The sequence below is a fragment of the Streptomonospora sediminis genome (assembly GCF_054778995.1).
In genome coordinates this window covers 57672-115342 of sequence record NZ_BAAGYZ010000128.1, presented here as the reverse complement: position 1 = coordinate 115342, position 57671 = coordinate 57672, and the positions used below count along the sequence as shown (strand labels likewise).

General features: G+C 71.9%; 44 protein-coding genes (2 of these 44 cut by a window edge). 30 read left to right on the top strand and 14 right to left on the bottom strand.

Features of this window, described 5'->3' with window-relative positions:
- Positions 1-85: the 5' end (the start) of a glutathione S-transferase family protein gene (locus tag ACYVD5_RS25640; protein WP_461003713.1), read on the bottom strand. 935 nt of this gene lie to the left of the window's left edge; the window shows 85 of its 1020 coding nt (coding positions 1-85); it begins with the start codon at positions 83-85; its stop codon lies beyond the left edge, outside the window.
- Positions 86-441: 356 nt separating this feature from the next.
- Between ACYVD5_RS25640 and ACYVD5_RS25635 the strand changes: the two genes are divergently transcribed.
- From ACYVD5_RS25635 to ACYVD5_RS25625, 3 genes are all read left to right on the top strand, one after another.
- Positions 442-1146: a beta-ketoacyl-ACP reductase gene (locus ACYVD5_RS25635; RefSeq protein WP_461003712.1), complete on the top strand. Its 705-nt coding sequence runs from the start codon at positions 442-444 to the stop codon at positions 1144-1146.
- An 86-nt stretch (positions 1147-1232) separates the two neighbouring features.
- Complete coding sequence (fabI, locus tag ACYVD5_RS25630) at positions 1233-1997, top strand: enoyl-ACP reductase FabI (RefSeq protein ID WP_461003711.1); 765 nt, start codon at positions 1233-1235, stop codon at positions 1995-1997.
- 144 nt (positions 1998-2141) lie between these two features.
- Positions 2142-2903: an SDR family NAD(P)-dependent oxidoreductase gene (locus ACYVD5_RS25625; protein ID WP_461003720.1), complete on the top strand. Its 762-nt coding sequence runs from the start codon at positions 2142-2144 to the stop codon at positions 2901-2903.
- 236 nt (positions 2904-3139) lie between these two features.
- Here the strand turns inward: ACYVD5_RS25625 and ACYVD5_RS25620 are convergent, their stop codons facing one another.
- Together ACYVD5_RS25620 and ACYVD5_RS25615 are read right to left on the bottom strand one after the other, a co-directional pair.
- Entirely contained in the window at positions 3140-5065 is a 1926-nt protein-coding gene (locus tag ACYVD5_RS25620) for a helix-hairpin-helix domain-containing protein (protein WP_461003710.1), read from the bottom strand.
- Positions 5066-5631: 566 nt separating this feature from the next.
- On the bottom strand, positions 5632-6591 hold the full coding sequence (locus ACYVD5_RS25615) for an aldo/keto reductase (protein WP_461003709.1): 960 nt from the start codon (positions 6589-6591) through the stop codon (positions 5632-5634).
- Positions 6592-6996: 405 nt separating this feature from the next.
- Here ACYVD5_RS25615 and ACYVD5_RS25610 point away from each other — a divergent pair, with 405 nt between their 5' ends.
- The 8 genes from ACYVD5_RS25610 to ACYVD5_RS25575 all read left to right on the top strand — a co-directional run bounded on the left by ACYVD5_RS25610 (position 6997) and on the right by ACYVD5_RS25575 (position 13965).
- Positions 6997-8148, top strand: coding sequence for an undecaprenyl-diphosphate phosphatase (locus ACYVD5_RS25610; RefSeq protein WP_461003708.1), 1152 nt, complete (start codon positions 6997-6999; stop codon positions 8146-8148).
- 25 nt (positions 8149-8173) lie between these two features.
- Complete coding sequence (locus ACYVD5_RS25605) at positions 8174-8959, top strand: histidine phosphatase family protein (RefSeq protein WP_461003707.1); 786 nt, start codon at positions 8174-8176, stop codon at positions 8957-8959.
- A gap of 70 nt (positions 8960-9029) precedes the next feature.
- Positions 9030-9608, top strand: coding sequence for a DUF3090 family protein (locus ACYVD5_RS25600; RefSeq protein ID WP_461003706.1), 579 nt, complete (start codon positions 9030-9032; stop codon positions 9606-9608).
- 38 nt (positions 9609-9646) lie between these two features.
- The gene (locus tag ACYVD5_RS25595; RefSeq protein ID WP_461003705.1) at positions 9647-10390 is read left to right on the top strand and encodes an SCO1664 family protein; all 744 of its coding nucleotides are present in this window, start codon (positions 9647-9649) and stop codon (positions 10388-10390) included.
- Positions 10391-10549: 159 nt separating this feature from the next.
- Entirely contained in the window at positions 10550-11467 is a 918-nt protein-coding gene (locus tag ACYVD5_RS25590; RefSeq protein ID WP_461003704.1) for an NRDE family protein, read from the top strand.
- Between the two features lie 177 nt (positions 11468-11644).
- Positions 11645-11911: a hypothetical protein gene (locus tag ACYVD5_RS25585; protein WP_461003703.1), complete on the top strand. Its 267-nt coding sequence runs from the start codon at positions 11645-11647 to the stop codon at positions 11909-11911.
- Between the two features lie 170 nt (positions 11912-12081).
- Positions 12082-13317, top strand: a complete 1236-nt coding sequence (gene mshC, locus ACYVD5_RS25580; protein ID WP_461003702.1) for a cysteine--1-D-myo-inosityl 2-amino-2-deoxy-alpha-D-glucopyranoside ligase — start codon at positions 12082-12084, stop codon at positions 13315-13317.
- A gap of 231 nt (positions 13318-13548) precedes the next feature.
- Positions 13549-13965 carry an ABATE domain-containing protein gene (locus ACYVD5_RS25575; protein ID WP_461003701.1) on the top strand — a complete coding sequence of 139 codons (417 nt, stop codon included), beginning with the start codon at positions 13549-13551 and terminating at the stop codon, positions 13963-13965.
- A 245-nt stretch (positions 13966-14210) separates the two neighbouring features.
- Here ACYVD5_RS25575 and ACYVD5_RS25570 read toward each other — a convergent pair whose 3' ends face one another.
- Positions 14211-15056 carry a PAC2 family protein gene (locus ACYVD5_RS25570; RefSeq protein WP_461003700.1) on the bottom strand — a complete coding sequence of 282 codons (846 nt, stop codon included), beginning with the start codon at positions 15054-15056 and terminating at the stop codon, positions 14211-14213.
- A gap of 350 nt (positions 15057-15406) precedes the next feature.
- Here ACYVD5_RS25570 and metH point away from each other — a divergent pair, with 350 nt between their 5' ends.
- From metH to ACYVD5_RS25535, 7 genes are all read left to right on the top strand, one after another.
- Positions 15407-18874 carry a methionine synthase gene (metH, locus tag ACYVD5_RS25565; protein WP_461003699.1) on the top strand — a complete coding sequence of 1156 codons (3468 nt, stop codon included), beginning with the start codon at positions 15407-15409 and terminating at the stop codon, positions 18872-18874.
- Positions 18871-19536, top strand: coding sequence for an HAD family hydrolase (locus tag ACYVD5_RS25560; protein WP_461003698.1), 666 nt, complete (start codon positions 18871-18873; stop codon positions 19534-19536). Before metH ends, ACYVD5_RS25560 begins: the two co-directional genes overlap by 4 nt.
- A gap of 117 nt (positions 19537-19653) precedes the next feature.
- Positions 19654-20181, top strand: a complete 528-nt coding sequence (locus ACYVD5_RS25555) for a cellulose synthase (RefSeq protein ID WP_461003697.1) — start codon at positions 19654-19656, stop codon at positions 20179-20181.
- A gap of 772 nt (positions 20182-20953) precedes the next feature.
- A complete protein-coding gene (locus ACYVD5_RS25550; RefSeq protein WP_461003696.1) occupies positions 20954-21952 on the top strand; it encodes an ABC transporter permease in 999 nt (332 codons plus the stop codon).
- 79 nt (positions 21953-22031) lie between these two features.
- Positions 22032-23780, top strand: coding sequence for an ABC transporter substrate-binding protein (locus ACYVD5_RS25545; RefSeq protein WP_461003695.1), 1749 nt, complete (start codon positions 22032-22034; stop codon positions 23778-23780).
- A 133-nt stretch (positions 23781-23913) separates the two neighbouring features.
- Entirely contained in the window at positions 23914-24930 is a 1017-nt protein-coding gene (locus ACYVD5_RS25540; RefSeq protein WP_461003694.1) for an ABC transporter permease, read from the top strand.
- 81 nt (positions 24931-25011) lie between these two features.
- Complete coding sequence (locus ACYVD5_RS25535) at positions 25012-26835, top strand: dipeptide ABC transporter ATP-binding protein (RefSeq protein ID WP_461003693.1); 1824 nt, start codon at positions 25012-25014, stop codon at positions 26833-26835.
- A 55-nt stretch (positions 26836-26890) separates the two neighbouring features.
- Here ACYVD5_RS25535 and ACYVD5_RS25530 read toward each other — a convergent pair whose 3' ends face one another.
- Positions 26891-27463, bottom strand: a complete 573-nt coding sequence (locus ACYVD5_RS25530) for a hypothetical protein (protein WP_461003692.1) — start codon at positions 27461-27463, stop codon at positions 26891-26893.
- 167 nt (positions 27464-27630) lie between these two features.
- On the opposite strand from ACYVD5_RS25530, the gene ACYVD5_RS25525 reads away from it, so the two are divergent.
- Both ACYVD5_RS25525 and ACYVD5_RS25520 read left to right on the top strand, forming a co-directional pair.
- Complete coding sequence (locus tag ACYVD5_RS25525) at positions 27631-29118, top strand: histidine kinase (RefSeq protein WP_461003691.1); 1488 nt, start codon at positions 27631-27633, stop codon at positions 29116-29118.
- Positions 29115-29792, top strand: coding sequence for a response regulator (locus tag ACYVD5_RS25520; RefSeq protein WP_461003690.1), 678 nt, complete (start codon positions 29115-29117; stop codon positions 29790-29792). Before ACYVD5_RS25525 ends, ACYVD5_RS25520 begins: the two co-directional genes overlap by 4 nt.
- A gap of 46 nt (positions 29793-29838) precedes the next feature.
- Here ACYVD5_RS25520 and ACYVD5_RS25515 read toward each other — a convergent pair whose 3' ends face one another.
- A complete protein-coding gene (locus tag ACYVD5_RS25515) occupies positions 29839-30513 on the bottom strand; it encodes a TetR/AcrR family transcriptional regulator (protein ID WP_461003689.1) in 675 nt (224 codons plus the stop codon).
- Positions 30514-30662: 149 nt separating this feature from the next.
- On the opposite strand from ACYVD5_RS25515, the gene ACYVD5_RS25510 reads away from it, so the two are divergent.
- Together ACYVD5_RS25510 and ACYVD5_RS25505 are read left to right on the top strand one after the other, a co-directional pair.
- Positions 30663-31058 (top strand): hypothetical protein, encoded by a 396-nt coding sequence (locus tag ACYVD5_RS25510; RefSeq protein WP_461003688.1) that lies wholly within the window; start codon positions 30663-30665, stop codon positions 31056-31058.
- Positions 31059-31150: 92 nt separating this feature from the next.
- The gene (locus ACYVD5_RS25505) at positions 31151-31513 is read left to right on the top strand and encodes a GntR family transcriptional regulator (protein WP_461003687.1); all 363 of its coding nucleotides are present in this window, start codon (positions 31151-31153) and stop codon (positions 31511-31513) included.
- Positions 31514-31725: 212 nt separating this feature from the next.
- Here the strand turns inward: ACYVD5_RS25505 and ACYVD5_RS25500 are convergent, their stop codons facing one another.
- Together ACYVD5_RS25500 and ACYVD5_RS25495 are read right to left on the bottom strand one after the other, a co-directional pair.
- Positions 31726-33060: an RNA polymerase sigma factor gene (locus ACYVD5_RS25500; RefSeq protein WP_461003686.1), complete on the bottom strand. Its 1335-nt coding sequence runs from the start codon at positions 33058-33060 to the stop codon at positions 31726-31728.
- A 382-nt stretch (positions 33061-33442) separates the two neighbouring features.
- On the bottom strand, positions 33443-34639 hold the full coding sequence (locus ACYVD5_RS25495; protein WP_461003685.1) for an AMP-binding protein: 1197 nt from the start codon (positions 34637-34639) through the stop codon (positions 33443-33445).
- Between the two features lie 193 nt (positions 34640-34832).
- Here ACYVD5_RS25495 and menB point away from each other — a divergent pair, with 193 nt between their 5' ends.
- The 4 genes from menB to ACYVD5_RS25475 all read left to right on the top strand — a co-directional run bounded on the left by menB (position 34833) and on the right by ACYVD5_RS25475 (position 39926).
- The gene (gene menB, locus ACYVD5_RS25490; RefSeq protein WP_461003684.1) at positions 34833-35681 is read left to right on the top strand and encodes a 1,4-dihydroxy-2-naphthoyl-CoA synthase; all 849 of its coding nucleotides are present in this window, start codon (positions 34833-34835) and stop codon (positions 35679-35681) included.
- A gap of 214 nt (positions 35682-35895) precedes the next feature.
- Entirely contained in the window at positions 35896-36903 is a 1008-nt protein-coding gene (locus tag ACYVD5_RS25485; RefSeq protein ID WP_461003683.1) for an o-succinylbenzoate synthase, read from the top strand.
- A gap of 389 nt (positions 36904-37292) precedes the next feature.
- Positions 37293-39026 carry a 2-succinyl-5-enolpyruvyl-6-hydroxy-3-cyclohexene-1-carboxylic-acid synthase gene (menD, locus tag ACYVD5_RS25480; RefSeq protein ID WP_461003682.1) on the top strand — a complete coding sequence of 578 codons (1734 nt, stop codon included), beginning with the start codon at positions 37293-37295 and terminating at the stop codon, positions 39024-39026.
- Between the two features lie 108 nt (positions 39027-39134).
- On the top strand, positions 39135-39926 hold the full coding sequence (locus ACYVD5_RS25475) for a cupin domain-containing protein (RefSeq protein WP_461003681.1): 792 nt from the start codon (positions 39135-39137) through the stop codon (positions 39924-39926).
- A 76-nt stretch (positions 39927-40002) separates the two neighbouring features.
- On the opposite strand, the gene ACYVD5_RS25470 is transcribed toward ACYVD5_RS25475, so the two are convergent.
- On the bottom strand, positions 40003-41304 hold the full coding sequence (locus ACYVD5_RS25470; RefSeq protein WP_461003680.1) for an isochorismate synthase: 1302 nt from the start codon (positions 41302-41304) through the stop codon (positions 40003-40005).
- Between the two features lie 198 nt (positions 41305-41502).
- Between ACYVD5_RS25470 and ACYVD5_RS25465 the strand changes: the two genes are divergently transcribed.
- The 3 genes from ACYVD5_RS25465 to ACYVD5_RS25455 all read left to right on the top strand — a co-directional run bounded on the left by ACYVD5_RS25465 (position 41503) and on the right by ACYVD5_RS25455 (position 47677).
- Positions 41503-43116, top strand: a complete 1614-nt coding sequence (locus tag ACYVD5_RS25465; protein ID WP_461003679.1) for a glycoside hydrolase family 10 protein — start codon at positions 41503-41505, stop codon at positions 43114-43116.
- 286 nt (positions 43117-43402) lie between these two features.
- Complete coding sequence (locus ACYVD5_RS25460; RefSeq protein ID WP_461003678.1) at positions 43403-47179, top strand: AAA family ATPase; 3777 nt, start codon at positions 43403-43405, stop codon at positions 47177-47179.
- 207 nt (positions 47180-47386) lie between these two features.
- Positions 47387-47677, top strand: coding sequence for a DUF3040 domain-containing protein (locus ACYVD5_RS25455; protein WP_461003677.1), 291 nt, complete (start codon positions 47387-47389; stop codon positions 47675-47677).
- 301 nt (positions 47678-47978) lie between these two features.
- On the opposite strand, the gene ACYVD5_RS25450 is transcribed toward ACYVD5_RS25455, so the two are convergent.
- From ACYVD5_RS25450 to ACYVD5_RS25440, 3 genes are all read right to left on the bottom strand, one after another.
- Positions 47979-50105 (bottom strand): penicillin-binding transpeptidase domain-containing protein, encoded by a 2127-nt coding sequence (locus ACYVD5_RS25450; protein WP_461003676.1) that lies wholly within the window; start codon positions 50103-50105, stop codon positions 47979-47981.
- 387 nt (positions 50106-50492) lie between these two features.
- Positions 50493-51848, bottom strand: a complete 1356-nt coding sequence (locus ACYVD5_RS25445) for an FAD-dependent oxidoreductase (protein WP_461003719.1) — start codon at positions 51846-51848, stop codon at positions 50493-50495.
- 457 nt (positions 51849-52305) lie between these two features.
- Positions 52306-53007: a lysophospholipid acyltransferase family protein gene (locus ACYVD5_RS25440; protein ID WP_461003675.1), complete on the bottom strand. Its 702-nt coding sequence runs from the start codon at positions 53005-53007 to the stop codon at positions 52306-52308.
- Positions 53008-53289: 282 nt separating this feature from the next.
- On the opposite strand from ACYVD5_RS25440, the gene ACYVD5_RS25435 reads away from it, so the two are divergent.
- Positions 53290-55413: an FUSC family protein gene (locus ACYVD5_RS25435; RefSeq protein WP_461003674.1), complete on the top strand. Its 2124-nt coding sequence runs from the start codon at positions 53290-53292 to the stop codon at positions 55411-55413.
- Between the two features lie 125 nt (positions 55414-55538).
- On the opposite strand, the gene ACYVD5_RS25430 is transcribed toward ACYVD5_RS25435, so the two are convergent.
- Together ACYVD5_RS25430 and ACYVD5_RS25425 are read right to left on the bottom strand one after the other, a co-directional pair.
- On the bottom strand, positions 55539-56210 hold the full coding sequence (locus ACYVD5_RS25430; protein ID WP_461003673.1) for a cyclase family protein: 672 nt from the start codon (positions 56208-56210) through the stop codon (positions 55539-55541).
- A gap of 441 nt (positions 56211-56651) precedes the next feature.
- Positions 56652-57671, bottom strand: the 3' portion of a protein-coding gene (locus tag ACYVD5_RS25425; RefSeq protein ID WP_461003672.1) for a hypothetical protein. Its footprint extends 321 nt past the window's final position; the window shows 1020 of its 1341 coding nt (coding positions 322-1341); the start codon falls outside the window, past its right edge; it ends in the stop codon at positions 56652-56654.

Here is a 57671-nt window from a genome sequence, read left to right as displayed (position 1 = left end):
CGGTTCCCGCCGGCTTGGTCATCTGCTCCCCGTAGTCGCCGTAGGTGGCGAAGTCGACAGGGGTGGCGACGATTGGGGTCTGCACAGCGGGCCTCCTGCTGCGATGGCGGCTTCTCGATCCGGCCGGGCGGGGCGCGTGCGTTCTGACTACGTGCCTACCCCTACCCCCGCCGCGCGCGTCGGTACCGGGCTGTTGCGCCGCCGCCCGGCCGGTGTGCGCTGCGGGCGCGCGGCTGCCACGATGGCGCGCGCACGCAGCGGCGGGTCAGGTGCCGTGCGCGCCGCCGGCAGGCGGGTGCCGCCGGTACAGCGCGCGCGGCGGGTACCGGAAGGCGGGGGCGTTGCAGCTCCGGTTCCACTTACCGCCCGGTAGCTCGATACGCTGCTGTTCATTCAGTCCATGGTCGCGAACGCGCCTGTCGGCGCACGGAGGAGCACGAAATGTCCCGATCGGCATTGGTCACCGGCGGCAACCGGGGGATCGGACTGGCCATCGCCCGCGAGCTGTCCGCAGCCGGGGACCAGGTCGCGGTGACCTACCGCTCCGGCGAACCCCCTGAAGGACTGCTGGGCGTCAACTGCGACATCACCGACAGCGCCCAGGTCGACGCCGCCTTCAAGAAGGTCGAAGAGGAGCAGGGGCCCGTTGAGGTGCTGGTGGCCAACGCCGGCATCAACAAGGACACTCTGCTGGCCATGATGAGCGAGGACGACTTCTCCTCCGTGCTCGACACCAACCTCACCGGCGCCTTCCGCGTGGCCAAACGCTCGGTGCGCGGCATGATCCGCCGCCGCAGCGGCCGCATTGTACTGATCTCCTCGGTGGTGGGCCTGCTCGGCTCGGGCGGACAGACCAACTACGCGGCGTCCAAGGCCGGCCTCGTCGGGCTCGCCCGTTCCCTTGCCCGCGAACTGGGCTCGCGCGGGATCACCGTCAACGTGGTCGCGCCCGGCTTCGTCGAGACCGCCATGACCGACGAACTCGGTGAGGACCGCCAGGCCGAGATCAAGCGGAACGTGCCGCTGGGCCGGTTCGGCAGTGCCGAGGACATCGCAAAGGCGGTGCGGTTCATCGGCAGCGAGGACGCGGGCTACATCACCGGTGCCGTCATCCCGGTCGACGGCGGCCTGGGCATGGGCCACTGATACCGCAGCGCACCGCGCATACCGACTGCCTGCCCCCCGAGACACGCCCCTACAACCGACCGAACAGAACAGGACATCAGACTTCCATGGGAATCCTTGAGGGCAAGCGCATCCTCGTCACCGGGGTGATCACCGACAGCTCGATCGCGTACCACATCGCACGCATGTGCCAGGAGCAGGGTGCCACCGTCATCCTCACCGGATACGGCCGGCTCTCCCTCGTCGAGCGGATCGCCCAGCGCCTGCCCGAGACGCCGCCGGTGCTGGAACTCGACGTCACCGACGAAGAGCACCTGTCCAGCCTCGCCGACCGCGTCCGCGAGCACGTCGACGGCATCGACGGCATTGTGCACTCCATCGGCTTCACCCCGAAGGACGCGATGGGCGGCAACTTCCTCAACGCCACGTGGGAGGACGTCGCCACCGCCGTGCACACCTCCACGTTCTCGCTGAAGTCGCTGTCCATGGCGCTGCTGCCGCTGATGAAGGACGGCGGGTCCATCGTGGCCTTGGACTTCGACAGCAAGCTGTCCTTCCCCGTCTACGACTGGATGGGTGTGGCCAAGGCCGGGCTGACCTCCACCGCCCGCTACCTCGCCCGCTACCTCGGCGAGAGCGGCGTCCGGGTCAACCTGGTGGCGGCCGGGCCGCTGCGCACCATGGCCGCGCGCAGCATCCCCGGCTTCGACGAGCTGGCCGACGCCTGGCCGCAGCGCGCGCCGCTGGGCTGGGACACCACCAACCCCGAGCCGGCCGCACGCGCCGCCCTCGCGCTGCTGTCGGACTGGTTCCCGGCGACCACCGGCGAGACCGTGCACGTCGACGGGGGATTCCACTCCACGGGCGCGTAGACTGCCACGCGCCGAACGACGCAACGCGGGCGCCCTCTCCACGCGGGAGGGCGCCCGCGTTCGCGTCCGGAGGAGGATGGGCCCCACGGGCCGTATCGAGCAGGCATGCAATCAGCAGCCACGCAACGAGAAGGGACCGCCACCATGGATCTCGGACTGCACGGTGCCCGGGTCGTCGTCACCGGAGCCAGCCGCGGAATCGGCCGGGCCATCGCGCACACCTTCGCCGAAGAGGGCGCCGACCTGGCACTGTGCGCCCGCTCGGCAGAGCCCTTGCAGCGAGCCGCCGAACAGCTGCGCAGCAGTGGCGGCACCGTGGTCGAAGAGGCGGTCGACGTCGCCGACACCGAGGCGCTGCGCGGATTCCTGAACCGTTCCGCCGAGCGGTTGGGCGGCATCGACGTCCTGGTGTCCAACGTCTCCGCGGGCAGCGCGGCAACGCCCGGGCAGTGGGAACGCGGCTTCAGCACCGACATCCTGCCCTTTGTGACCATGGCCGAGGAAGCGCGCCCCCACTTGGAGGCCTCCGAGCGCGGCGGGGCGATCGTGCTCATTTCCACCACCTCCGCGCTGCACGTCGGCGCCCCCTCGGGCGCCAAGGCCTACGGCGCGGTCAAGGCCGCGCTGAACCACCACGCAGCCGCGCTCGGACGCACCCTGCCGCCCCACGGAATCCGGGTGAACACGGTCTCGCCCGGCCCGATCGAGTTCGAGGGAGGCGGCTGGGCCCGGCGCCGCGGCTCCGACCCCGACTTCTACAACAGCATCCGCGAAAGCATCCCCATGGGCCGCCTCGGCCGCCCGGAAGAGGTCGCCCGCGCCGTAGCCTTCCTCGCCGCCCCCGCGGCGTCGTTCATCACGGGAGCCAACCTGGTCGTCGACGGCGGGTTCCTCGACCAGGTGTGAGTGACGCTTCGCCGGTCGGGCGGTCGGGCGGTCGGGGTGGTGGTGGCGGCAACGGTCCGCTGTGCGGCCTTGTCCGCGGCCGGGCAGCGGGCGGTCTGGGGACAAAAGCGGCACCGAGGGCAGCGGGTGCCCGTGTGGTTTGTTATGTCCGTTTCTAGGCGGTGTGCGGCGACGATCATGCAGTTATGCCGTGATCCCGGCCCAGGTCACGGCCTAACTGCATGGTGGTTTGCGGATCAGCCCTCGCGCAGGACCTGGGTCAGGCGCGTGTAGCGGGGGAGGGCGGCGTTGTCGCGTACCGCCTCGGCCAGCGCGGGGCCCGCGCCCTGCACGATCGACAGGTGGCGGCGCGCCGTGGTGGCCGCGGTGTAAACCTGCGGCCGCGATGCGCGCGACTCCGGCGGGAACACCGCCACGACCGCGGGCCAGCGGCCGCCGTGCGCGGCCGCCACCGTGACCGCCCAACCCGCCCGCAGCCGCGCCGGGTCGGCCACCGGGCACACCGCACCGCCGGGTAGCTCTACAACAAGGCCGGTACTGCCGGCGGAACCGGCGGAACCTTCAGTGGCGGTCTCGGCGGCTGCGGTGGTGCCGGGAGCGGTTTCCGCCTCCGCGTCCGGGGTCGGAGCCGTGGCCGGCTCCGTGTCCGGGGCCGGATTCGCCTCTGCGACACGCAGGTAGCCGATGTCGCCGGCGGCGCAGCCGGGACCGTCGGCGGTGATGAGCACCCGGTCGCCGGCGTCCAGCCCGTTATAGGCGCCCGGACCGGGGTTGAAGCGCTGCTTGCACGCGGTGTTCAGCGCGTCGGCGCCGGCGTCGCCGCCCCGCGTGGCCGTGACGATCTGCACCTGCTCGGCGGGGATCTCCAAGGCGCGGGGGATCGAGTCGGTGACCAGCTGTATCGCGCGGTGCGCTGCGGCGGCGCCGGAATCGGCCGGCACGACCACCACCTCGCGGTCGGGGGAACCGGACTCCGCCAGTTCCCCGGCGGCCACCTGTCCCGCCGTATGCGCCAGCGGCCCGGCGTCGGGTCCCTGCGGCAGCGCGGCGATGTGCACCGTGCGCGAGGCGACCAGGTCGGAGACCACACTTCCGGCCGCCGCAGAGGGGGCCTGCGCCGGGTCGGAGAGGAACACGAGGTGGGTGCCGTCGGCGCAGGCGTCGACCAGCGCAGCGGCGCGGTCGACGTCCAGCCACATGGCGCCCGCGACCACCACGAGCCCGGCCTCGATCGGCCGTTCGGCGCTGCGGCCGTGCACACCGGGGGAGCGGGTCTCCAGCAGGGCCGCCAGCGGCACGACCTCGGCACCGCCGGCGGCGCCGCCAAGGTCGGCGAGGGCGGCGTTGAGCTCGGCCGCGGCCTGGGCGGTGGGCGCCGCCAGCGCGATGCCGACCTCGCTGTCGGTGGCAATGGCAGCGGCGCAGATGAGCGTGTGCGTGATGGGTATCTCGGATCCCGCGCCGTGTTCGAGCACGCAGACGCCGCGCAGTGCGACCGTGACCATGGCCGCGGTGGTGCGCGGGTCGATGGCGGCGGCGTCGGCGCCCATGTGTGCGGCGGCGGCCTCGACGGTCTCGGCGGCGGTGGCGGAGTCCATGATCGGCTCGCTCGTGCCGCTGAGCCGGACCAGGCCCTCGCCGAGGTCCTGCTCCGCCAGACCCAGGCGGGTCAGGCCGTACCAGCGGTCGGGGTCGGGGAGTTCGCCGGGATCGCCCGGATCTTCGCCGTCGAAGTCGTCGTCGGGTTCGTCGAACATCTCGAAGAGCATGACGTCGCCGTCGTCGAGCGCCGCGGAAAGGGCGGGTTCGGCCGAGCGCACACCCATCGAACGCAGGGCCGCGGTCAGGCGCTGTTCCTCCAGCGCGGTGTGTCCCTCGCGCGCCGCCCGCCGCAGCAGATGCGCCACCAGCGCCCGGCCGCGGCGCGGATCGTCGGGAGAGGCGTCGTCACCCAGCGCCCGCCGCGCACAGAAGTCGGCCTGCTCGGGGGTCACCCCGCCGACGGCCAGCAACCGCCAAGGATCAGCGGAAACCTCGGCCCCCGCCCCAAACCCCAACGCCGCCACCAGCGGCTCCGCCAACGAAGCCGGCGCCCCCATCCGCTCCAGAGCCTCCCGGGCCCGCTCAACAGCGTCACCCCCGGCTTCTGCAACAGACGGCACAACCGACGGCACCTCGGATCCGGACGAGGCGGGCATGGCGAAGGGTCCTCTCCAATGGCGTATTGCGTCCCTCGGAGCTTAGCGAGGCCCGGCGACTCCTGAACGCGAACATCCACAGAGTCCACAGAGGTGAGCGGATCGCCTTACATGGCCGATGCCTAATGAAATACGCTCGTGCCGTTCGTCCAGTACCGCAGAAGTGAATGGGATCTGGGGGATGGCCGGATAAACCCCCAGGTCGTTGAGTGCTCCCCGCGGGCGCGGGGATGGTCCCGCGAGGCACCCGGCGGCAACCCGTGTGCTCTTGGTGCTCCCCGCACACGCGGGTACGGGTAGCAGATGCAGGACGGTGTCCCCGCTCCCTCGCGGGGTTGGTCCTGGATCCGGGGGTCGATGGTCACCCGTTGATACCTTGCTCCCCGCTGTGCGGGGATGGCCGCGGGGTTTTGGGTGGGGGCCGGGCGCGGTGCCCGCGTGCTCGTTCCGGCGGCGCCGGCGTTCGCCCGGCGCCCGTCTGCGGGCCTCCGGCCCTCCCGCCCTATGGCCTCCGACCCCGCGCCCCACCCCTACGGACTCGGCGCCGACGAGGCGTCGTCCAGGGCGTCGCGGATCTCCCTGGGGAGTTCCACGTTCTCCATGGAGAGGATCTCCTCCAACTGGGCGGGTGTGCGGGGGCCGACCGTGGCGGATGCGACGCCGGTGCGGTCGCGTACCCAGCTCAGGGCCACCGCCAGTGGCGACACGCCCAGGCCCTCGGCGGCGGTGCATACCGATTCGACGATGCGCCTGCTGCGTTCGTCCAGGTACGGCTCGACGTAGGACGCCATGTGCTGGCGCGCCGCCCGCGATTCGCTGGGGATCCCGTTGCGGTATTGGGCGCTGAGCACTCCGCGTCCCAGCGGCGACCAGGCGATCAGGCCCGCGCCGTGGTCGGCCGCGGCGGGCAGCAGGTCGCGTTCGGGGGCCCGGTTCAGCAGGGAGTACTCGCAACCGGCGGTGACGATCGGTGCCCCGGCCAAGCCGGCGGACGCGCGCTGCCAGGCGGCGTAGGTGGCGAACTGCCAGGCGGTGAAGTCGCCGGTGCCGGCGTAGCGGACCTTGCCCGCGCGTTGGGCGGCCTCCAGCGCCGCAAGGGTTTCCTCCACCGGGGTGTGCGGGTCGCGGACGTGGAGTTGCCACAGGTCGATGTGGTCGGTGCGCAGCCGGCGCAGTGACGACTCAAGGGCCGCGAGGAGGTGGCGGCGCGACAGGTCGCTGGGCCGGTAGCCCTGGGGTGTGTGCCCGGACTTGGTGGCGATGATCACATCGTCGCGGCGCACGACCCCGTTCACAAGCCGCCCGACAATGCGTTCGCTCTGTCCTCCACCGTAGATATCGGCTGTGTCGATGAGAGTGCCGCCGGCGTCCACAAACGCGGTGAGCTGATCGGCGGCTTCCTCTTCCTGGGTGTCCTTTCCCCAGGTCATCGTGCCTAGAGCAGTGCGAGAGACCCACAGCCCCGATCCACCCACCTGTCGCTGTTCCATGGCGCGGAGATTACCTGGTAACGGTGTCAATGATGCTGCCCCGCACCGCGGGAATCCGAGGTCACCCAGAGTCACGGCGGAATCGGGGGTGCGGTTTCCGGGGCGGTTGCCCGGTCGCCGCTCGGAGCCCGCCTTGCGGTCCGCCGCAGGGCGGCGGTGGTGCCGTCCGGATTTCGTGACTCCTGCGATCCCAGTAGGCTGCCGTGGTCTGCCCCCCGCACGTTGCGCGGAAAAGCGTCCCTTCGCCCTCGGCGGTGAAGACGCTGCCGCCTGCTCGCCTGCGTGCGGGCGCCCGGTCGTGCCCGCTCCCACGGCTGGTCGCGGCCTTCGCCCACCGGGACCGCGAATGCCAGGGCGTTGGAGCCTGCCGCACGCAACCGAAAACAACCAGGAGCCGATCCCGCCGTGTCCATATTCGAGGCAATCATCCTTGGCATCGTCCAAGGGCTGACCGAATTCCTGCCGATTTCCTCCAGCGGCCATCTGCGGGTGGTATCCGCGTTCCTGGGTTGGCCTGATCCTGGGACCGCTTTCACCGCGGTCAGCCAGATCGGTACCGAGTTGGCCGTGCTGATCTACTTCCGCAAGCGCATCTGGGCGATCCTTTCCATGTGGACGCAGTCGCTGTTCAAGAGCGAACTGCGCCGCGACATGAACGCCCGGATGGGCTGGTACGTCATCATCGGCACCATCCCCATCGGCATCGTGGGTCTGACCCTGGAAGAGCAGATCGACAGCCTCTTCCGCGACCTGCGGCTGATCGCGCTCACCCTCATCATCTTCGGCGTGATCCTGGGCCTGGCCGACCGCTACACCCGCAAGCACCGCACCCTCACCGACCTGACGGTCACCCGCGGCCTGGTCTACGGCCTGTTCCAGACCCTCGCCCTGATCCCCGGTGTCTCGCGTTCGGGCGCCACCGTCACCGGCGGCATGCTGCTGGGCTTCAAGCGCGCAGACGCCGCCGAGTACGCGTTCCTGCTGGCCATGCCGGCCGTGTTCGCCTCCGGCCTCTACAAACTCACCGACATCGGCGACAACGAGTACGCCGGATGGACGGCCACCATCGTGGGCACAGCGGTCGCCTTCGCCATCGGCTACGCCGTCATCGCCTGGCTGATGCGCTTCATCTCCACGCACAGCTTCATGCCCTTCGTGTACTACCGCTGCGCGCTGGGCGTGCTCATCCTGGTGCTGGTCAGCTTCAACGTGATTGAGCCCGGCGGCGGCGAGGTCGGCAACGAGACGACCCCGGTCGCCGAGCAGAGCGAGCAGGGTGAACAGGGCGGCCAGGACGGCAACAAGCAGCAGGAGTCCGACTCGGAACCGAGCCCGGAGCCCTCCGCCAGCCCTTCGGCCCAGCCCAGCACCGACCCCGACACCGGCTGGCCCATCGACCCGGAGACCGGGCTTGCCCAGGACCCGCAGACCGGTCAGCACCGCGACCCCGACACCGGCGAGAACGTGCAGATCGACCCCGAGAGCGGACTGCCCATCGACCCCTACACCGGACAGCCCTACGACCCGCAGGCCGACGCCCAGGGGGCCGCGCAGTAACCGGGCGGCCGATAAGGTTGCGCCAATGGGCACCCCTTCTTCGCAGCAGCACCAGCCGTCGCAGCAACCGCGGCCCGAACCGGGCCGGGAGGACCAGCCGACGCCGGAACCGGTCGCCACTCTGCTCCTGGTCCGGCACGGGCTGACCGAATCCACCGGTAGCACCCTCACGGGCCGCAGCCCGGGTGTGCACCTGGACGAGCGGGGCCGGGCCCAGGCCGCGGACCTCGCCCGGCGGCTGAGCGGGCTGGAGATCGCGGCGATCGTCTCCAGCCCGCTGGAGCGCTGCCAGGAGACGGCGGGCGCGATCGCCGCGGCCGCCGGGGGCGAGGTGGTCACCGACGACCGGTTCATCGAGTGCGATTACGGCTCCTGGACCGGCCGCAAGCTCACCGACCTGGCTGGCGAACCGCTGTGGCGCACCGTCCAGGCCCACCCGAGCGCCGCCCGTTTCCCCGGCGGCGAGGGGCTGGGCCAGATGTCGGCCCGCGCGGTGGCCGCCGTGCGCGACTGGAACAGCCGGCTGACCGCGGTCGCGGCCAATCCCGTCTATGTCGTGTGCAGCCACGGCGATGTGATCAAGGCGGTGGCCGCCGACGCGCTCGGTCTGCACCTGGACCAGTTCCAGCGGGTCCAGGCCGACCCGTGTTCGCTCACCGCGGTGCGCTACACCAGCACGCGGCCGTTCGTCGTACGGCTCAACGACGTCGGCGGCTCGGTGGCCGGGTTGGTGCCCGAACCCGAGCAGGCTTCCGGCGATGCCGCGGTGGGCGGCGGAGCCGGAGGCGCCCGCCCCGCCGCGGCCCGTTAGCCCGGCCTGGAACCGGCCGCCTCCGGCCTGCGAATCGCGAGGCAGAGCGCGATCCTCTAGGGTTCATGGCATGTCCGTGTTCGAATACGACCCCCCAGACCGCTTCGTCGCCGGAACGGTGGGGCAGCCGGGGGACCGCACCTTCTTCCTACAGGCCACCGGCGGTGGCCGGGTCACCAGCGCCGTTGTGGAGAAATCCCAGGTATCAGCGCTGGCCGAGCGCATTGAGGAGCTGCTGGAGGAGGTGCGCCAGCGCTTCGGCGAGCCGCTCGAAGCCGCCGATCCGAGTGCGGCCGACGACGCCCCGCTGGAGCAGCCCATCGAGGAGGACTTCCGGGTGGGCACGCTCGCCCTTGCCTGGGACGCCGAATCCGCGCGGGTGATCATCGAGGCCCAGCAGGTCGAGGAGTCCGAAGCCGAAGGCGAGTCCGAAACCGAGGTCGAGGTCTTTGCCGAGGACGCGCCGGAAGGCCGCGACGTGCTGCGGGTCCACCTGACCGCGGGCGCCGCGCGCGCCTTCGCCGGCCGGGCGATGAAGGTGGTTGCCGCGGGCCGCCCCAACTGCCCGCTGTGCGGTCAGCCACTCGACCCCAATGGGCACATCTGTCCGCGCCAGAACGGGTACAAGCCCAGCGGCAGCGGTATCTGAGCAGACGCAGCAAACGGACCGCGAAGAGGACGGGGGCCATGACCGCGTCGTTCGAGGGGTTGTCGACCGCCGACGCCCTGGAGTTGCTCGGCACCGGCGACCTGCAGCCGGTGGGGCGGTTGACCGAGGCGTCCAACGCCACGCTGTACTGCACCGTCACCCTGGGCGGTGCCGAGGCCGGTTGCGTCTACAAGCCCGTCGCCGGCGAGCGGCCGCTGTGGGACTTCCCCGATGGCACGCTCGCCGGCCGCGAACTCTCCGCCTTCGCCGTCTCCGACGCGCTGGGCTGGGACATCGTGCCGCCGACCGTCCACCGCGACGGCCCCTTCGGCGAAGGCATGGTGCAGTTGTGGATCGACGGCGACACCAGCGTCGACCTGGTCGCGCTCGCTCGCGACACCGGGCACGCGGGCCTGCGCCGCATGGCCGTCTTCGACGCGGTCATCAACAATTCCGACCGCAAGATCGGGCACCTGCTGCCCACCCCGGCCGGCCACCTCTACGGCTGCGACCACGGCGTCTCCTTTGCCGAGGACTACAAACTGCGCACCGTGCTGTGGCAGTGGCAGGGCGAACCGCTCACCGCCGATGCAATGGCCGGGCTGGCCCGGTTGGAGGAGCGCCTGCGCGACCCCGGCGCCCCGGTGGCCGCCGAACTGGAGCGCCACCTCACCGGGCCCGAGGCCTACGCCGTGTTGCGCCGCGTCGAGCTGCTGCTGCACCACAAGGTCCACCCTTACCCTTCGCCCGACTGGCCCGCCGTTCCCTGGCCGCCGGTGTAGCCGCACCGGCGGGGGAGCGGTCGGCCCCGGCGCCGCGGTGCACGGGGCCGGACCGAAACCGCGGCGGGTCCGGAACCCGCGGTGGTACGGGTGCGTTGGTCGGGGTATGCGGACGGCCCCGCAGCCCGCGGGTGCGTCGTCCGGGCGACTGGAGGCGGTATGTGCACCGTGATCGTCGGTTTCGACCCCGGGGCCGAAACGCCGCTGGTGGTGGCGGCGCTGCGCGACGAAATGCGCGACCGCGCCTGGCAGCCCCCGGCGGCGCACTGGGACGCCTACCCGGACCTGATCGGCGGCCGCGACACCCGCGAGGGCGGCACCTGGCTGGCGGCGCGCGATCCCGGTGCGGCCGCCGACGCGTCCGGGGCGGGAGCCGGCACCGCCGCTGCGGGCGGCCCGCGCGTGGCGGCGCTGCTGAACGGGCTTCCGCCGGCCACCACCCGCCCTCCTCAATCGGCATCCCCAGGTTCCGCTCCCCGCGTGCCCGCCCCCGCATCTGCCGCCGACCTGCCGGGCACCACCGTGCCCTCCGGCACCACCCGCTACAGCCGGGGCCGGCTGCCGCTGGCGGCCGCGGCGAGCGGCGAGTTCACCCTCGGCACCGGCGAAGCGCTGCACTACGACCCTTTCCACCTGCTCATCGCCGACCCCGACCGGGCGGTGCTGCACTCGTGGGACGGGACCGGGCTGAGCGAGACGCGGCTGGCCGCCGGAGTCACCGTTCTGGTCAACTCCGGCCGCGACACCGACGCCCCGCGCGCCCGCCGCCACGGCCCGGAGTTCGCCCGCACCCGCCCCGAACCCGGGGCGGCCGAGGCGGCCGGGGCCGACTCCGTGCAGAAGATCTGGGGCGAGTGGCCCGCCCTGCTCGACGAGGCGGCGCGCGGCAGTGTCCGCACCGACGGGTTCGGCCCGCGTACCGACGACCCCTCCTCGCTGATCGCCCGCGCGGAGTTCGCCGACGGGCGGGCCTGGGCGACCTCCTCGATCACGCTCGTGGCCTGCACCCGCGGCGGGCTGCGCTACGCATTCACCGCCGCACCGGGCGATCCCGCCGCCTGGAGCCTCCTGCGCTGACGAGTGCACTCCGCCACTGCTTTCCCCGCGGGTAAACCCCGCGCCGACGGCGGGCGTCTCCCAGGTTCGGGGCCCGTGCATCCGGCCCCAACCGGAGCCGGCCCTGTCCGGCCCTGCACAGCTATGCGCGGTCGGGCAGCGGGCCCGCCCGAGGGGCGAAGGGATGTCGATGCCGCCGTGACGGCAAGACGCGTGTGGCGCGACCACGAAGGCCGGCACGGCCGCAACGGCGCGGGCGAGCCCGGCGGCGGCCTGCCCGGCCCCGTGCGCAGGCTCCGGCCGTTCCGCATCGCCGAGCGGGCCTCCTACTGGCTGCTGTATGTCGTGGCGTTTCCCGCCGGCGTACTGCACTGGCGGGCCGGCAACGAGGAACTGGCCGTGCTGTGCGCCCTTGCGGCCGTGGCCGGAGTCACCTCCATCGCCGCCCCGCACCGCAAAAGCTGAACCCGCGTGCGGTCGGCGCCCTGCCCTGCCGCGGGCCCGCCCGCGCCCGGGCGGGCGACCTGCGCCCGCCTGCGCATCCTGTGTCCAGGGGCGCCCGGTGGCCCCAATGCGACACACATAATGGTGAGTCCGGCCCCATCTCCCCCCGAAGCGGCCGATATCCTCGGGCTATGCGTTCATGGCCCGCTCCCGATCTCGTCCGCCTGCCCGGCAACGGCGGTCCGCTCCGTGTCCACGACACCGTCTCGGGCGGAATCCGCCCCCTCGATCCCGGGCCCACGGCCCGGATGTACGTCTGCGGGATCACGCCCTACGACGCCGCCCATATCGGGCACGCCTTCACCTATCTGACCTTCGATCTGGTGGGGCGGGTGCTTCGCGACTCCGGCCACCGGGTCGACTATGTGCAGAACGTCACCGATGTCGACGATCCGCTGCTGGAACGGGCCGAAGCCAACGGCGAGGACTGGCGGGAGCTGGCCGAACACGAGGTCCAGGTCTTCCGCGACGACATGGCGGCGCTGCGTATCCTGCCGCCCCGCGCCTACGTGGGCGTCGTCGAATCCGTGCAGTTGATCGCCGACTTCGTCGCCCGCATCCGCGCCACCGGCGCCGCCTACGAGCTTGAGGGCGACATCTACTTCGCCGCCTCCTCGGCCGCGGAGTTCGGCGAGATCAGCGGCCTCGGCCGCGACCGGATGCTGGAACTGTTCCCCGAGCGCGGCGGCGACCCCGAGCGCCCCGGCAAGAAGGACCCGCTCGACTGGCTGCTGTGGCGCGCTGAGCGCCCGGGCGAGCCCGCGTGGGACACCCACTTGGGGCGCGGACGCCCCGGCTGGCACGTCGAGTGCAGCGCCATCTCACTCAACGAACTGGGTATGGGCTTCGACATCAACGGCGGCGGCGACGACCTGGTCTTTCCCCACCACGAGATGGGAGCGGCCGAGGCGCGCTGCGCCGCCGGCTCCGGTCCGCACGCCCGCACCTACATGCACGTGGGCATGGTCGGGCTCGACGGCGAGAAAATGTCGAAGTCGCGCGGCAACCTCGTCTTCGCCTCGGCCCTGCGCAAGCGGGGGGTCGACCCAATGGCGGTGCGGCTGGCCATGCTGCCGCACCACTACCGCACCGCCTGGCAGTGGAGCGAGGAACTGCTCGACACCGCCGTGCGGCGCCTGGAGCGCTGGCGCGCAGCGGCCGACCTGCCCGCCGGCCCCGACGCGATGCCGGCGCTGGAGCAGGTCCGCGCGGCCCTGGCGGCCGACCTCGACACCGCCGCCGCGGTTGCGGCCCTGGACGACTGGGCCGAACGTGCCCTGGCCTCCTCCAGCGACGGCGGCGGCGACCCGGCCGCGCCGGCGCTGATGCGCGACACCGCCGACACGCTGCTGGGCGTGCGGTTGTGACGGGCCGGGGCGGCTGACCTGGTCCAGTGCAGCGGGCGGCGGCTCAGCCCGCCGCCCGCCGCCCGCAGGCTGCACCGCCGCAGCGGGTGCTGGGCGCTACCGCCGCGCAGGCAACGGCGACCGCCGAACCACCTCAGGTAGGGGCGTGTCGGAAAAGTCGGTGCGGCCGGTTGTGGTCGCTGCCGCAGCGCAGGTCAAAAGCAGGTGGCCGTCCGTGGTGGGATGGTGACCATGACCACCCCCACAGAGCAGACCCCCGCCGCCGCCCTGATCCAGGCGTTCGTCGCCACGGGCGACGGGCTCGCCGACCGCGCCGACCTCGCCGCCTTCCTGCGCGAGCGCCGTTTGGTGGCCGAAGGCGCCATTCCCATCACCTTGGCCGATTTCGAAGAGGCCGTCGCGCTGCGCGACGCCATGGCGGCACTGCTGCAGCGCGCCGCCGGCGGCGCCGCGGACGACGAGGCGATCGCCCGCGGCCAGCGGATCCTGGACGGGCTGCGCGTCACCGTGCGCCTGGAACCGGCCGAGGACCCGCTGCAGTTGCTGGCGCCCGCGGTCGTCGACGAGGTGCGCCGCGGCCTGGCGCGTATCGCAGCGGCCTGGGCGTCGGTCACCGCCACCGGCGAGTGGCGGTCGATCCGGGCCTGACCCCGCATCGGCGGCCCGCCTTGCGATCCGGCGGTCCCGGTGCCCGAGCCGGAAACGGGCGCCCGCAACCGCCGGATCCGGCGCAGAACGGCGAATAGAACGGCAACCGCCGAACAACAGGACTAGCGAACCCAGCAGCGCGGCAACAGCAGGCAGCGAACGGAGCAGGAGGCGCAAAGGGCCGTGCAGCGGCCGGCGGCCCTCAGCCGCCGCCCCGCCACTGCGGCGGCCCTTGAGCCGCAGCCTCAGCCGCGGCCCCGGCGCTTGAGGTAGCGCTCGAACTCGCGGGCAATGGCCTCGCCGGTGGCCTCGGGCAGGTCAGCGGCGTCCTTGGCCTCTTCCAGACTGCGCACGTAGCCGGCGATGTCCTCGTCCTCGGAGGCGAGTTCGTCGACGCCGCGTTCCCAGGCCCGCGCCTCTTCGGGCAGGTCGCCCATTGGCACGGTGAGATCGAGCACGTCCTCGACCCGGCGCAGCAGCGCCAGGGTCCCCTTGGGGCACGGCGGCTGGGCGACGTAGTGCGGTACCGCCGCCCACAGCGAAACCGCCTCCAGCCCGGCGGACTCGAAAGCGTCGTGCAGCACGCCCAGGATGCCGGTGGGGCCGTCGTAGGAGGTGGGCTCCAGATGCAGTGATCCCCGCAGCGCGCTGGGCGAGGTGCTGCCGGTGACCGGGACCGGGCGGGTGTGCGGGGAGTCGGCGAGTAGCGCTCCCACGAGCAGGATGCGGCGCACGCCGAGCTCGCGGGCGATCGAGAGCAGGTCGCCGGCGAACCCGCGCCAGCGCATGTTGGGTTCGGGGCCGCTGACCAGCACCACGTCGTTGCGCGCGCCCTTGGGGCGTGCGACGGAGACGCGCGTGGTCGGCCAGGTGATACCGCGGTGCTCGCCGTCGACCACGGTGCCGCGCGGACGCGAGACCTGGAAGTCGTAGTAGTCGTCGGGCTGCAGCGCCAGCAGTTCGTCGGCGTCCCAAGTCGAGGCCAGGTGCTCGATGACCGCGCTAGCGGCCTCGCCTGCGTCGTTCCAGCCCTCGAACGCGGCAACCATGACAGGCTCGACGAGCTCGGGTGCGCTGTCGAGCTCGGTCACTGACCGCCTCCTCACGTTTCCCGAGCGCCGCGTGGGCGGCCCGGGCAAGTCGTCGGGTCCATCGCGCGTGATGCCCACGCGCGATCCAGCCCTACCACGAGTGCCCGCGGCGGCGACAGCGGACCAGCCGCCGTGCTCGGCCGCGCCTATGTGGCGGGACCATGACCACCCTATGGCCACGGGGCCCGCGGGCATAACCGCGAGACGCTGCGCGTTCATTCCGGCGGAGGTGAAAACGTTTCGGCGGTGTCGGCTCCATGCCCTCTGACCAGCTTTTTTACCGGCGGCGTACCGGGGGAGCACCCCCCGCACCCCGTGGCGAAGGAGCGTCGACACTACAGTTGAAGACTATGAGTTCTCGACTCTCCTTCCGTGATGCCCTCGCCCAACGTGTCATCGTTGCTGACGGCGCGATGGGCACGATGCTTCAGGCCCACGATCTCGACCTCGATGATTTCAATGGGCTCGAAGGCTGCAACGAGATCCTCAATGTCACGAGGCCGGACGTGGTGCGCGCCACACACGCGGCCTTCTTCGATGTCGGCGTGGACTGTGTCGAGACAAACACATTCGGCACAAACTACGCCGCGCTCGGAGAATACGACATTCCCGAACGCACCTATGAGCTCGCCGAGGCCGGAGCGCGCCTGGCCCGCGAGGTAGCCGACGAGTACACGACCCCCGACCACCCCCGATACATCCTGGGCTCGGCCGGGCCCGGGACCAAACTGCCCACCCTCGGACACATCGACTACGCAACCATCCGCGACTACTACGAGCAGTGCCACCTCGGCCTCATCGAAGGCGGCGCCGACGCCATCCTGGTCGAGACCTGCCAGGACCTGCTGCAGACCAAGGCCGCAGTGGTCGCCGCGCAACGTGCGCGGCGCGCCAAGGGCGTCGACATTCCCATCATCGCCCAGGTCACCATCGAAACCACCGGCACCATGCTGCTGGGATCGGAGATCGGCGCCGCGCTGACCTCCCTGGAACCGCTCGGCATCGACGTGATCGGCATCAACTGCGCAACCGGTCCGGCCGAGATGAGCGAGCACCTGCGCTACCTCGCGCAGCACTCGCGGCGGCCCATCTCCTGCATGCCCAACGCCGGCCTGCCTGAGCTGGGCGTCGACGGCGCGGTCTACCCGCTGCAGCCCAGCGAGCTCGCCGACGCCCACGACGGTTTCACCGACGAGTTCGGCCTGACCATCGCGGGCGGCTGCTGCGGCACCACGCCCGAGCACCTGCGCCAGGTCGTCGAACGGGTCGGCGGGCGCGGCATCAAGGACCGCCGCCCCGCGACCGAGGCGGCAGCCGCCTCCCTCTACCAGAGCGTGCCGTTCCGCCAGGACACCAGCTACCTCGCCGTGGGCGAGCGCACCAACGCCAACGGTTCGAAGAAGTTCCGCGAGGCAATGGTCGAGGAGCGCTTCGACGACTGCGTTGAGATCGCCCGCGACCAGATCCGCGACGGCGCGCACATGCTGGACCTGAACGTCGACTACGTCGGCCGCGACGGCACGGCCGACATGCGCGAGCTCGCCTCGCGCATGGCGACCGCCTCCACGTTGCCGATCATGTTGGACTCCACCGAACCCGCCGTCATCGAGGCCGGTCTGGAGGCCCTCGGCGGCCGGGCCGTCATCAACTCCGTCAACTACGAGGACGGCGACGGTCCCGACTCGCGGATGAAGCGGCTGATGCCCGTCATCATGGAGCACGGCGCCGCTGTCGTGGGGCTGACCATCGACGAGGACGGTCAGGCGCGTACCGCCGAGTGGAAGGTCCGCGTGGCGGTGCGGCTCATCGAAGAGCTCACCAACGAGTGGGGGATGGACCGCGAGGACATCATCATCGATGCCCTCACCTTCCCCATCGCCACCGGCCAGGACGAGACCCGCCGCGACGGCCTGGAGACCCTTGAGGCCATCAAGGAGATCAACCGGCGCTACCCGGGCGTGCAGACCACGCTGGGGCTGTCCAACCTCTCGTTCGGGCTCAACCCGGCCGCGCGCATCGTGCTGAACTCCGTGTTTCTGCACGAGTGCGTCGAAGCGGGGCTGACCTCGGCCATCGTGCACGCGTCCAAGATCCTGCCGATGAACCGGATCCCCGACGAACAGCGCCAGGTCGCGCTGGACATGATCTACGACAACCGCACGGCCGACTACGACCCGCTGGCCAAGTTCCTGGATCTGTTCGAGGGCGTTGACGCCCAGGCCATGAAGGCCTCGCGCGCCGAGGAGCTGGCGGCGCTGCCGCTGTGGGAGCGGCTGGAGCGGCGCATCATCGACGGCGAGCTGGTCGGTATCGAGGACGACCTCGAACTCGCGCTGGCCGAGCGCCCGGCACTGCAGATCGTCAACGACACGCTGCTGGCCGGGATGAAGGTCGTCGGTGAGCTGTTCGGCTCCGGCGAGATGCAGCTGCCGTTCGTGCTGAAGTCTGCCGAGGTCATGAAGTCCGCCGTGGCCTACCTTGAGCCGCACATGGAAAAGTCCGACGACGACGGCAAGGGCCGGATCGTGCTCGCCACCGTCAAGGGCGACGTGCACGACATCGGCAAGAACCTTGTCGACATCATCCTGTCGAACAACGGCTACGACGTGGTCAACCTCGGTATCAAGCAGCCGGTGAACGCCATCCTGGAGGCCGCCGAGGACCAGAAGGCCGATGTCATCGGCATGTCCGGGCTGCTGGTGAAGTCCACGGTGATCATGAAGGAGAACCTCGCGGAGATGAACTCCCGCGGGATCTCCGAGCAGTACCCGGTGCTGCTGGGCGGCGCCGCACTCACCCGGTCCTTTGTGGAGCAGGACCTCGCAGAGCAGTTCGACGGCCAGGTGCGCTACGCCCGCGACGCGTTCGAGGGCCTGCGCCTGATGGACGCGTTCATGGCGGTCAAGCGGGGCGTCGAGGGAGCCGAGCTTCCCGAGCTGCGCCAGCGCAAGGTCAAGGGCGGTGCGAAGCTCGAGGTCACCGAACCCGAGAACATGCCGGCCCGCAGCGATGTGGCCACCGACAACCCGCTGCCCACTCCGCCGTTCTGGGGCGACCGGATCAGCAAGGGCATTCCGCTGGCCGACTACACCGCCTACCTCGATGAGCGTGCCACGTTCATGGGCCAGTGGGGTCTGAAGGGCTCCAAGCGCGGCGGGCCCAGCTACGAGGAGCTGGTCGAGACCGAGGGCCGGCCGCGCATGCGCGCCTGGCTGGACCGCATCCAGACCGACGGCCTGTTGGAGGCCGCGGTGGTCTACGGGTACTTCCCCTGCTACAGCGAGGGCGATGACCTGGTGGTGCTGGACGAGGCAGGTGCCGAGCGCACCCGCTTCACCTTCCCGCGCCAGCGCCGCGACCGCCACCTCTGCCTGGCCGACTTCTTCCGGCCCAAGGAGTCGGGGGAGCTGGACGTGCTGCCGTTGCAGGTCGTCACGGTCGGCTCGGCGATCAGCCGCGCCACCCAGGAGCTGTTCGAAAAGAACGCCTACCGCGACTACCTGGAACTGCACGGTCTGTCGGTGCAGCTGACCGAGGCGCTGGCCGAGTACTGGCACACCCGCATCCGTGCCGACCTCGGCTTCGCCGGCGAAGACCCGGCGGATCTGGAGGCGTTCTTCAAGCTGGGCTACCGCGGCGCACGCTTCGCGCTGGGCTACGGGGCCTGCCCGGACCTGGAGGACCGCGCAAAGATCATGAAGCTGCTGGAGCCCGAGCGGGTAGGCGTCGAGTTGTCCGAAGAGTTCCAGCTCGTTCCCGAGCAGGCCACCGACGCGATCGTCATTCATCACCCGGAGGCCAAATACTTCAACGTATGACACGCACCGGCGCGCCCCTGCAGGCCGTTCTCTTCGACATGGACGGAACTCTCATCGACAGCGAGAGCCTGTGGGGGCGGGCCGAGGCGGCGACGGCGGCCGCCCTCGGCGGCGAGTGGACCCATGAGGACCACCGCCGCAACATCGGGGGCGCCGCCGTCCCGGTGGCCCGCTACATGATCGAGCGGGCCGGCGCGCAGGCCGATCCGCGCGACGTCGCCGAGCGCCTGCAGGCGGAGTTCGCCCGCCTGCTGGCCGGCGGCGCCGAACTGCGCCCCGGCGCCAAGGACCTGGTTGCCCTGGTGTCGGATTCGCGCGTCCCCTCCGCCCTGGTCACCTCGACCCAGCGGCCCCTCGTCGAAGCGGCGATCGGGTCGATCGGCGTCGACAACTTCGACGTTTCGGTGGCCGGCGACGAGGTCGAGGCCAATAAGCCCGACCCCGCCCCCTATCTCAAGGCGGCCCGGCTGCTGCAGGTGGATCCCGCCCGCTGTGTGGCGTTCGAGGACTCCGAAGTCGGGGTCGCATCGGCGCTGGCGGCCGGGTGCGCGACCGTGGCGGTCGTCGACCAGGTCGCTTTCACCCCCGGCGGCCGGCTGAGTGTGCTGGAGTCGCTGGTGGGCGTGGACATGGCTTGGATCGAGGCCCTGGCCGCGGGCTGACCGCGACCCGCTACTGCGCGAAACGCCGCCCGCGGCGAACCGCTCCCGCTGCGGTGGGCGGAACCCTAGGGGACTCGCCCGATGTGCGGGGCTGGACGCGGATGCAAGACTGGAGACATGCAGGAACAGTTGCCCGTGGCAGGTCCGATGCTGGGAGCCGCCCTCACCGTTGTGGGGCTGCTCATCTCGTGGGTGGTCTGGCGCCGCCGGGGTGCCGCCTCGGGGCTGCGCGGTGTCGCGTGGTCGCTGCTGCCGCTGGCCGCCGGGCTGATGGGGCTCATGACGATCGTGTGGTCGCTCGTGGGCGACCTCGTCGGTTTCTTCGTCTCCCTGGTATTCAACCCCATCGTGTGGGGCGGCGTCGCAGTGGCGGCCCTGGCGGTGGTGTTGTGGGTCGTTTCGGGCGTCATGCGGGCACGCGGCGTGGGTGTGCGCAAGAGCGGTGGGCCCGCTGCGGCCGAGCAGGGCGCCCGCCCGGCCGGCGGCATTGCCACCGGTGGCGCTGAGGCGGCCCAGCCCCAGCAGGCCAGGCAACCCGAGCAGGCCAAGCAGTCGAAGCAGTCGAAGCAGGACCAGGGCGGCCAAGCGGCCGGCGACGACCTCAGCGACATCGAGGACCTGCTGCGCAAGCACGGGATCGAGTAACCGCCGAAGCGCAGCGGCCCGCCGCGCAGGCCCGAGCGTCTGCGCGGCGGGCGTTGTGCGCCGATTGCGAGCCCGCCTCTCCCACCTGCCTCCCGCACCCGCCCGCCGGCGGGTGTGCAGGTGTTCCCGTACTCCGCCGCCGGCCCCGCAGCGGCCGCCGAGCGCATCCCGGCGGTGCCGCACGAGTCCCGTGCGTCCCATTACCGTGTGCAATTGCCGTTGCGCGGAGATTTCGCGGCTGCCCCCGCGGTTACAGGAGTGTTTCCGCCCCGCGGTACAGCGGTCTGACGTTGGAAATTTACCTGGCCAACGTCATGTTTGTCTTTATTTTCCGTTTATTATGGGCTCAGGCTGTAATGAATCCCCGACCTGGGCGTGCCGTGGAATCCCGTTCCCTGATGTGATGCACACTCGGTCCTGATGCGCGTGCGCAGCGTCATGTCACGCCAAGTGACGGATAAGTGGTGCTCTCGTCACGATTGGGACACATCGCCGAGAACTGGACGTTCGGTGCTGTATCGCGGCGTACATTAATCGCCGTGCCGCGTTGGACCCGCGGTAACGGTGCATATGTCCACGGTTTAGCGGGTTCGGCGGCCTTATCCGCCATACGCGGGCAGTGGGGACACCCTCCTTGCTGCATGCCAACGCGGATCCAGGCGTGCGCGCACACCGGTCGCGCCGTCGCACGGGCGCGCCGGTTATCTCCGGCGTCCCGAACGGAGAACTGTGCCGCCGCACAGAGCGGGACTAGTGGGGGAGAAGTGGTGCTATGACCGCGCCTTTGGATGTACCGGGGGCGGCCGAAGAGGCCCAGCCCGACGCGATCGCCAAGACCAGTGGCGCGCGCGACCGCGGTCGCTCCCTGGGGCAGATCGCCTGGATGCGGCTGCGCAAGGACAAGGTCGCCATGACCGGCGGGTCGTTCGTCGCCCTGATGGCACTGGTGGCGATCTTCGCCCCGGTGATCGTCAGCTTGCTGGGGCATCCGCCCAACCAGTGGAACCGCGAGACCATCGATGCCGCGCTGGGTACCCCGATGGGTGCCATGGGCGGGATCAGCGGCGAGTACCTGTTCGGCGTCGAGCCGGTCACCGGCCGCGACATCTTCAGCCGCATCGTCTACGGCGCCCGGATCTCAATGCTCATCGGGTTCCTGGCCACCATGGTCTCGGTGGTCATCGGCACGATCATGGGCATCATCGCCGGCTACTTCGGCGGACTGGTCGACGCCTTCATCAGCCGCCTCATGGACATCTTCCTGGCGTTCCCGCTGCTGCTGTTCGCCATGGCGCTGGTGGGCGTGCTGCCCGACGCCGCATTCGGCCTGCAGGACAACGCACTGCGCATCGCGATCCTGGTGTTCATCATCGGGTTCTTCAACTGGCCCTACATCGGTCGCATCATCCGCGGCCAGACCCTGAGCCTGCGCGAACGCGAATTCGTCGAGGCCTCCCGCAGCCTGGGTGCGAGCAACTTCTACATCCTGCGCAAGGAGCTGCTGCCCAACCTGGTGGCGCCGATCCTGGTGTACTCGACGCTGCTGATCCCCACCAACATCCTCTTCGAGGCCGCGCTGTCCTTCCTCGGCGTCGGCGTCGAGCCGCCCACGGCCACCTGGGGCGGCATGCTGTCCGAAGCGGTCGACTACTACGACTCCGCACCGAACTTCATGCTGGCCCCCGGGCTGGCGATCTTCCTGACGGTGCTGGCGTTCAACCTCTTCGGCGACGGTCTGCGCGATGCGCTCGACCCCCGCACCCAATCCTGACCCCACGGATCCCACCCCGGTGTCCGAGCACCCGATCGGTGCCCCGCACCACTGTTCGCGTAGAGAAAGGCAAACGCCAGTGAGCAAGAAATGGCTAGGCCTCGCCGCCGCCGGCACATCGGTGGCGATGCTGCTGACCGCCTGTGGCGGGGGCGGCAACCAGGAGGGCGGCAGCGACGTCTCCGTCGATGACTCCGCCATCACCAGCATCGTCGACAAGGGAACGGAGAAAGGCGGCACCCTCAAGTACGCCCACTCCGACCAGTTCGACTCGCTGGACCCCGGAAACACCTACTACGCCGCCAACTGGGACTTCACGCGCCACTACGCGCGCACCCTGGTGACCTACAAGCAGGAGCCCGGGCAGGCCGGCCTGGAACTTGTGCCCGACATGGCCGAAGACCTCGGCAAGGTCAGCGACGACGGACTGACCTGGACTTACACCCTCAAGGAAGGGCTGAAGTTCGAGGACGGCTCCGAGATCACCTCCGAGGACGTCAAGTACGCCGTGGCGCGGAGCAACTTCGCCCCCGACATCCTGAACAAGGGCCCCAACTACTTCTTCCAGCACCTGGACGCGGGTGACTACAAGGGCCCCTACGAGGACGACGACCTCGACAACTTCACCGGTATCACCACCCCCGACGACCGCACCCTTGAGTTCCACCTCAAGGAGCCGTTCTCGGAGTTCGACTACCTGGCCGCCATGCCGCAGACCGCGCCGGTCCCCGCCGACGCCGACACCGGCGACCAGTACCAGACCGAGGTCGTCTCCAGCGGCCCGTACAAGTTCGACGGCAAGTGGACCCCCGGCCAGCAGCTCACGCTGGTGCGCAACGAGGAGTACGACCCCGAGACCGACCCCCTGACCCGCAACCGCCCGGACAAGGTCCAGGTGAAGTGGAAGCAGGAGGAGAACGACCGGGACAAGCGCCTGATCAACGGCGACCTGCACGTCGACGTCGCCGGCCTGGGCGTCGAGGCGTCCGCGCGCCAGGACATCCTGCGCGACGACCAGCTCAAGGCCAACGCGGACAACCCGCAGACCGGCTTCAAGCTGTACTTCGCGATCAACCCCAACATCAAGCCGTTCGACGACAAGGCCTGCCGCGAGGCCATCCTCTACGGCGCCGACAAGACCGCCATGCAGGGCGCCTGGGGCGGTTCCATCGCAGGCGACATCGCCACCAGCATGCTCCCGCCCTCCATCCCGGGCTACAAGGAGATCGACCCCTACGGCACCAAGGGCCACAAGGGTTCGGAGAAGAAGGTCAAGCAGAGCCTCGAAGAGTGCGGCATGGCCGACGGCTTCTCCACCAACATCGCCTACCGCTCGGACCGCGACAAGGAGAAGAAGGCCGCCGAGGCCCTGCAGCAGGCGCTGAAGAAGTACGGCATCGAGACCAACCTCAAGGGCTACCCGGCCGGCAGCTACACCAGCGAGCAGGCCGGATCCCCCGAGTTCGTCAAGCGCGAAGAGCTGGGCATCATGGCTTACGGCTGGGGTGCCGACTGGCCCTCCGGCTACGGCTTCCTTTCCCAGATCATGCACGGCGACTCGATCAAGCCGGCCGGCAACTCGAACCTGTCCGAGTTGGACGACCCCGAGATCAACAAGCTGCTCGACGAGTCCGCCACGACGGAGGACCCCGCTTCCCGCGAGGAGATGTACTCCCAGGTCGACTCGCTCGCCATGGAGTCGGCGACGCTCCTGCCCTACCTGAACCAGAAGGCGCTGCTCTACCGGCCCGAGGGCCTGAGCAACGTCTACTTCAGCGAGGCGTACAAGATGTACGACTACGCCGCGCTGGGGCTGGAGCAGAACTAGGCACGGCCCGGCCGGCCCCCGCAGCGGGGCCGGCCCCCGCCTCTAACGGGTGCGGGGCCGGCCGCACGCCGCCCCGCACCCCCGGCATTCCTCACTCGTGAAGCAAGGCAGGTGAAGGCTTCGGCCGCCCGCTGTGATCCCATACATTTTCCGCCGCCTGGCTGCGGGCGTCGTCCTGCTGCTCGTGGTCACGATGGTCGTGTTCGCGATCTTCTTCCTGGTACCGCGCCTTGCGGGTATCGACTCCGACGGCCTGGCGGCCCGCTACATCGGCAAGTCGCCCAGCCCTGAGGCGATCGCCGCGGTCAAGGACCGGCTGAACCTGGACGAACCGATCACCGTGCAGTACTGGGAGTTCGTCTCCGGTCTGGTGATGGGCCAGGACTACGACAGCGGCACCGACGTCATCCGCTGCGACGCACCGTGCTTCGGCTACTCCTTCAAGACCAACACCGAAGTGTGGCCGCAGCTGCTCGACCGGCTACCGGTGACCGGTTCGCTGGCGATCGGCGCAGCGGTGATCTGGCTGGTGGCCGGGGTGTCCATCGGCGTGCTCTCCGCGCTGCGCCGCGGGTCGCTGCTGGACCGCATCACGATGATGACCGCGCTGGCCGGCGTTTCGCTGCCCATTTTCTTCACCGGCCTGGTCTCGCTGGCGCTGCTGAGCTACTACCTGCCGATCTTCCCGCCGGGCGGCAGCTACACGGCCTTCACGGAGAACCCGCTGGCCTGGGCGCACGGGCTGGTCCTGCCCTGGGTCACCCTGGCTTTCCTCTACGCCGCCATGTACGCGCGGCTCACCCGGGCCGGAATGCTCGACACCATGGGCGAAGACTTCATCCGCACCGCCCGCGCCAAAGGGCTGGCCGGACGCAAGGTGGTCACCAAGCACGGCCTGCGCGCCGCGCTGACCCCGATCATCACCATCTTCGGCCTGGACTTCGGCCTGATGCTGGGCGGTGCGGTGCTGACCGAGAGCACGTTCTCGCTGCCGGGGCTGGGCAAGTTCGCCGTGGATGCGATCCGCGGCAACGACCTGCCGGTGGTCCTGGGCGTCACCATGTTCACCGCGGTGTTCGTCGTCATCTGCAACCTGATCGTCGACATGCTCTACGCCTGGGTCGACCCGCGCGTGCGCGTGGGCGCTTGAGGGGCCGCCACCATGTCGAGTTCCGCGCCGAATTCTGCAAACCCGCCCGCAGGGGCCAACCGAACCGAAGGTGAGGCGGCCATGACCGATCCGGTCGTCAGCGTCAGCGATCTGCGGATCACGTTCCCCACCCTGGAGGGGCGGCTCACCGCTGTCGACGGGCTCTCCTTCGACGTGCCGTCCGGAGGGGCGGTGGGCATCGTCGGGGAGTCCGGCTCGGGCAAGAGCGCCACCTCCCTGTCGCTGATGGGGCTGCACCGCGGCACCAACGCCGAGGTCACCGGCGACATCACCGTCGTCGGCAAGAACCTGAACACCGCGAGCGACGCCGAGGTCCGCAGCATGCGCGGCAACGACATCGCCATGGTCTTCCAGGACCCGATGTCGTCGCTGCACCCGCAGTACACCATCGGCAACCAGCTCGTCGAGGCACTCAAGGTCCACCGCCCCGACACCTCCAACGCCGACGCCCGCAAGCGCGCGGTGGAGTCCCTGGACCGGGTGGGCATCCCCAACGCCGCCAAGCGCATCAACTCCTACCCGCACGAGTTCTCCGGCGGTATGCGCCAGCGCGCGCTGATCGCCATGGGGCTGATGTGCGATCCGACGGTGCTGCTGGCCGACGAGATCACCACCGCACTGGACGTCACGGTACAGGCCCAGATCCTCGACCTGCTCGACGACCTGCGCAACGACCTGGGCATGTCGCTGATCCTGGTCAGCCACGACCTCGCGGTGGTGGCCGGCTCGGTCGACCAGGTCCTGGTGATGCAGAAGGGCCGCGTCGTCGAACGCGGCGACGTGCGCCAGGTGCTCTCCGCGCCGGAGGACGCCTACACGAAGTCGCTGCTGGCCGCGGTGCCGCGGGTGGACATCTCGCGCGCGCAGCGCCGCGCCCAGGTCCGCGCCGAACGCGACCAGCCCGTCTCGGCCGAGATGGGCGAACAGGCCCAGACGGCGCAGCGGGCCCGCCAGCGCGCCGCCGCACCCGGGTCCGCCGGCGGGCGCACCGGGGCCACCGCCAAACCGGAGAAGACGGCCGAGACCGATGACGGTCCGCTGCTGTCGGTCCGCAACGCCCGCATGCGGTTCAAGGTCCGCGGCGGCCTGATGGGGCGCGCCACTGACTTCTACGCGGTCGACGACGTCTCCTTCGACCTGCAGCAGGGCGAGACCCTGGGAGTCGTCGGCGAGTCCGGCTCCGGCAAGAGCACCCTGTCGCGGATGATCACCCGGCTGCTGACCCCCACCGACGGCCAGATCGTCTTCGAGGGCCGCGACATCACCAAGCTGCCCGAGCGCAAACTGCGCCCGCTGCGCCGCGACATCCAGATGATCTTCCAGAACCCGTACTCGTCGCTGAACCCGCGTGTCACCATCGGCGACACCATCGGGGCGGGACTGCGGGTGCAGGGCGAGACCAACACCAAGGAGATCCAGCGCAAGGTCCAGGACCTGCTGGAGCGGGTCGGGCTGGAGGCCGCGCACTACAACCGGTTCCCGCATGCGTTCTCCGGCGGGCAGCGCCAGCGCATCGCCATCGCGCGGGCACTGATCCTGCAGCCCAAACTGGTGATCTGCGACGAGCCGGTGTCGGCCCTGGACGTCTCGACCCAGGACCAGGTGCTGCGGCTCCTCGACGAGCTGCAGGACGACTTCGATCTGACCTACATCTTCGTCGCCCACGACCTGGCGGTGGTGCGCCAGGTCAGCGACCGGGTGGCGGTCATGCGCAAGGGGGAGGTCGTCGAGCTCAACGACAGCGACGCCGTCTACGAGGCGCCCCAGCACGACTACACCCGCGAGCTGCTGGCCGCCGCTCCGGTCCTCGACCCCGTCGAGGCCAAGCGGCACCGCGCCCAGCGCGCCGAGCTGCGCCGCCGACCCGCAACGGCAAAGGTGTAGCTGGCGGCCGGGGCGGGCGCGCGGGGGCACCGGCCTCCCGCGCGCCCGCCCCCGCTCAGCCGCCCACCGCCTCGCTGCGCTCCTCGTCGCGGCCCTTCGAACCCGACAGTGCGCTGACTATGTCCCACACCGAGACAACCGTGTGCACGATCAGCACCACGCGCACGATCCCGAACGAGCTCTGCAGCTCCGCGGTGCGCTCGGGGTCGCCGATGAACAGGGTCAACCCGCCCAGCACGACGGCGCCGATCGCACACGCCGCGACGCAGCGCAGCCACGCCACCGCCTCGCGCCGCACCGCCGCCGGCCCCTTCTTGGGCGGGCGCTGCGGCGGAGGGCCGCCGACGAAGCGGTGTGCGAAGCGCACGTCCGCCCACTGGATGACACTGTGCCCATAGGCGACGGTGAAGCCCAGGTACAGGGCACCGAAGCCGTGGGAGGCGTCGGCGGTGCCGCCCATGCTCAGGTGGACGGCGATCACCGCCAGCAGCACCACGTCCAGAACCGGTACCAGCAGCAGCATGACGGTGCTCAGCCGCCGCGCCCGCAGCAGGTAGCGGGCGGCCAATCCGCCCGCCACGAAGATCCAGAACAGCGCCTCGACGCCCAGGATCACACCGGTGATCATCGTTTCCCGTCCTCCCGCCGATCGCACTCGCCGGTCCCGGGGAACCGGAACCCGACGGCCACCAGCATGCGGGAGGCCCCCCATCCGGCGGATCGTCGGAACCGGGGAGATCGCGCTACCACCTTCGATGTACGCGCCCGCACCCGCGACGTGCTGAGATGGGAACCGTGAGAGTACGACTGCCGCGCCGCGAGCTGCTCGACCGCCCCATCCTCGGCGGCCGGGCTTTTCTCGGCAGCGCGCTGTGGGCCGCGTTCCTGTTCGGAATGGGACTGGTGCTGTGGCACGTGGGCGCCTACACCCCCCGCGACGGCGCCGACCCGCGGTGGCTGCTGGCCACCCTCGCCCTGAGCTGTGTCCTGGTGGTCTTCCGGCGCACCGCCCCAACCGCGGTCGCGGTGGCGGCGACCCTGGTCGTGCTGGCCGACGCCTCGGTGGGTCCGTCCTGGGGAGTGCTGATCAACTACGGCGACGCGCTGTACGCGGTGAGCGTGTGGGGGCGGCGCAGAGCCGCCTACGGGCTGCTGGCGGCCGTGTGCGGGGTCGGGGCCGTCCTGTTCGTGCTGCTCGTGGCGGCACTCGTCAACGGAGCCATGCCCGGCGGGCCGCTGCTGGTCGTGCAGATGCTGGGGCTGTACGTGCTGATCGTCGGCAGCCCGGTGATCAGCGGATTGAGCGTGCGCGAGCACCGCCTGCGCACCGCGTTGGAGCGTGAGCGGGCGCGCCAGATCGAGCGGATGGCCGAGCTGGACCGCCGCAGCGCCGTGGCCGAGGAGCGCGGCCGGGTGGCGCGCGAGCTGCACGACGTGGTCGCCAACCACCTCAGCGCCGTTGCCGTCCAATCGACCGCGGCGCTGTCGATGCGCGACCTTGACCCTGAGCGGGTGCGCCGCATTCTCGCGGTGATCCGCGACAGCAGCCTGCACGGGCTCACCGAGATGCGGTCCATGATCCAGGTGCTGCGCGGCTCCGAGGACAACCCGGAGGCCGAGGCCGTCACGCCCCGGCTCCGCGACGCCGACCGGCTGTTCGCCAACGCCCGCGAGGCCGGGCTGGAGGTATCGGTTGCCTGGTCGGGGCGGGTGCGCGAACTGCCCGCCAACACCGACGCCGCCGCCTACCGAGTGCTGCAGGAGTCGCTCACCAACGCGCTGCGCTACGCCGATCCGATGCGCGTCGAGGTCTCCGTGGACTACGGCGACGGCGCGGGCGAACCGGACGGATCGGACGGCCGGGGCGGACACGGCGGACACGGTGGACCGGGCCGGCAAGAGGGGCAAGGCGGACAGGATGCCGCAGGCGGCGAACAGTTGGTTCTGACGGTGCGCAACGGTGTCGCCGCGAACGGCGCCGCGGGGGCGGCGGAGCAGCCTGCGCGGCTGCTGGACGGACACGGTGCGGGTGCGGGACTGGCCGGCATGCGCGAGCGCATGCTCCTGCTGGGCGGGCGGTTCAGCGCCGGCCCGTGCGCACCCGGGCCGCACGGCGCACGGGTCTGGCAGGTGCGGGCCGAGGTACCGCTGCAGCCCGCGGAACGGCCGGACGCCACCGGTACCGGCACCCGCGCCGGTAGCGCCGGGAACGGAAACGAAGCCGGGGACGAAGACGAGGCGGCCGGCGGCGACTCCGGCGCGGACAGGGGAGCGGCGCGATGATCCGGGTGGTGGTGGCCGAGGACCAGTGGGCGGTCCGGGCGGGGCTGGTGATGATCCTGGAGGCGGCCCCCGATATCGAGGTCGCCGCAGAGGCCGCCGACGGGGAGGAGGCGGTGGCCGCCGCCCGGCGCACCGGCTGCGACCTGGTGCTGATGGATGTGCGCATGCCGCGCAAGGACGGCATCACCGCAACCCGCGAACTCACCGGCACGGGCACCGACGTGCTCATCCTGACGACCTTCGACCTCGACGAGTACGTCTTCGGCGCGTTGCGCGCCGGAGCGGCGGGATTCCTGCTCAAGAACATCGAGGCCGACACCCTGACCGAGTCGGTGCGGGTGGTCGCCCGCGGCGAGGGGATGATCGCGCCCGCGGTCACGCGGCGCCTCATCGAAGAGTTCGCCGGCGCGCCCGGCAACGGGGCGGCCCCCGGAGCGGGCGCCGGTCCCGGGCGCGTCGACATACCCGCGGCGGCGTTCGCCGAGCTGACCCCGCGCGAACGGGAGGTGCTCGCCTGCGTCGGCGAGGGCCTGTCCAACCGGCAGCTCGCCCGGCGGCTGGGCATCACCGAGACCACGGCCAAGACCCACGTCAGCCGCATCCTGGCAAAACTCGACCTCCGCAGCCGCGTCCAGGCCGCCATCGCCGCCCAGGAACTCGGCCTCACCCCGTAGCCGCCGCGGGCGGCGGCGCGGGCAAACGCGTCAGGGTCCCAGCGCGTCAGTGCCGCAGCGCCATCAGTAGAGCGTCCAGACCGTCGGTGAAGCGGCGCTCGGGGTCGAGTTCGACCCCGTGCAGTGCCGCCGCGTGCGGGAACCGGCCGTCGGGCACAGCGGGCCGCTGCGCCGACAGCCCGTTGGCGCGCACCTCGTGGATGACCGCCCCGGTGACATAGGAGTCCAGCGCGGCGGCCGCCTGTACAACGTCGGAGCCGGCGAGCCCGGCCTCGCTGAAGGCCGCGTAGTGCAGCTCCAGCGATCGCAGCGCCGCTTCGGTGTCGGGACGGCGGTGGATGAACAGCGGCAGCGCCTGGGCGTGCTCCAGCAGCGCGCGGCGGTAGTCCTGGGCCCAGGCGCGCAGCCGCTCGTCCCAGGGCGGCTCATCGGCGGTTTCCGGGGCGGATTCCGCGCCGGCCGCGCTCCCGTCGCCGTCCTCCCCGTCGCTCTCTCCGCCGCCGTCGGCCGGGCCGCGGGTCACGTCGCTGATGTAGGCGACGATCGCGTCGAACAGCTGCTCCTTGCCCAGCGGGAAGTGGTGGTAAATCGCCATTGCCTCCACTTCCAGGGCATCGCCCAGCCGGCGCATGGTCAGCCGGCGCAGCCCCTGGCCGTCGATGATGCGCAGTGCCTCGTTGATGATGCGTTCGGCGCTGAGGCCGGCGTTGTTTCTGCTCACACCCGAATCCTAGGATTACGTGTAAGGCCCGTGCCGGGAAGCACCGTTGCGCTCGCCAGGTGAGGTGGCCCACCCCTAGAGTGGGACGCTGCACCCCGCCCGCATTCCCCCTCCGCACACTGCACGAACCGACGATCGGGAGCGAGAACATGGCCCTGGCAAACCGGAAGGTCGACGACTCCGCGCGCAAGCGCTTCGCCGAGGACCAGAGCGCGGCCGAACGCCTGCCGGAGCTGGTCCGGGTGGTCGCCGAAGCCGAGAACCGGCTCGCCGAGGCCCAGCGCCTCGACGCCGACTTCACTGAGCTGCACCGCTGCGGCACCGCCCTCGACACCGCCCTGACCGAGGCGATGCGCGCGGCGTACGCCCGCGAGCGGGTGCTGATCGGCCCGCGCGGCTACAACGACCGCATCTACCGCCGCAAGCGGCTGGCCACCCCCGAGGTCCGCCGGGCCACCGAGACCGCCGAACGGTTGCTCACCGCACGCGAAGACCACCGCCTGCACGGCATCGAGCGCCTTCCGCTCAACCCTGCCGCCGTGTGAGGGACGTGCGCCGCTTGCCGCGCAGTGGGAGTATCTGAGCAGGCGTTGTGCGCACGCCGCAAGCACAGCAGTTACAGGGAGTGGGGGCGAGGATGCCGGAGGCGATCCGCATCGACCCGACGTCAAAGGTTGCCCCGTATGAGCAGATACGGGCGGCGGTGGCCAACGCGGCCGCCAAAGGCGAACTTCCGGTCGGCTACAAACTGCCGACCGTGCGCGCATTGGCCGAGTCGCTCTCCGTCGCAGTGAACACGGTGGCGCGCGCCTACCGCGAGCTCGAGCAGGCCGGCGTGGTCGAGACCCGCGGCCGCTCGGGCACCTACGTCGCCGCCGACGGCGACGTCCAGCGCGCCGAGGCCGTAGCGGCCGCGCGCGGCTATGCCGAGGTGATCGCCAAGCTCGGGCTCGACCGCAACGAGGCCCTCGACATCGTCCGCGCCGCCCTGCGCGGCTGAGCCGCCCGCGGCCCCATCCGCGGGTGATCCCGGCGAACCTGCGGAAATGCCGTGATCGGGCCCCGGATCACGGCATTTCCGCAGGTTCGTTGCCGTATACGGCGCGGGCAAGGCAGCCCAGTCGACCCGTGTCCGCGTGCAGGGCGCAAAACGACCCCGTGCCCGCACGGTGGCGGGCACGGGGTCGCGGTCGAGGTGCGCGGGTTGGCCGGTCAGCTCGCGAAATCGAGCAGCTGCTGGGCTCGGCTGGGGTGGCGCAGCTTCGACAGGGACTGCTTCTCGAGTTGCCTGATGCGTTCGCGGGTCAGGCCGAGATGTTTGCCGATCTCGTCGAGTGTGCGCGGACGCCCGTCCATCAGGCCGAACCGCAGCGACATTATGGTCGCCTCGCGCGGTTCGAGGTCTTCCAGCGCCCGGCGGAGCTGGTCGGCCATGAGCTGGCGGTCGACCACCTCGGAGGCCTCGGAGGCGTCGATGTCCTCGATGAGGTCGCCGATACGGGTTTCGCCGTCTTCGCCGATGGTGGAGTCGAGGCTGATGGGCTGGCGGGTGACGCGCAGCAGCTCCTCGATCTGGGTCGGGGTTTTGTCCAGCTCCTTGGCCAGTTCGTCGGGAGTGGGTTCGCGCCCCAGGGTCTGGTGCATGTCCCGCTCCAGCCGGCTGACCTTGCTGAGCAGCTCCAGCACGTGCACGGGCAGCCGGATGGTGCGCGCCGAGTCGGCGAATCCGCGCTGTATTGCCTGGCGGATCCACCACATGGCGTAGGTGGAGAACTTGAAGCCCTTGGTGTAGTCGAACTTCTCAACGGCCCGGATGAGGCCGAGGTTGCCCTCCTGCACCACGTCCAGCAGCGACATACCGCGGTCGCTGTACTTCTTGGCGACCGACACGACCAGGCGCAGGTTCGCCTCGAGCATGTGCTGTTTGGCGCGCCGGCCGTCCTCAGCGATCTCGGTGAGGTCGGCGTGTTCGGTTTCGCTGAGCTCCTCGGGCCCGGGGGAGTCCTCGATGGTGCCCAGCCGGTACTCGGCATAGAGGCCGGCCTCTATACGCTTGGCGAGGTCGACCTCCTCCTCGGCTGTGAGGAGCTGGCGCCGGCCGATCGCCTTGAGGTAGGTATGGACGGAGTCGCCCATGGCCGGGGACTGGTCGTCGAGGTCGGCCTCGGGGCCCTCGGGCTCCTGGGGCCGAACACTTACCGCCGATTCGGTATCGTCGGCCTTGGCTGCCGCAGCCTCCTCGGGTGCGGTGTCGAGCGCCGCTTCGAGCGCGTCGTCTTCAGCATCGGCGTCGACGGACTCCACCGTTGCGGCGTCGCCGCCCCCGTTGGCGAGCCGCACACCGGCATCGGCGAGTTCGCGCAGGATGGAACGGCCGTCGGCCGGGCTGATTCCTGCCGCGGAGAATGCGGCACGGAGCTCCCCAAGGGACAGGTGTCCCTGGGAGCGCCCCCGGGTGATCAGTTCGTCCAGCGACGCGGACGCCACATCCTTGCCGTCTGCGGTCTCCGCCACCGTGGGAGAAGTGGCTAGGGCAGTGCGCGACATGAAGGCACCTCCCTCCCTTCCAAGACGTCAGGCGCGTGGCGGTTAAGGAGTCCGCCGTGTTCGCACGCCACTATGTCTAACGTGTCAGAGAGTCAAATGTTCCCGGTCTCGATTAGATCTCGCGGGACGTGGTCTAGGTCACTGCCGAAAAAGGGTGTGTGGCGGTCTGGTGAGCGGGTACGACGGCATGCGACGCATCGCCGGGGCGGCACTGCGGCCCCGGCACTGCGGAGCCGTTCGTTCCGCACCGCCGACCTCCTTCGCGGGGGTAGGGACCCGGTGCCTTGGTAGACGCGCTTACGGCGTGGGAAGTTCCCCCGATGGGCGGATTCCGTTACCGAATGATCCCGGTCATTGATCATCCTGCCCATGGGCGGCCTCGTCAATCGCGCTGCTGAGCGGCGCGGCGCAAGGCCGCCAGATCGGGTTTTCCCGAGGCCAGCAGCGGCATGCGGGCGCGGATTTCCAGTTCGCGCGGCGCCGCATAACGCGGCAGCCGTTCGCCCACCCGCGCACGGATTTCCTCCAGGCCGGGCGGCGCAGCGGGGTCGGCCGGCACCACCACCGCCACCACCCGCTCGCCCCATTCGGGATCGGGGCGGCCCACCACCGCGGCCTCGGCGACCGACTCCAGCCCGGTCACCAGCGCCGCAACCTCGCCGGGGACCACCTTGTGCCCGCCGGTGTTGATCACGTCGTCCAGCCGGCCGCGCACCACCAGCCGACCCTCGCCGTCCCAGCGGCCGAGGTCGCTGGTGCGCATCCACCGCGTGCCGTCCGCGGAGCGCACCAGGTGCTCGGCGGTCGCCCCAGGGGCCAGGCGGTACCCGGCGAACACCACGTCGCCGCCCAGCAGGATCCGGCCGTCGGGTTCGATGCGGACCTGCACGCCCTCCAGCGGCTCGCCGTCGTAAACGCACCCGCCGCAGGTCTCGCTCATGCCGTAGGTGGTGACGACGCGCCCGCCGGCGGCGCGCGCCGCGCTCAGCAGCTCCTGGTGGGCGGCCGCACCGCCCACCAGGATCGTGCCGAAGCGCGACAGGTCGGCGCCCGCGGCCAGCAGCCGGTGGAGCTGGGTGGGCACCAGCGAGACGTGGGGGCGGTGGCGGGCGGCGGTGCGCATCGCCGAGTCGGGGTCGAACTCTTCGACGAGCGGTTCGGTGCCGGCGGCCAGGGCGCGCGCCAGCACCAGCAGCCCGGAGATGTGGGCGTGGGGCAGCGCGCACAGCCACCGGTCGCCCTCGGCGGCCCCGATCCGCCGCAGTGAGGCGTGCGCGGAGGCCTGCAGGGCCGCCGCAGGCAGTTCCACGCCCTTGGGTGTGCCGGTCGAACCGGAGGTGGCGATGGTCAGCGCGATGTCGTCGCCGGTCGGACGGGCCCCGTCCAGCGGTGTGACGCCCTCGGGGGTGCGCAGCGACGCCGGCCGCATCGCCTCGATGACGGCGTCCCGGCGGGGACGCGGTGCGGCGGGGTCGAGAGGCAGCAGCGCGGGGCCGTGTCCGCGGAGGGACTCGCTGAGCAGTTCGGTGAGGTGGGCGGGCTCCAGGCCCAGCACCGCCTGCAGGGGTCGGTTCGCCACGCCTCCCGAGCTTAGGGCGTTTCCACCTGGCCTCTCACCCCGCCCACCCCGCGAAACCCGGCACCGGGGTCGTGCACCGGTGGCCGGGTGAGCGATTAGGGTTGGCCATCGACGGATTCCGGGGGCGGTGGGCCGCAGCGGACCACCCGGGCCGCCCCGGCCCCGGCTCCGGTTGGATCATGCAGCGAAGGAGATGACGGCAGTCGTGAGTGGCGTGCAGTGGCAGCGGTCGGGTGAGTACACCGACATCATCTACGAGACCGCCGAGGGGATCGCCAAGATCACGATCAATCGGCCCGAGCGCCACAACGCGTTCCGGCCGCAGACGCTCTTCGAGCTCCAGAGCGCCTTCAACGCCGCCCGCGACGACTCCGATGTCGGTGTGATCATTTTCACGGGCGCCGGGGACCAGGCATTCTGCTCCGGCGGCGACCAGAAGATCCGCGGAGACGACGGCTACATGGGCGACGACGCGGTGGCGCGCCAGGGCATCGGCCGGCTCAATGTGCTGGACCTGCAGGTGCAGATCCGCCGCCTGCCCAAGCCGGTCGTGTGCATGGTCGCCGGGTGGGCGATCGGCGGCGGCAACGTGCTGCAGGTTTGCTGCGACCTGACCATCGCCGCCGACAACGCCAAGTTCGGCCAGACCGGCCCCAAGGTCGGCTCGTTCGACGGCGGGTACGGCTCGTGGCTGCTGGCCGAGACCGTGGGCCTGAAGAAGGCCCGCGAGATCTGGTACCTGTGCCGGCAGTACTCGGCCGAAGAGGCGCGGGACATGGGCATGGTCAACACCGTCGTGCCGCTGGAGCGCCTGGAGGAGGAGACCGTCTCCTGGGCGCGGGAAATGCTGGAGAAGTCCCCGCTGGCCCTGCGCATGGTCAAGGGCGCCATCAACGCGGTCAGCGACGGCGCGGCCGGTATGCAGCAGTTCGCCGGCGACGCGACAATGCTCTACTACATGAGCGACGAGGCCCAAGAGGGCCGCGAAGCCTTCAAGGAGAAGCGCAGCCCGGACTTCGACCGGTTCCCGCGCCGGCCCTGACACCGCCGCCGGCCACCCGCTGCCGCGGTCCGCACAGGACCGGAGCGCGCTCCTGCCCGTGCGGATAACGGGGCTGGCCGTCCAACCGGTCGGCCGCCGCCCGCCCCGGGCGGGTCCGGCAGGGTCCGGCGCGGCAAATCGACCAATGAGCCGGGGCACCGGCGCCGCCGGGTGGCGCAGGGCGTCCGCGTGCAGGCGGGAGCGGGAGACGGTAGTGGGCCCAAGTGACATCGCCGAGGCGCGCGCTTTTGCCGTGCCGATGCGCACCCGGTTCCGCGGCACGGACGTGCGCGAAGGGCTCCTGGTGCGCGGCGCGGCCGGATGGGGCGAGTTCTCGCCGTTTCCCGAGTACGGGCCGGGCGAGTGCGCCCGCTGGTGGGCGGCCTGCCGCGAGGCCGCCGTTGCGGGCTGGCCCGCACCGGTGCGCGAGCGGATCCCCGTCAACGTCACCGTGCCCGCGGTGGGCCCCGAACACGCTGCCCGCATCGTCGCCGAGGGCGGCTGCACCACCGCCAAGGTGAAGGTAGCCGAGCCCGGGCAACCGCCCGCCGAGGACATCGCGCGGGTCGAGGCGGTGCGCGGAGCCATCGGCCCGGCCGGGCGCGTACGCGTCGACGCCAACGGCGCCTGGGACGCCGACACGGCGGTGCGGATGCTGGCCGAGCTGGCGCGCTTCGATCTGGAGTACGCCGAACAGCCCTGCGCCACCCTGGAGGAACTGGCCCTGGTGCGGCGCCGGAGCGGGGTTCCGGTGGCCGCCGACGAGTCGATCCGCCGCGCGCAGGACCCGCTGCGGGTGCGGGCCGCCGGTGCCGCCGACATCGTCGTGCTGAAAGTGCAGCCGCTGGGCGGCGTGCGTGCCGCCCTGGACGTCGCTGAGGCCTGCGGGCTGCCGGTGGTGGTCTCCAGCGCCGTGGAGACCTCCGTGGGGCTGGCCGCCGGTGTCGCGCTGGCGGCGGCGCTGCCCGAACTGCCCTACGCCTGCGGATTGGCGACCATGCACCTGCTCGGCGGCGACGTCACCGCCGAACCGCTGGCCGCCGAGGACGGTTGGCTGCCGGTGCGCCGCCCCGGGGTCGACGAGACCCGGCTCGCCGCGGTCGAGGCCGACGCCGGCCCGTGGCTGCGCCGCGCCGAGGCCGCCCGCCGCGCGGGCGAGCGGGCCGCCGCCGGCGGGGATATCGCCGGCGCTGACCGTCAAGGGCGGGCGCGTGATGGTTGACCGTGTTTTTCCGCGGTATCGGTTGAACGCGTGAGATCGGGTAGGTCCCCTGAGAGAACCGAAAGCGGGTGTGCCGCGCCGCCGGGAGGGGGATGGGCGTGCCGGCGCCCGAACCGCCGCGGCGCGCGCACGGCGATCCCGGTCACACTCTGGGGGTTTTCCCGGCATGCCGGACGTTTGCCGGCCCATTGTCCGTTGTAGATCGCGGGTTGGGGCCGGTGCTTGCCGGTGGGCGGTGCCGATGCCGGCGCGGTACCGCTGTGCGCGGGCGCGGATATCGCCCGCCCGCTGCGCCCGGGCGGAGCCGGCCCTCGGACACAGGTCCATCCGTACTGCGGTCCAGCGACCCCGTCGAAGCTTGTACATACGTGACGAACTAGAGAGACCGCATGAACCCGTCTACCGCTCTGGCGCGCGTCCTCGTCGACGAACTGGCCCGCTGCGGGCTGAACGAGGCCGTCGTGGCGCCGGGGTCGCGTTCCACACCGCTGGCGCTGGCCTTGGCCGCGCACCCGAACGTGCGGGTACACGTCCGTATCGACGAGCGGTCGGCGTCCTTCCTCGCCGTGGGGCTGGCCCGCACGCACCGGCGCCCGGTCGCGCTGGTGTGCACCTCGGGTACCGCCGCGGCCAACTTCCACCCGGCGGTGCTGGAGGCCGACGAGAGCGGGGTGCCGCTGCTGGTCCTCACCGCCGACCGGCCGCCCGAACTGCGCGGCACCCGCGCCAACCAGACCGTGGACCAGATCGGCCTGTTCGGCTCGGCCGTGCGGCTGTTCACCGAGGTGGGCACGCCCGACCGCGTGCCGGGGATGGTGGCCTACTGGCGCTCGCTGGCCTGCCGCGCCTGGGCGGCCGCGGGCGCGGCGTGGCCCGGGCCCGTACATCTCAACCTGGCCTTCCGCGACCCGCTGGTGCCCGAGATCCCGTTGCCGGAGCAGCAGCAGGACGCGGACGACACCGGGTCCGCCGCCGACTTCGCGGCGGCCGCTCTGGCCAACGCCGTCTGGCCCGAGCCGCTGACCGGCCGCGGTTCGGGGCGGCCGTGGACCGAACGGCTGGCCGCCCCCGCCGAACCGGAGCCCGTGGAGCTGCCGCCCATCGAGCGCGGAGTCATCGTCTGCGGCGACGGCGACTACGACCCCATCCCTTACCTGGCGCTGGCGGCGGCGACCGGCTGGCCGCTGCTGGCCGAACCCACATCCAACGCGCGCAGGGCCGAAGCGGTCTCGTCTTACCGACACCTGCTCGCCTCGCAGCGGTTCCTCGCCGAACACCGGCCCGAACTGGTGGTCAGCGTCGGACGCCCCGGGCTGTCCCGGCAGATGCTGGACTACCTCCGCAGCGCCGATCGGCATGTCGCGGTGGGCGGCGAGCACGACTTCGCCGACCCGGTGCGCACCGCCACCGACGTGGTCCCGGCGGTGGCCGCCGCCGCCACCGCCCGGCCCGACACCGCCTGGGCGCGCTCCTGGCAGGACGCCGAGCACCGGGCGCGCTTTGCCATCGACCGGGTCCTCGACTCCGAGCACGCCCTCAGCGAGGTGCGGCTGGCCCGCGACCTCGCCGCGCAGATGTCGAACGGATCGCTGCTGTTCGCCGGGTCGAGCATGCCCATCCGCGACCTGGACGCGGCCATGCACGCCCGCTGCGGCGCGCGGATCATGGGCAACCGCGGGGTCAGCGGCATCGACGGTACTGTCTCCGCGGCCGTGGGCGCGGCGCTGGCCCACCAGAGCGAAGGCGGAGGGGGCGCCTATGCGCTGCTGGGGGACCTGGCACTGCTGCACGACCAGAACGGCCTGGTGCTGGGACCGGGCGAACCGCGGCCGAACCTGGCGGTGGTGGTGGTCAACAACGACGGCGGCGGTATCTTCTCCGGCTTGGAGCAGGCGGGCCACCCCAGATTCGAGCGGCTGTTCGGCACCCCGCACGGGATGTCGATGGAGCGCGTCGCCCACATGGCCGACGTGCCCTATACCCGCCTGGAATGGGCCGGCGACCTGCCCAAGGCGCTGCTGGGCGAAGGGCTGCGCCTGGTCGAGGTGCGCACCGACCGCGCCGACTCGGCGGCCCTGCGCCGCATGCTCCAGCACGCGGTCGACTCCGCGCTGGAGGATTGACCGGCGCCCGCCCGTTCGCGGGGCGCCCGGCGGTGCGCGGTCCGGGCGTGCGGCGCCCCAGCCGCCCCAGCCGCTGCAGCCCCTGCGGCCTGCTGCTAGCTTGCGGATATGCGTTACCTGCGGCATATCACCGATGTGAGTACCTGGAGCGGCGGGCAAGGGCCGATCGCGCCGGATTCCCTGCGCAGCGAAGGGTTCGTACACGCCGCGCCGGATGATGCGGCGGTGCTGGCCGTTGCCAACGCCATCTACACCGGGGCGGCCGAAACCCAGGTCGTCCTCATCATCGACTCCGGCAGGCTCGCTGCGGAGGTCCGCTGGGAGGCCGCTGCGCCCGCGCCGCCCCCGGGAATGCCGCCCGACACGCTGTTCCCGCACATCTACGGGCCGATCGAGCGCGAGGCGGTGATAGGTGTCCGCTATCTGCGCCGCGATCCGCAGGGGGCGTTCGTCTCGGTGGAACAGCGCGGTGCCACCGCTGACCTGCTGGACCTGCTGCCCCATCCCGAAGGCGGCTGGTACCGCCAGACCTGGACGACCCGGGCCGAGGTGTCTCCGCCCGGCTACCCGGGTGCGCGCGCCACTGCCACCGGCATCCACTTCCTGCTCAACCCGGGGGAGGCCTCGCGCTGGCACCGGGTGCGCTCCGACGAAATGTGGGTTTTCAACCGCGGCGGGCCGCTCAAACTGTCCTTCGGCGGCACCGGCGACCGGCCCGAGGCAGACTCCTGGCAGACCCTGGGCCCATACATCGAGGCGGGCCACGTGCTTCAGGCCCTCATCCCTGCGGGCACCTGGCAGGCGGCGCGCCCGCTCACCTCGGAGGAGGCGCTGGTGAGCTGCTTCGTCTCGCCCGGCTTCGACTTCGCCGACTTCGAGGCCGTCGCAGACGAGTTCTGACCGAGCCGCCGCGGCCGTTGCCGCCGCCTTCGGGGCCGGGCCCCGGAGAGCCCGGCCCCGAAGGCGGCGCCGGAGCTCAGCCGCTCAGCGCCGTGCGCATCACCTGCAGTTTGGACTCGGACTCGGCCACCTCGGAGGCAGGGTCGGAGTCGGCGACGATGCCGCATCCGGCGAACAGCCGGGCGCGGCGGCCCTCGACCTGTGCACAGCGCAGCGCGATGCCCCACTCGCCGTTTCCGGCGCCGTCGATCCAGCCGACCGGGCCGGCGTAGCGCCCCCGGTCCATGCCCTCCAGCTCGCGGATCACCTGCATGGCCGCAGCCGTGGGCGTGCCGCCGACGGCTGCGGTGGGGTGCATGGCCGCCACCGCATCCAGGGTGGATACTCCCGGACGCAGGCGGGCCCGGGCGGGCGAGGCGAGGTGCTGGACATTGGCCAGCCGCAGCAGCTCCGGCCGCTCGGGTGCCCGCACCGAATCGCACAGCGGGGCCAGGGCCACCCGCAGCGACTCGATCGCATAGCGGTGCTCTTCGTTGTCCTTGGCCGATTCCTGCAGGTCGCGGGCGAGGCGCTGGTCCTCGGCCGGGTCTGAGCCGCGCGGGCGGGTACCTGCCAGCACCAGCGAGCTGATCTCGTCGCCCTCGCGGCGCAGCAGCAGCTCCGGGGTGGCACCGACCATTCCGTCGACGGAGAACGTGTAGCAGTCGGGGTAGTCGCGGGCCAGCCGCGACAGCAGCGTGCGCGGGTCGATGCCGTTTTCGGCGGCGGCGACCACATCGCGGGCCATGACGACCTTGCCCAGTTCCTCCGGCCCGCTGCGGCCGGGTCCGCCGCCGCGGATGCGCTCGACCGCCGCGGCCACGGCCCGGTGCCATTCCTCGGCGGTGAGCGCGCCCGGCTCCCAAGACAGCGGTCCCACGGGCGCCGGCGGCGGTTCGGTGCCGAGCAGCGTGTCCGGGGCGCCATCGGCGCCGCCGCCGGCCGCGGCCGTGGTGATCCAGCAGCGTCCGCCGCGGCGCCCGACGATCACGCGCGGCACGATGAGCACCGACCCGGCCGAGCCGGGGTCGAAGGTGAAGCCGCCGAAGGCCACCGGCCCTGTTCCCGGCAGGCCGACCTCGTCCTGCACGCTGGTGCGCGCGGTCAGTTTTTGCAAGGCCCGCGCCGCCGCGGAGAAGCGCCCGGTGCCGTCCGGTGCGGATGCGGGCTCGGCCGGGAGTTCCACCCGTGCGGCCTCACCCCAGCCGACCAGCCCTTCGCCGTGGCGCAACCAGGCCAGCGGGGCGGTAGCGGGCAGGTGCGCGATCAGGTCCGGAGCCTGCTCCAACGGAACCGTGCGCACGGTCAAGGGCGGCTGCTCGTCCAAGGCTGGGTTCACAGCCACTCATCCTAAAAGCCGCAAACTTCCGATTGGGCGTCGGGGCCGACGTTCCTCCCACCCGGCGCGCGGCGCGCCCGGGGGCCGCCGTGCGGCGTTCGCCACTGATTTCGCCGACCGGGCCGCACCGGTCAATGCGGACCCGTATCCTTATCCAGAATGTTGTAAAAACGTATTAACTGCGAGGTAAACCGACACATGCGACGGCTGCTGCTCAGTGCGGCGGCCATGGCCACGACAGTGCCCCTGCTGGGCGCCTGCGTGCCGTGGTCCGCGTCAGGGCCCGAACAGGGAACCCCCTCCTCGCCCGCGGCGCAGGGCGCCCGGCCCATCCCCGAAAACTGCACCGGTACCGCCGACGGGAACTCCGCCAAACGGCAGATGCGCGGCGCCTGGATCGCCTCCGTCCGCAACATCGACTGGCCGTCCGAATCCGGACTCGGCAAGGACGAGCAGCAGCAGGAACTGCGCGACATGCTCGACCGCGCCGCCTCTCTGGGCCTGAACACGGTGTTCCTGCACGTGCGCCCCACCGCCGACGCACTCTACGCCTCCGACAAGGAACCCTGGGCGCGCTACCTCACCGGCGAGCAGGGCGGCGACCCCGGCTACGACCCGCTGAAGTTCGCCGTCGATGCGGCCCACCGGCGCGGCATCGAACTGCACGCCTGGTTCAACCCCTACCGTGTCGGCTGGAAGGACCCCGACCTGGAGAACCTCGCCCCCGACCACCCCGCCCGCCGGCACCCCGACTGGCTCATCGAATACGCCGACCAGGGCTATTTCGACCCGGGCAACCCCGACGTGCGCGAATGGGTCAGCGACGTGGTCCTGGACGTGGTCCAGCGCTACGACATCGACGGAGTGCACTTCGACGACTACTTCTACCCCTACCCCGCCGAGGGCGAGAAGTTCGACGACGACCGCAGCTGGCAGCGCCACGGCGACGGCTTCGACAGCCGCGCCGACTGGCGGCGCGACAACGTCGACACCCTCATCGCCGAGGTCCACGAGCGCATCGAGCAGACCAAGCCCTGGGTGCGGTTCGGGATCTCCCCCTTCGGTATCTGGCGCAACGCCGCAAGCGACCCCGCCGGATCCGAGACCGAAGGGCTGGAGTCCTACAGCGCCCAGTACGCCGACACCCGCGCCTGGATCCGGCAGGGCACCGTCGACTACATCGTGCCGCAGCTCTACTGGCCGCGCGGCTACGGCATCGCCGACTACGCCAAGCTCGTGCCCTGGTGGTCCGAACAGGTCGCCGGCACCGGGGTGGACCTCTACATCGGCCAGGCCGCCTACCGGGTCGGCGAAGACGGCTGGCGCGGCGCCGACGCGCTCTCCCGCCAACTCGACCTCAACGCCGAACACGCCGAGGTCGGCGGCGACGTCTACTTCTCCATCTCCGACCTCACCGGCCGGGCGGAGAAGGCAATGGCCGACGTCGGCGAACAGCACTACCGGCACGCCGCACTTCCGCCCGCCGCCGACCCCGCCGGCTCCGCCGAGAACAGCCCGCCCGCCGCGGTGACCGGGCTCACCGCGCAACGCACGCAGAACGACACGGTGCGGCTGAGCTGGGAGGGCGTAAAGGAGGCGCGCTTCTACGCCGTCTACCGGGTGCCCGGCAAGGGCAACGACCCCTGCGACCTCGCCGACCCCGCCAATCTGGTCGCGGTGACCGGCGGCGAGCAGTCGGCCTTCACCGACACCGCCCCCGCCGACGGGCCGGTCCGCTACCACGTGACCGCGCTGGACGACTACCGCACCGAAAGCGCCCCCGGACCGGCCGCCCGGCTCTCGCCCGGATAGCCGGCACCGCCGGCCCGGCGCTGCGCCCGCACCGGTAGCGTGTAGCGGCGCAGCGGGGCGGGAGCAGCGGCCGACGCCCCCTGCGGCCGGTACCGGCCGCAGGGGTGACGCAGCGAAATGTCCGAGCGGGCGGCCATCCTGGAAGGGGCGGCCGCACCGTTCGGGTCCGTCCGGAGCCGCCGCGGCCCAGCGCCCGCGGCCCCCGGTCACCGGCCGTCCGCCGCCTGCGCCGCCCCGAGCGCGCCCGCCACGCCCCCCGCCACAGCGGCCGAACGAAGGAGCCAGGTTGACGCCGATCCGCCTGCCCGAGCACCTGGAGCTGCTTCTCACCGACGAACCGGTGCTGGACGTCTACTCCTACGGCCCCTGGCGGGTGCCCGACGGACTCGTCGACGAGCTGATCGGGCGCATCGGCAAGCTCATGGACGACCCCCGGGCCGAGCCCTTCCGACCCGGCTCCGGCGGCATGCGCGACCGCTTCGCCAACGAGGCACTGCAGCAGGTGATCATGCTTTCCGGCGGGCTTCGGGTCAACGCCGGCGCCTACGCCCGCCTGCCCGCGATCCTGACCGCCGAGTACCTGGCCAACTCCAACACCGCCAAGGACCCGACCCAGTGGATCTTCGACAACCTGCGCCTGCCCCCGTCCTATGAGCTGTTCGAGGCGGCCGCCGACCGCGAGCAGCGCGAAACCGCCCTCGACCTCGTCCGCGAGCTTCTCGAAGCGGTCGAGGGCATCACCCCGTGGGAGGACCGCCGCGAGCAGATCCTGCGGATGCACCGGCAGCGGGCCGCCGACCCCGGAAAACACGAGAACGACCTCACCGGTAAGCCGCGGGACCTGCGCAAAGACTGGCGGGACGGCGCCGACGACGACATGCTCGCCGCCATGCCCGAACTCGCCCCGCCCGCCGACTTCCTGCAGTGGGCCTACACCGGCTTCGCCGCCGCGCACAAGCGCATCGCCGCTGCGGCCCACGACATCCCCGACCACGAGGACGTGGTCACCGACCTGTGCCTGGGCCTGAAACTGCCCACCCTGCCGCCCATCGCCAGCGTCATCCTGGACGACGACGCATTCGGCGAACAGGTCGAGCGTTTCGACGACCACCGCCAGTCCTTCCACCAGGGCACCTGGAGCCGCCGGGCGCGCACGTGGCTCTGGCAGGCGACACTGGCCGGCGAGATCGACGCCGTACGCACCTGGCTGGACATGGGCACCCGCTGCGCCAGCGCACTGGCCTCAAGCGAGGACAGCGTGCTGCAGAAACCGGCGGTGGCCATCCCGCTGCCCGTGGTCGGGTTCCAGCAGGACCTGCACCGCTTCGGCCGCCCGCCGCGGCGGGCGCTCGCGGCGGCCCCTACCGCACTGCCGGCCGGCAGCGACGGCGGCACCGGGGATGCCGAGGCCCCCGGCTCGGGCGGCGAGGACTCCGCCGAGCGGGCGCTGGCCGAACTCGACGCGCTGATCGGCCTGGAACCGGTGAAGGGCGAGATCCGGGCCTGCGCCCAAGAGGCCCGCGCCGAACGCATGCGCACCGAAGCCGGGGTCGACATCACCCCGCCCGCCCGCCACATGGTCTTCATGGGCAACCCCGGAACCGCGAAATCCACCGTCGCCCGGATCCTGGGCACGGTCTATGCCGGACTGGGCGCGCTCACCTCGGGCCACGTCGTCGAGGTCGGCCGCGCCGACCTGGTCGGCGACTCCCTAAGCCAGACCCCCGGCCGCGTCGAACAGGTCGTCAAAAACGCCCTGGGCGGGGTGCTGCTCATCGACGAAGCCCACACCCTCACCGAGTCCGACGCCGGCCGCGGGCTGGGCGGCGATGCGATCACCGCGCTGCTCAAGCACATGCAGGAACACCCCGCCGAGTTGGCTGTGGTGCTGGCCGGCCCGACACGCGACATCGGCCGGTTCCTGGCGGCCAACCCGCGCCTGGCCGCCCGTCTGCCCCGCCGGCTGGAGTTCGCCGACTACACCGGCGCCGAACTCACCGGTATTTTCGCCGCCGCGGCCACCGGTGCCGGCTTCACGCTGGGCGAGGGCGCGCTGCAGGCGGCCGATCACGTGCTGCGCAAGACCGCGCGCGGTCCCTCGTTCGGCAACGCCCGCGCCGCACGCGGCCTCGCGGAACGAGCCGCCTCGCTGCAGGCCCGCCGGGTCGCCGCACTGGCCGAGGCCCCCGGCGCCGACGAGTTGCGGCTGCTGCTGCCCGCCGACATCCCCGAGTCCACCGCCCAGCGCACCGGCGCCACCCCGGGCCCCTCCGCCCTGCCCGCAGCGCCGGCCGCTGCGCCGGGCGGCGCAGGCCCCGCCTCCCAGGGCGGCGGCGAGCCGGCCGGCCCCGGAGAATCCGGAGAAGGCGCCGAACCCGGCGAGCCGGCCGACCCCGGCGGGCCGACGATGCGCGAACTCGACAAGCTGGTGGGGCTGGCCACCGTCAAACGCGAGATCTCGCTGTTCGCCGCCGAGGCCCGCGCCGAGCGGCTGCGCGAGGCCGCCGGGACCCTGGTGGCGGCGCCCGCCCGCCACATGGTGTTCATGGGCAACCCGGGCACCGCCAAGACCACGGTGGCCCGGCTGCTCGGCGCCGTCTACGCCGACCTGGGCCTGCTGGCGTCCGGGCACCTGATCGAGGTGGGCCGCGCCGATCTCGTGGCCGAGTACATCGGCCAGACCGCCCCGCGCGTGGAGAAGGTCGTGCGCACCGCCGTCGGCGGCGTGCTGTTCATCGACGAGGCCTACACCCTCACCGAGTCCGGCTCCGGCAACGACTTCGGGCACGAGGCCGTCGCCACCCTGCTCAAGCTCATGGAGGACCACCGCGACGACCTCGTGGTCGTGGTCGCCGGCTACGAGGAGCAGATGGGCCGGTTTCTGGCCTCCAACCCCGGTGTCGCCTCGCGGTTCCCGCGCCACCTGCGCTTCCCCGATTACACCGAGGACGAGCTGGCCGAGATCTTCGCGGCCATGGCCGCCGAGGCCGGGCTGTCGGTGGGTGCCGATACCGCGGCCCGGGTGCGCCACGTGCTGCGGGCGGCGCCGCGCGACGGTTCCTTCGGCAACGCCCGGCTGGTACGCAACCTGCTGGAGCGCGCCACGGCACTCCAGTCCAGGCGCATCACCGAGAGCGGCGACGGCGGTGCCGCCGCGTTGGGCGAGCTGCGTCCGATCGACATTCCGGTCACCGCCAGCGCCCGCGTGGGTACCGCACTGCCCGGCGAACCGCTGGCCGGGCTGGAGGAACTCGTGGGCCACGAGCCGGTCAAGCGCGAGGTCCGGGCGCTGGAGGCCCGCGCCCGGGTAGAGGAGGCCCGCCGCAACGCCGGCGTGCACGCCGCCGCCTCGCCCGGCCACATGGCCTTCACCGGCAACCCGGGCACCGCCAAGACAACGGTGGCGACACTGCTGGGCGCGGTCTACGGCCACCGCGGCCTGCTCAGCTCCGGCCACTTCGTGCGCGCCGAACCGCACGAGCTCACCGCTCCGGCCGCCGACCGCGGTGCCGCGGTGGAGTCCGCTGTCACCGGAGCCCTGGGCGGGGTGCTGTACGTGCCCGACGCCCACCGGCTGGGCGCGCACCGGCCCGGCGCGGCGCCGGCGGCCGAAACCGTTGAGGCGCTGGCCCGCCGGATGGCCGAGCACCGCCACGACCTCGTCGTCGTCCTCGCGGGCGGACGCGAGGAGCTGGACGCCTTCCTCAGCGCCCACCCCGACCTGGCGGCCCTGGTGGCCCGGCGGCTCCACTTCGCCGACTACACCGACGAGGAGTTGGCGGCCATCGTCGCCGAGCGCGCCCGCGAGGCCGGGTTCGCGCCCGCACCGGATGTGGCCGCGGCCGTGCGGACCTGCCTGGCCCGCACCACCCGCTCCTCGGCCCCTGCCAACGGCCTGCTGGCCGAGGCGGTGTTCGAACAGGCCGCCGCCAACCAGGCGGCGCGGCTGGCCGCGAGCGGCCGCACAGACCCCGAGGCGCTGCGCGAGCTGACCGCCGCCGACGTACCGGCCACCGCCCAAGGGCGCGGCCCTGAGGACAGCCGGCCCGGCCAGTACCTGTGAACCGCGGGCGGGCGCCGGACAAGCGCCGCACAGGCGGCTCTCAGGCGGCCGTGCGGCGCCCGGCGGTTCCGGTCCTCGTATTCGGACACGAAATCGGCGCTGCGGATGACTGGGCGCTGCCCGCGCGGTTAGAAACCTCTACACAGGCGCGGCTGCGCGGCGCTGCAGGCAGTTCACCAACACACCGCGAGCGGCGAGGAGGGTGCGATGTCCCTGCGTGAGAATGAGCGGCGGATCCTCGCCGAGATCGAGGACGCACTGGCCAAAGACGATCCCGACCTCGACGGGCACCTGAGGAGCTTCGGCGGCGACGACCCGTCGATGGGCGAGGACGATCGGCCGGGGCGCTGGCTGCTGTGGCTGCTCATCGGGGTGGCCACGCTGGTGCTGTGCGCCATGCTGGCCGGCCTCTACTTCAGCGCACCCGTACAGGGCACGGCGCCCGCCCAGCCTTCGACGGGTGTGAACCAGCCGGGCGAGGTCAGCCAGACCAAGTAGGCCGGGTAGGGGCGCAGCTGCCGCAATACCGTACCGCCGGGCCGGGGCCGGGGCCGGGGCCGGCGCAGCGGCGCTCCGGCCGCCGCACGGTCGGCGGCGGCCGGAGCGGGCCGGTACTGCGGCAAGGCGGAGGTGCGGGCCGCCGGGCGGTGCCCGGTGCGGCCGCACCGCTTCTGCGGCATCCTGCAGTGCCGCCGGGAGCACCCGGACACCGGCCCGGACAGCAGCGCCCACCGGGCTGCACCGCCGCCACAGGGCGTTCAGGGCGCTGTGCAGACCCGCTGGGACCGTTGCAAGCCCGCTACAGGGCGTCAAGGAGCGACTTGGCGAGCGGTGCGGCCGCACCGCCGCCGCTCTTGCCGTCCTCGACGATGACCGCGAACGCGAGGTCGAGGCCTTCCTCATAGCCGATGAACCAGCCGTGCGCCGGCAGTTCCCCGCTTTCGTCGGGCGTGCCGAACTCGGCGGTGCCGCTCTTGCCGTGCACCTCGCCGGTGAAACCCGCGTTGCTGGCCGTGCCCTCGGTGACCACCGCACGCATCATGGCGCTCAGGTTCTGCGCGTTGTCGATGGGCTTGGGCTCGGGGCGGTCGGCCGGCGCAGGCTCGGTCACCAGCATCGGCGGGCGCCACGAGCCGTCGGCCACGGCCGCGGGAACCGAGGCCATGTGCAGCGGCGAGGTCAGCACCTTGCCCTGGCCGATGCTGGAAGCGGTCAGCAGGCTGACGTCCTCAGGCTTGGGCAGCGACGGCTTGAACACCGGCAGCCCGCTGTGCAGGTCGGAGTTGAACCCGAAACGCTCGGCGCTGTTGAGCAGTGCCGAGCCGTCCAACCGGTTGGCGACCTCCTGCACCAGCGCGGTGTTGCACGAGGTGGCGAAGGCCTCGGTGACCGACTGGGCACCGTAGGCGGCGTCGCCGGCGTTCTTGTAGGTGCGCCCGCCCACCTCGGCGGTCTTGGGGCAGTTCATCTGGGCGTCCATGCCCATCCCCGAGCTCAGCAGCGCGTTGTAGGAGATCACCTTGAACGTGGAGCCGGCCGGGTACTGGCCGTCCAGCGCGCGGTTGAACCCGCCGGGGACGTTGGCCGCGGCCAGCACTTCGCCGGTGGAGGGCCGGATCGCCACCATTGCGGTCGGCTTGGACTGGCCCGTGATCGCCTGGGCGGCGGCGTTCTGCACCGCGGGATCCAGGCTGAGCGTGACGTCCTTGCCGTCCTCGCCGCCGAGGGTGTCCGCGGTGGGCGCGTCCTCGGGCACGTCCTGGGGTGCCGTGCCGGCTTCGACGACGCGGATCGCGGTGGCCGCCTTGCCCGCCAAGCGCTCCTCGTAGGTGCTCTGCACCCCGCTCACACCCACCGGGTCGCCCAGATCGTAGGCCGGACCGAGATCGCCGATGTTGTCCTCGGTGGCGGTGCCGACAGCGCCGACGATCATCTGCACCGAGCCCGACGCCGCAGGGGTGTCCAACCGGGTGCCGTCGGCGGCGAGGACGTGGCCGCGCTCGCCCCATTCGCTGGTGCGCACGAGGGTCTGGCCCTTGCCCAGGTCGGGGTGCATCACGGCGGGGCTGAAGTCGACCTTCCACTCGCCGTCGGCCTGCACCAGGGGAAGCTCGCCGGAGTAGCTCCACTTGCCGGCGTTGCTCAGCGTGAACTCGGCGTCGAAGGGCACGGTGGCGCTGTCGCCGCTCTCCTCGACCTGGCCGGTGCTCACCTTGGCCTTGTCGATGCCGAGGTTCTCATCGAGAAGTTTCAGCGCTGCGGTGGCGTCGCCGCCGGTGGTGAGGCCGCCCATGTCCCCGTACTCCTGGGAGCTCCACGCCCGCGCGTAGGCGGTGGCGGCGTCTTCGGGGCCGGGCAGGTTGATGATGTACCAGGAGGCCCCGCCGCCGACGAGGGCGAGGACCACGGCGGCGCTGACGATGCCGATGACCAGGCCCTTGCGGGAGCGGCGCGGAGCGGCGCCGGGCGGAGGCTCGGCGCCGGGCGGGGGTTCGGCGCCGGGACCCGGGGGAGGTGCGGCGCCGGCCGCGGCGGCCCCCGAGCCGGAGTAGGAGTAGCCCGGGCCGGGCGGTTCGGGCGGGTCGGAGGTACCGCCGCGGGAGAACACCGCGCCGGACGGGGGAGTGGAGGCCGCAGCGGGCGGCTCCGGGACGGAGTACCGGGGGCCGGGGGCCGCGAAGGGGTCGGCGCCTGCGGTCTCGGGCGGTGGTGCTGCCGGGCCGGTTCCGGGGATGGAGTACGGCGAGGCCGGCGCCGCGGGCTGCCACGGTTCGGGACCGGCGGGCCCGCCGCCGGGGGTGTGCGGGGGTTGCGGAGGCGGTGCTGCGCCCGGCTCGGGGGAGTGCGCGTGGTCGCCGTGCCGCTCGGGCGGCACAGGGGGCGGGGCGGGATCGCCCGGCCCGGAGGGGCGCCGATCGTCGTCCACGGGGGGTCGTCCTTCCGAACAGCTCCGCCCCGCCTTCATGAGCAGAAGCGCGGGGCGGGAGAGAGAGGATGAGTGGCCGGTGTGGCGGTCGCCTCTCGGCGCGAGGCACAACGCGGCTCCGAAGTCCGCACGGTCGTCCGCCGGAGCGGGCGCCGTACGCGGTATTCCGCGAAGGCATTAGGTGAGGCCCGGGGGACACTTGCTACCACACCGACCACTGGCGACTGTAACCCATCACAGCCGTGCTGTGTTCCGGGTGGGCGGGGGGTGACGGCGGTAATCCACATCACACTGTCCCCGCCCTGCATCGGGATCGCACGGGCCCATGCCGCCGTGCATCCGCATCCGGGCCGGGTGCGGCCGGATGCGGATGCCGAACCGCCTGTTTCAGGCGTGCTCGTCAGCGCGGGCGATATGGGTCATGTCGGTGCGCGAGCGCACCTTGATCCGCTTGCGGCCGCGCGGATGTCCCAGGGACTCCTCGTGGGCCTCCAGGCGCTGCCAGCCCTCCCACGTCGTGTAGGCGACACCGCGATCGTCCAGCAGCCGCAGGAACGCCCCGGGGTCGGGCTCGGCCGCCGGGGCGAGGTTTTCGCGGTCGGCGACCAGGTTGGTGACGGTCTCCAGCGCGTCGCCCTTGGTGTGGCCGATGAGGCCGACCGGGCCGCGCTTGATCCATCCGGTGGTGTAGACGCCGGTGAGGGGCTGCTCGTCGAGGTCGAGCACCCGGCCGCCGTCGTTGGGGATGACGCCGCGTTCGTCGTCGAAGGGCAGGTCGGCGACCGGCGAGCCGAGGTAGCCCACGGCGCGGTAGACCGCCTGCACATCGTGGTCGATGAACTCGCCGGTGCCGCGGGCGCCGCCGTCGCCGGTCAGTTCCATGCGCTCGGTGCGCAGGCCGGTGACGCGGTCCTCGCCCAGCACCTCCACGGGGCGGTGCAGGAAGTGCAGGTGCAGCCGGCGCGGTTCGCCCCGCGGGTCGCGGATGGCCCAGTTCTGCAGGACCTTGACGTTGGTCTTGACGTGGTTGGACGACTCGATGGCGGCCATGCTGGCCTCGCACAGGTCGAAGTCCTCGGGGTCGACGATCACCTCGACGCCGGGCTGCTTGTCCAGCTCGCGCAGCTCCATCGGGGTGAACTTGGCCTGGGCGATACCGCGGCGCGCGAACACGTGCACGTCGGTGACCTGCTTGCCGGCCAGCCGCTGGTGGACGTCGTCGGGGATGTCGGTGTCGAGCAGGTCGTCGGCGTCCTTGGCAAGGATGCGGGCGACGTCGACGGCGACGTTGCCCGCGCCGACCACCGCCACGCTGGTGCCGTCGACCTGCCAGTCGGGGGCGGAGTCGGGGTGGCTGTCGTACCAGAAGACGAACTCGGCGGCGCCGTGGCAGCCCGGCAGGTCGACGCCCGGGATGTCCAGCGGGCGGTCGCGGTCGGAGCCGGTGGCGAAGATGACGGCGTCGTAGTGGCGGTGCAGGTCCTCAAGCTTGAGGTCGCGCCCGTAGTCGACGTTGCCCACGAAGCGGACCTCGGGCTTGTCCAGCACCTTGTGCAGGGCCTGCTGGATCTGCTTGATGCGCGGGTGGTCGGGTGCCACGCCGTAGCGGACCAGGCCGTAGGGCGCGGGGAGCCGGTCGAGGACGTCGATGCTGACCGGCGTGGCGTCCGCGGTCAGGGTGTCGTCCTTGGTCAGCAGGTCGGCCGCGTAAATTCCCGCGGGGCCGGACCCCACGATTCCCACACGCAGTGGTCGCGTCATTGGCACATCTCCATTGGTCGCGTCTGCTCGGGCGGGGCACTGCGTCCACCCGGGCACGCTGAACGAGGTTAGGCTAACCTAATAATACCTTCTGCGGATAAAGCCTACTAAACCGACTTTGAAGATAGACAACGCCCTCCGGGTCGCGGACAGCGGGGTGCACCTGTTCGACCCGGGTGCGTTCGCGCATCTCAGTGCGGTGTTCGCGCCCTGTTCAACAGCAACGCCGGTGGCGCTGCGTCTCAGCCGGGGGCGGCTGTGGATTACCTCACGTCGGGCGTGGGATGGGTCTCGCCGGGTGGTTTCGGCCACCTTGGCGGCCGCCCCCGGCCGCTAGCGATGACCATGCGGAAACGCCCATATCAGCTTTAATTCGGGCATTTCTGCACGTTCGGTGCGCCGGGTGGCCGACCGGGGTGGCCGGCCGACCAGCAGTGCGCTACCGCCGGCCCTTTTCTTTCCCGGAGCCGAGTTCGGCCTTGACCGAGGCCGCGTAGCGCGCCACCGACCGCTGGCCCGACAGGCGCTGGATCGCGGCCATGACGGCATCGGTGGCCGCTCGGCGGGAACGCGCCTTGTCCTGCTCGCCGATCCAGGCCGACAGGTCCACCGGAGGCCCGGCGCGGAGGCCGATCCGGCGCAGCGCCGGCACCTTGCGGCCGCGGGCCATGATGCGGTCGGTCCCGGCCAGCGCAACCGGAACCACCGGAGCGCCCGAGGCCAGAGCCAGCCACGCCATGCCGGTCTGCCCGCGGTAGAGGCGCCCATCAGGTGAGCGGGTGCCCTCTGGGAAGATCCCGAACGCCGCGCCGTTGCTGAGGACCTTCAGACTCTGCTCCATGGCCTCCTGGGAACTCTGCCCGGGGTTGCGGTCGACCGAAAGCTGTCCGATGGCGCGCAGCGCCCCGGTGAAGGCGCGCTGGGCGAGGTTGCCCTCGGCGAACAGTTCCCGCTTGGCGATGAAGGTCACCTGCCGCGGCACCGCGACCGCAATGAACAGCGGGTCGATGTTGGAGAGGTGGTTGGAGGCCAGGATCACCGGTCCCTGGGCGGGGATGTGGTGCAGGCCCTCCTCGCGCAGCGGCCAGATGCCTCTGGTGGCCGGCGCGATGACCGTCTTGGCGGCTCCGTACAGCTGCACGGCAGGTGTCCTCTTTCGGCTGCGGGGGCGCGGTTCCCGGTGCGGGACGGCGCGGACGCCACGCGGGCGCCACGCGGGCGCGGCGCGTGGGCCCGGGGCGGCCGGCAAGGTGCCGGCAGCACCGACTTTATCGGCCCGCCCCGGCGGCGGGCGCCCCAGGTCGCCCGGCCGGTGCGGGTACGGCCGGCAGGTGCCGGGTGAGCCCCGGCGCACAGGGCGGTGACGCAGGTCGCGGGCGCTGCGGCACGGCGGGCGGAGTGGCGCGGCGGTGCTCCCCCTACGATGGGGACCGTGCACGAGCAGGGCGCGGCGACCAGCGGTGGATCCGACGATCCGACCCCGAGCGAGCCCATCTGGAGTCCACCCACCCGCGTGCGCCCCAGCGTGGCCGAGCGCCCGCACCAGCGGGTCGACCTCAAGGCCCTGTTCGGGTTGGCTTCCGGCGGCTGGGCCTGGAGCACCGGCTTCAAAGCCGCCGTGGCGATGTCGGCCTCCTTTGCCGTGGCCGCCGCACTGTTCGGACCGCAGATCGGCACCCTGGCTGCGCTGGGGTCGATGACCGTCCTCTACGAGAAGGAAACCCCGTACCAGTACCGCGCCGTGGCACTGGCGCTGGTGGGCGTCGGTTTCGTCGCCTGCGTGACCGTGGGCTCGTTCAGCTCGCTCAATCCCTGGACCGGGGCGGTGGCCATCGGCGCGGTCGCCGGCGTGGCGACCTGGCTGTGCCAGGCGCTGCGCGTGGACAAGCCCGGCCCGCTGTTCTTCGTGCTGGTCTGCGCCATCTCCACCATCTCCCCGGGCGGGCTGGCCCAGGTGCCGGCGCACGCGCTGGTCGCCGCCGTGGGCGCGGGCGTCGGCTGGGCGGTGTCGATGTCGGAGGGCCTGGTACGCGGCCGCCACCCCGAGCACCGCGCCGTCGCCGACGCGTTCCGGCAGTTGGCGGCCCTGCTGCGGGCGATCGGAACCCCGCGCTTGGACCACGTCCAGCACGAGGCCTCGCTCGCGGTCGCCAAGGCTTGGCGGATCGTGCTGCTCAGCCAGACCCGCGGCTACCGCGACACCCCGGTGGCGGCGCGGCTGCGCGCCCTGCTGCGCTGGGTCTCCGACATCCACCTGGCCGCCACCGACGTCTCGCTGTCGCGCACCGACCGCCTGCCGGCGGTCGCCGCCGACTTCGCCGACGCGCTGGCGGAGTCCGTGGGCAAACCGGACCACGCCCCGGACGAGGGCGAACTCGACGAACTGCGCAAGGGACTGCGCCCCCGTTCGCTGGAAGGGCGCCTCTACAGCCGGCTCGCCCGGGCCGCACAGGCGGCTCGGCGCACCGAGCACGAGGTCGAGGGCCGCGGGCTCAAGCTGCACGACACCCGGTACCCGCCGCTGCTGGCGTCGCTGCGGTCCAGCCTGAGCCGCGGATCGCTCATCCGGCCGACGGCGCTGCGCATGGGCGTGACCGTGGCGCTGGCGGGGGTGGCCGGTCTGGCGCTGGGCATCGACCGCTTCTACTGGATCTCGATCACCACCACGTCGGTGCTGCAGGCCGGCAATGTCGTGCTGACCGTGAACCGCTCGCTGCAGCGCGCACTGGGCACGCTGGTCGGCGTCATCATCGGTGCCCTGCTGCTGAGCGTGCAGATGCCGCTGGCCGCGACCATCGCGCTGGCGGCGGGTTTCATGGGACTCACCCAGCTCGTCGTGCCGCGCAACTTTTTCTACGCCAGCATTTTCATGACCCCCATGGCGCTGTTCCTGGCCCACACCGCGGCCCCCAACCCGGCCGAGCAGCTCGCCGAAGCGCGCCTCATCGACACCGTGCTGGGGTCGGTGGCGGGGATGGTCGGTGCGCTGCTGCTGTGGCGGCGCTCCTCGGCGGCGCAGCTGCCGCAGACCATCGTCGAGGTGCTGGAGGCCACGCGCACCGCCGTGCTGCAGGTGCTCGACCCCGAGGTCGAACTCGATCCCGAGCGCACCTACCAACTGCGCCGCGACCTGCGGTCGGCCCTGGTCAGCCTGCGCGGCGTCTACGACAGCGCCATCGGCGACGTCCCGCGCGCCAACACGACCCAGCCGCTGTGGCCGGTGGTCGTGGCGGCGCAGCGCACCGGGTATCTGGCGCTGTCGGCACTGGCCCTGGAAAAGCCGCCGCCCGCATCGCAGATCACGCTGCAGCGGTTGGACCTGGCCTTCGACGAGCTGATCGCCGCCCTGCAAGAGCGGCGGGTGCCCCGATTGGGCGCCCTGCCCCGGTTGGTCGACTATCCGCGCATCAACATGGAGCTGCGGGCGCTGTCGTCGTCCATGCGCACCGCGGTCGCCGAGGACATGCGCAGCGCCGAACGCGAACAGGAACGCCGCGCACAGCGCGAGCGCCGCCGGGCCCAGGAGGAGGTCGACGCCGACCTGTGAGCCGGGCGGGCCGGTGCGGCGGCACCCCCGGCCGGGCCGCCCGGGCCCGCCCGAAACCCGAGCGGAAAACCCGGAACGGCGAGCCCGGCGGCAGCGGCCCGGCGGATCAGCCGGTGTTCACTCCACTACTCCACAACGGCGAAGGCGCGGATCGGGAACGTGGCCAGACCGCGGATCTTGACCGGAACGGCGAAGAAGGTGAATCCGGTCGCGGGCAGCCGGTCCAGCAGGCACAGGTGCTCGACCACGGGGATCCCGGCGGCGAGCAGCAGCGAGTGCGCCGGGCGCGACCCCTGGCTCTGCGGCGAGGTGTCGTCGATGTTCACCGAGTCGATACCCACCAGCGCGGCGCCCGCGTCGGCCAGGGCCCGGGCCGCATCAGCGGCCAGGTACGGGTGCTCGGCCGAGCCGTACTGCTCCGAGCGCCAGTGCCGGTCCCACCCGGTGCGCACCAGGACCGCCCGGCCCGCCACGTCCACCCCCTTCACGGCCTCCGCGGTGATCGCGCGCTCACCGCTGCCGCGGGCGTCGATCACCGCGCCGGGCAGGTTGGCCACCTTCTCCAGCTCCAGGTCGGCCAGATCGGCGCCGTCCCGGTAGCGGTGTGCCGGAGTGTCCAGGTAGGTCCCGGTATTGGAGACGAGGGAGATCCGGCCGATGGTGAACTCGGTGCCCTGGGCGTAGGTGGCCTGCGACTCCTCGAAGGACAAGTGGTCCTCGATGACCGGCCCCGGCAGCCCGGGGTAGGTGGTCATGCCGGCCGCGATCTGGTGGCTGACGTCGACCAGTTGCGTCATTACTCCGCCCTCTTCTCTGCACGTCCCGGGGTCGCTGTCCCCGAAAGCGGGGACAGAGGTCTAGACCACGAACCCTATCGGTTGCAGCACCCGCCGCCAGGGGTGTCCCCGCATTTTCGGCCTTTGCGGCGGGATGCGGTGGTAACCCCCGACGCCACAGGAGCCGCTTCCCACGGGCGCCCACCGTGTATCGGCCGGGCGCTGCGGAAGTGCGGTGACAGCGCGCCGGTTATGTCGGGTTCCCGGTGGTGATCATGTAGAAATGCCGGTCCCAGCGTTGAAATCCGGGCATTTCTGCAGGGTCGGTGCGCCGCCCGCCCCTGCCGCCTGCGGTGGGAGCGGTAAAGGCCGCCCAGCGGACCCCTGCCGGGTGGCCCGGCCCCTAACGCACTGGCCGCCATGACCCGGCGAGCGGAAGCAGCGGGGATCCGCTCCGGACCGCTAATGGGCCGGATCCGAGGGCGCCGCCTCCGATCCGGGCCCGGCACCCTGCGGCTCCTCGTCCCGCCGCGCTGCCGCCGCCTCCGGCGCGCCCTGCCCGCGGAGGCGTTTGAGGTCGGCCAGGGCTTCGTCCAGTTGCGACTCCGCGCGTTCGGCGCGGTGCAGCGCTTGGGCGCGGGCGTCGTCGACGGCGGCCAGCCGTGCCGCGGCGTCCTGTTTGGCGGCGGCGAGGGTGTCGGCGGCCGCGGCCTGCTGGCGGGCGAGTTCGGTGCGGTGGTGGGTGCGCTCCTCTTCGGCGGCGCTGCGCGCGTGCTCCAGCGACTCGGCGAGCCGGTCGCGCTCGGCCGACAGCTCGCCGACACGGCCGCGCAGGTCAGCGCCTTCGGCCTCGGCGCGCTCGGCCCGCCTGTCCGCGTCGCCGGCCCGCCGCTCCGCCTCCTCGGCGCGCTGCTGCGCGCCGTCCGCGCGCCGGGCGGCATCCTCAGCGGCCCGTTCTTCCTCGGTGAGCCGTGCGCGCAGTTCCTCCGCCTCGGTGCGCGCACTCTCGCGCACCCGGGCGAGCTCGGCCTCGGCCCGCTGCCGTTCGGCGGCGATGCGCTCGGCGGCCTCCTGCTGGGCGGCGTCGACGCGGCGCTGGGCCGCTGCGAGCCCGGCCTCGTACTCCGCGTGGGCGGCTTCGCGTTCGGCGCGGGCGCGCGACGCGTCGCCGGCGGCGCGGTCGCGTTCGGCAAGGGCGGTTTCGCGCCGGGCGATGGCTTCGTCGGCCATCCGCTCCGCAGCGCCCGCGGCCGAGACCGCCGAAGCCGCCGCATCCTCGGCGGTGCCGCGCGCCTGGTCTGCGGCGCGGCGGCGGTTGTCGGCCGCCAACCGGGCCGAGTCCGCCTCGGCCACCCGGCGGGCGGCGTCGATGCGGGCCGCCTCCACCTGCGCTTCGACACTGGCCGGATCGGTCATGTCCGCGAAGGCCTCGCGGGCCGAACCCAGGGTGGTGGAGAGCTGCTCGACCTGTACCGAGAAACG

Excerpts from the sequence above, each read along its gene's own strand:
- ACYVD5_RS25435 (WP_461003674.1), top strand. The coding sequence starts at position 53,290 with ATGGGGACCGTGCACGAGCAGGGCGCGGCGACCAGCGGTGGATCCGAC.
- ACYVD5_RS25455 (WP_461003677.1), top strand. The coding sequence starts at position 47,387 with ATGTCCCTGCGTGAGAATGAGCGGCGGATCCTCGCCGAGATCGAGGAC.
- ACYVD5_RS25560 (WP_461003698.1), top strand. The coding sequence starts at position 18,871 with ATGACACGCACCGGCGCGCCCCTGCAGGCCGTTCTCTTCGACATGGAC.
- ACYVD5_RS25590 (WP_461003704.1), top strand. The coding sequence starts at position 10,550 with ATGTGCACCGTGATCGTCGGTTTCGACCCCGGGGCCGAAACGCCGCTG.
- ACYVD5_RS25535 (WP_461003693.1), top strand. The coding sequence starts at position 25,012 with ATGACCGATCCGGTCGTCAGCGTCAGCGATCTGCGGATCACGTTCCCC.
- ACYVD5_RS25600 (WP_461003706.1), top strand. The coding sequence starts at position 9,030 with ATGTCCGTGTTCGAATACGACCCCCCAGACCGCTTCGTCGCCGGAACG.
- ACYVD5_RS25635 (WP_461003712.1), top strand. The coding sequence starts at position 442 with ATGTCCCGATCGGCATTGGTCACCGGCGGCAACCGGGGGATCGGACTG.
- menB (WP_461003684.1), top strand. The coding sequence starts at position 34,833 with ATGACGGCAGTCGTGAGTGGCGTGCAGTGGCAGCGGTCGGGTGAGTAC.
- ACYVD5_RS25465 (WP_461003679.1), top strand. The coding sequence starts at position 41,503 with ATGCGACGGCTGCTGCTCAGTGCGGCGGCCATGGCCACGACAGTGCCC.
- menD (WP_461003682.1), top strand. The coding sequence starts at position 37,293 with ATGAACCCGTCTACCGCTCTGGCGCGCGTCCTCGTCGACGAACTGGCC.
- fabI (WP_461003711.1), top strand. The coding sequence starts at position 1,233 with ATGGGAATCCTTGAGGGCAAGCGCATCCTCGTCACCGGGGTGATCACC.
- ACYVD5_RS25510 (WP_461003688.1), top strand. The coding sequence starts at position 30,663 with ATGGCCCTGGCAAACCGGAAGGTCGACGACTCCGCGCGCAAGCGCTTC.
- ACYVD5_RS25475 (WP_461003681.1), top strand. The coding sequence starts at position 39,135 with ATGCGTTACCTGCGGCATATCACCGATGTGAGTACCTGGAGCGGCGGG.
- ACYVD5_RS25550 (WP_461003696.1), top strand. The coding sequence starts at position 20,954 with ATGACCGCGCCTTTGGATGTACCGGGGGCGGCCGAAGAGGCCCAGCCC.
- ACYVD5_RS25520 (WP_461003690.1), top strand. The coding sequence starts at position 29,115 with ATGATCCGGGTGGTGGTGGCCGAGGACCAGTGGGCGGTCCGGGCGGGG.
- ACYVD5_RS25615 (WP_461003709.1), bottom strand. The coding sequence starts at position 6,591 with ATGGAACAGCGACAGGTGGGTGGATCGGGGCTGTGGGTCTCTCGCACT.
- ACYVD5_RS25595 (WP_461003705.1), top strand. The coding sequence starts at position 9,647 with ATGACCGCGTCGTTCGAGGGGTTGTCGACCGCCGACGCCCTGGAGTTG.
- ACYVD5_RS25625 (WP_461003720.1), top strand. The coding sequence starts at position 2,142 with ATGGATCTCGGACTGCACGGTGCCCGGGTCGTCGTCACCGGAGCCAGC.
- ACYVD5_RS25530 (WP_461003692.1), bottom strand. The coding sequence starts at position 27,463 with ATGATCACCGGTGTGATCCTGGGCGTCGAGGCGCTGTTCTGGATCTTC.
- ACYVD5_RS25505 (WP_461003687.1), top strand. The coding sequence starts at position 31,151 with ATGCCGGAGGCGATCCGCATCGACCCGACGTCAAAGGTTGCCCCGTAT.
- ACYVD5_RS25430 (WP_461003673.1), bottom strand. The coding sequence starts at position 56,210 with ATGACGCAACTGGTCGACGTCAGCCACCAGATCGCGGCCGGCATGACC.
- mshC (WP_461003702.1), top strand. The coding sequence starts at position 12,082 with ATGCGTTCATGGCCCGCTCCCGATCTCGTCCGCCTGCCCGGCAACGGC.
- ACYVD5_RS25500 (WP_461003686.1), bottom strand. The coding sequence starts at position 33,060 with ATGTCGCGCACTGCCCTAGCCACTTCTCCCACGGTGGCGGAGACCGCA.
- ACYVD5_RS25575 (WP_461003701.1), top strand. The coding sequence starts at position 13,549 with ATGACCACCCCCACAGAGCAGACCCCCGCCGCCGCCCTGATCCAGGCG.
- ACYVD5_RS25605 (WP_461003707.1), top strand. The coding sequence starts at position 8,174 with ATGGGCACCCCTTCTTCGCAGCAGCACCAGCCGTCGCAGCAACCGCGG.
- ACYVD5_RS25555 (WP_461003697.1), top strand. The coding sequence starts at position 19,654 with ATGCAGGAACAGTTGCCCGTGGCAGGTCCGATGCTGGGAGCCGCCCTC.
- metH (WP_461003699.1), top strand. The coding sequence starts at position 15,407 with ATGAGTTCTCGACTCTCCTTCCGTGATGCCCTCGCCCAACGTGTCATC.